Annotated in this window: 40 protein-coding genes and 1 tRNA gene (1 of these 41 running past the window's edge); 29 read left to right on the forward strand and 12 right to left on the reverse strand. The window is 51.6% G+C overall.

Annotated elements, in window-relative coordinates:
• The 24 genes from FKW19_RS01325 to FKW19_RS01440 all read left to right on the forward strand — a co-directional run.
• A protein-coding gene (locus FKW19_RS01325) for an ATP-dependent Clp protease proteolytic subunit (RefSeq protein WP_019088390.1) crosses the window boundary here: on the forward strand, positions 1-144 show its 3' portion. The gene continues 519 nt to the left of window position 1, outside the view; only the last 144 of its 663 coding nucleotides appear in the window; its start codon lies off the left edge, out of view; it ends in the stop codon at positions 142-144.
• A 120-nt stretch (positions 145-264) separates the two neighbouring features.
• A complete protein-coding gene (clpX, locus tag FKW19_RS01330; protein WP_006116556.1) occupies positions 265-1,530 on the forward strand; it encodes an ATP-dependent Clp protease ATP-binding subunit ClpX in 1,266 nt (421 codons plus the stop codon).
• Positions 1,531-1,728: 198 nt separating this feature from the next.
• The gene (gene lon / locus FKW19_RS01335) at positions 1,729-4,251 is read left to right on the forward strand and encodes an endopeptidase La (RefSeq protein WP_089179228.1); all 2,523 of its coding nucleotides are present in this window, start codon (positions 1,729-1,731) and stop codon (positions 4,249-4,251) included.
• A 144-nt stretch (positions 4,252-4,395) separates the two neighbouring features.
• A complete protein-coding gene (locus FKW19_RS01340) occupies positions 4,396-4,683 on the forward strand; it encodes an HU family DNA-binding protein (RefSeq protein WP_003624117.1) in 288 nt (95 codons plus the stop codon).
• Between the two features lie 86 nt (positions 4,684-4,769).
• Positions 4,770-4,844: transfer RNA gene (locus FKW19_RS01345), tRNA-Val, on the forward strand.
• Between the two features lie 231 nt (positions 4,845-5,075).
• A complete protein-coding gene (ndhC, locus tag FKW19_RS01350) occupies positions 5,076-5,441 on the forward strand; it encodes an NADH-quinone oxidoreductase subunit A (RefSeq protein ID WP_019088394.1) in 366 nt (121 codons plus the stop codon).
• 18 nt (positions 5,442-5,459) lie between these two features.
• Entirely contained in the window at positions 5,460-6,020 is a 561-nt protein-coding gene (locus tag FKW19_RS01355; protein WP_006116559.1) for an NADH-quinone oxidoreductase subunit B family protein, read from the forward strand.
• Positions 6,013-6,672 carry an NADH-quinone oxidoreductase subunit C gene (locus tag FKW19_RS01360; RefSeq protein WP_089179227.1) on the forward strand — a complete coding sequence of 220 codons (660 nt, stop codon included), beginning with the start codon at positions 6,013-6,015 and terminating at the stop codon, positions 6,670-6,672. Before FKW19_RS01355 ends, FKW19_RS01360 begins: the two co-directional genes overlap by 8 nt.
• On the forward strand, positions 6,672-7,952 hold the full coding sequence (locus FKW19_RS01365; RefSeq protein WP_089179226.1) for an NADH-quinone oxidoreductase subunit D: 1,281 nt from the start codon (positions 6,672-6,674) through the stop codon (positions 7,950-7,952). Before FKW19_RS01360 ends, FKW19_RS01365 begins: the two co-directional genes overlap by 1 nt.
• Positions 7,949-8,590 (forward strand): NAD(P)H-dependent oxidoreductase subunit E, encoded by a 642-nt coding sequence (locus FKW19_RS01370; RefSeq protein ID WP_089179225.1) that lies wholly within the window; start codon positions 7,949-7,951, stop codon positions 8,588-8,590. The genes FKW19_RS01365 and FKW19_RS01370 overlap by 4 nt, the downstream gene beginning before the upstream one ends.
• Positions 8,591-8,601: 11 nt before the next feature.
• The gene (gene nuoF / locus FKW19_RS01375; protein WP_089179224.1) at positions 8,602-9,930 is read left to right on the forward strand and encodes an NADH-quinone oxidoreductase subunit NuoF; all 1,329 of its coding nucleotides are present in this window, start codon (positions 8,602-8,604) and stop codon (positions 9,928-9,930) included.
• 5 nt (positions 9,931-9,935) lie between these two features.
• Complete coding sequence (nuoG, locus tag FKW19_RS01380; protein WP_089179223.1) at positions 9,936-12,014, forward strand: NADH-quinone oxidoreductase subunit NuoG; 2,079 nt, start codon at positions 9,936-9,938, stop codon at positions 12,012-12,014.
• 5 nt (positions 12,015-12,019) lie between these two features.
• Entirely contained in the window at positions 12,020-13,048 is a 1,029-nt protein-coding gene (gene nuoH / locus FKW19_RS01385; RefSeq protein ID WP_006116565.1) for an NADH-quinone oxidoreductase subunit NuoH, read from the forward strand.
• Positions 13,048-13,536: an NADH-quinone oxidoreductase subunit NuoI gene (gene nuoI / locus FKW19_RS01390; RefSeq protein WP_006116566.1), complete on the forward strand. Its 489-nt coding sequence runs from the start codon at positions 13,048-13,050 to the stop codon at positions 13,534-13,536. Before nuoH ends, nuoI begins: the two co-directional genes overlap by 1 nt.
• Before the next feature lie 18 nt (positions 13,537-13,554).
• Positions 13,555-14,286 (forward strand): NADH-quinone oxidoreductase subunit J, encoded by a 732-nt coding sequence (locus FKW19_RS01395; RefSeq protein ID WP_089179222.1) that lies wholly within the window; start codon positions 13,555-13,557, stop codon positions 14,284-14,286.
• Entirely contained in the window at positions 14,283-14,606 is a 324-nt protein-coding gene (gene nuoK / locus FKW19_RS01400; RefSeq protein ID WP_006116568.1) for an NADH-quinone oxidoreductase subunit NuoK, read from the forward strand. The genes FKW19_RS01395 and nuoK overlap by 4 nt, the downstream gene beginning before the upstream one ends.
• Before the next feature lie 6 nt (positions 14,607-14,612).
• Positions 14,613-16,553 (forward strand): NADH-quinone oxidoreductase subunit L, encoded by a 1,941-nt coding sequence (gene nuoL, locus FKW19_RS01405; protein WP_089179221.1) that lies wholly within the window; start codon positions 14,613-14,615, stop codon positions 16,551-16,553.
• Positions 16,554-16,625: 72 nt separating this feature from the next.
• Positions 16,626-18,068, forward strand: a complete 1,443-nt coding sequence (gene nuoN / locus FKW19_RS01410; RefSeq protein WP_050793140.1) for an NADH-quinone oxidoreductase subunit NuoN — start codon at positions 16,626-16,628, stop codon at positions 18,066-18,068.
• Positions 18,065-18,808: a biotin--[acetyl-CoA-carboxylase] ligase gene (locus FKW19_RS01415; RefSeq protein ID WP_089179220.1), complete on the forward strand. Its 744-nt coding sequence runs from the start codon at positions 18,065-18,067 to the stop codon at positions 18,806-18,808. Before nuoN ends, FKW19_RS01415 begins: the two co-directional genes overlap by 4 nt.
• 3 nt (positions 18,809-18,811) lie before the next feature.
• On the forward strand, positions 18,812-19,621 hold the full coding sequence (locus tag FKW19_RS01420; protein WP_003625287.1) for a type III pantothenate kinase: 810 nt from the start codon (positions 18,812-18,814) through the stop codon (positions 19,619-19,621).
• Positions 19,622-19,630: 9 nt separating this feature from the next.
• On the forward strand, positions 19,631-21,274 hold the full coding sequence (locus FKW19_RS01425) for a ribonuclease J (protein ID WP_089179219.1): 1,644 nt from the start codon (positions 19,631-19,633) through the stop codon (positions 21,272-21,274).
• A gap of 145 nt (positions 21,275-21,419) precedes the next feature.
• A complete protein-coding gene (gene proS / locus FKW19_RS01430; protein WP_089179218.1) occupies positions 21,420-22,736 on the forward strand; it encodes a proline--tRNA ligase in 1,317 nt (438 codons plus the stop codon).
• A gap of 5 nt (positions 22,737-22,741) precedes the next feature.
• Positions 22,742-23,989, forward strand: coding sequence for a lipoprotein-releasing ABC transporter permease subunit (locus FKW19_RS01435; protein WP_089179217.1), 1,248 nt, complete (start codon positions 22,742-22,744; stop codon positions 23,987-23,989).
• A complete protein-coding gene (locus tag FKW19_RS01440; RefSeq protein ID WP_089179216.1) occupies positions 23,982-24,704 on the forward strand; it encodes an ABC transporter ATP-binding protein in 723 nt (240 codons plus the stop codon). The genes FKW19_RS01435 and FKW19_RS01440 overlap by 8 nt, the downstream gene beginning before the upstream one ends.
• Positions 24,705-24,706: 2 nt before the next feature.
• On the opposite strand, the gene FKW19_RS01445 is transcribed toward FKW19_RS01440, so the two are convergent.
• A complete protein-coding gene (locus tag FKW19_RS01445) occupies positions 24,707-25,189 on the reverse strand; it encodes a glutathione peroxidase (RefSeq protein WP_035352664.1) in 483 nt (160 codons plus the stop codon).
• Between the two features lie 281 nt (positions 25,190-25,470).
• Here FKW19_RS01445 and FKW19_RS01450 point away from each other — a divergent pair, with 281 nt between their 5' ends.
• Both FKW19_RS01450 and FKW19_RS01455 read left to right on the forward strand, forming a co-directional pair.
• A complete protein-coding gene (locus FKW19_RS01450) occupies positions 25,471-26,268 on the forward strand; it encodes an IclR family transcriptional regulator (protein WP_006116576.1) in 798 nt (265 codons plus the stop codon).
• A 22-nt stretch (positions 26,269-26,290) separates the two neighbouring features.
• Entirely contained in the window at positions 26,291-27,124 is an 834-nt protein-coding gene (locus FKW19_RS01455) for a DUF3108 domain-containing protein (RefSeq protein ID WP_089179215.1), read from the forward strand.
• A 58-nt stretch (positions 27,125-27,182) separates the two neighbouring features.
• Here FKW19_RS01455 and glmS read toward each other — a convergent pair whose 3' ends face one another.
• Together glmS and glmU are read right to left on the reverse strand one after the other, a co-directional pair.
• Positions 27,183-29,006, reverse strand: coding sequence for a glutamine--fructose-6-phosphate transaminase (isomerizing) (gene glmS / locus FKW19_RS01460; RefSeq protein WP_089179214.1), 1,824 nt, complete (start codon positions 29,004-29,006; stop codon positions 27,183-27,185).
• A complete protein-coding gene (gene glmU / locus FKW19_RS01465; protein WP_089179213.1) occupies positions 29,006-30,382 on the reverse strand; it encodes a bifunctional UDP-N-acetylglucosamine diphosphorylase/glucosamine-1-phosphate N-acetyltransferase GlmU in 1,377 nt (458 codons plus the stop codon). Before glmU ends, glmS begins: the two co-directional genes overlap by 1 nt.
• 82 nt (positions 30,383-30,464) lie before the next feature.
• Between glmU and FKW19_RS01470 the strand changes: the two genes are divergently transcribed.
• Positions 30,465-31,163, forward strand: coding sequence for an HAD hydrolase-like protein (locus FKW19_RS01470; protein ID WP_089179212.1), 699 nt, complete (start codon positions 30,465-30,467; stop codon positions 31,161-31,163).
• Positions 31,164-31,176: 13 nt separating this feature from the next.
• Here the strand turns inward: FKW19_RS01470 and FKW19_RS01475 are convergent, their stop codons facing one another.
• The 5 genes from FKW19_RS01475 to FKW19_RS01495 are packed head-to-tail and all read right to left on the reverse strand — an operon-like array spanning position 31,177 to position 35,999.
• Positions 31,177-31,983 carry a nucleotidyltransferase family protein gene (locus tag FKW19_RS01475; RefSeq protein ID WP_089179211.1) on the reverse strand — a complete coding sequence of 269 codons (807 nt, stop codon included), beginning with the start codon at positions 31,981-31,983 and terminating at the stop codon, positions 31,177-31,179.
• Positions 31,980-32,765 (reverse strand): sterol desaturase family protein, encoded by a 786-nt coding sequence (locus FKW19_RS01480; protein WP_089179210.1) that lies wholly within the window; start codon positions 32,763-32,765, stop codon positions 31,980-31,982. The genes FKW19_RS01475 and FKW19_RS01480 overlap by 4 nt, the downstream gene beginning before the upstream one ends.
• Positions 32,762-33,856, reverse strand: a complete 1,095-nt coding sequence (locus tag FKW19_RS01485) for an LptF/LptG family permease (RefSeq protein WP_035352670.1) — start codon at positions 33,854-33,856, stop codon at positions 32,762-32,764. The genes FKW19_RS01480 and FKW19_RS01485 overlap by 4 nt, the downstream gene beginning before the upstream one ends.
• Positions 33,853-35,052, reverse strand: coding sequence for an LptF/LptG family permease (locus FKW19_RS01490; protein WP_035352673.1), 1,200 nt, complete (start codon positions 35,050-35,052; stop codon positions 33,853-33,855). Before FKW19_RS01490 ends, FKW19_RS01485 begins: the two co-directional genes overlap by 4 nt.
• Positions 35,049-35,999, reverse strand: coding sequence for a metallophosphoesterase (locus FKW19_RS01495; protein WP_193561095.1), 951 nt, complete (start codon positions 35,997-35,999; stop codon positions 35,049-35,051). Before FKW19_RS01495 ends, FKW19_RS01490 begins: the two co-directional genes overlap by 4 nt.
• Before the next feature lie 95 nt (positions 36,000-36,094).
• On the opposite strand from FKW19_RS01495, the gene FKW19_RS01500 reads away from it, so the two are divergent.
• A complete protein-coding gene (locus FKW19_RS01500; protein ID WP_089179208.1) occupies positions 36,095-37,075 on the forward strand; it encodes a diacylglycerol kinase family protein in 981 nt (326 codons plus the stop codon).
• Between the two features lie 24 nt (positions 37,076-37,099).
• Entirely contained in the window at positions 37,100-38,053 is a 954-nt protein-coding gene (locus FKW19_RS01505) for a hypothetical protein (protein WP_089179207.1), read from the forward strand.
• A gap of 5 nt (positions 38,054-38,058) precedes the next feature.
• Here FKW19_RS01505 and spt read toward each other — a convergent pair whose 3' ends face one another.
• From spt to FKW19_RS01525, 4 genes are all read right to left on the reverse strand, one after another.
• The gene (gene spt, locus FKW19_RS01510; RefSeq protein ID WP_089179206.1) at positions 38,059-39,273 is read right to left on the reverse strand and encodes a serine palmitoyltransferase; all 1,215 of its coding nucleotides are present in this window, start codon (positions 39,271-39,273) and stop codon (positions 38,059-38,061) included.
• Between the two features lie 6 nt (positions 39,274-39,279).
• Complete coding sequence (locus FKW19_RS01515) at positions 39,280-39,531, reverse strand: acyl carrier protein (protein WP_003625320.1); 252 nt, start codon at positions 39,529-39,531, stop codon at positions 39,280-39,282.
• 132 nt (positions 39,532-39,663) lie between these two features.
• Positions 39,664-41,430, reverse strand: coding sequence for a fatty acyl-AMP ligase (locus FKW19_RS01520; protein WP_089179205.1), 1,767 nt, complete (start codon positions 41,428-41,430; stop codon positions 39,664-39,666).
• Positions 41,430-42,560 carry a hypothetical protein gene (locus tag FKW19_RS01525; RefSeq protein ID WP_035352680.1) on the reverse strand — a complete coding sequence of 377 codons (1,131 nt, stop codon included), beginning with the start codon at positions 42,558-42,560 and terminating at the stop codon, positions 41,430-41,432. The genes FKW19_RS01520 and FKW19_RS01525 overlap by 1 nt, the downstream gene beginning before the upstream one ends.
• Positions 42,561-42,862: the final 302 nt, after the last annotated feature.

Consider the following 42,862-nt stretch of genomic DNA (forward strand, 5'->3'; position numbering starts at 1 on the left):
CGCACGTTGGAGGAAATTGAGCAGAAGTTGGAGCGTGATACCTACATGTCCGCCCACGAAGCTCAGTCCTTCGGGATTGTGGATGAGGTGATCAGCCACCATAAGGCGACAGAAACAGGCAAGAAGGATAAAAGTCATCCTTAATCTGGCGTACAGTAATCTTCCTGTTACAATAGGGAAGACGCCTGCCGTAAGGCAGGCACACACGTTCTGGGACTCGGTTCTCGGTGCGATGGGGCCTGGGATGATCGAGGGAGTGGGCTGATGAATACGAAGTCCGGTGATTCCAAGAATACGCTTTACTGCTCGTTCTGTGGAAAGTCACAACATGAGGTTCGCAAGCTGATTGCCGGCCCCACGGTGTTCATTTGTGATGAGTGTGTTGAACTCTGCATGGATATCATCCGTGAAGAGAACAAGACATCCCTTGTCAAATCGCGCGAGGGTGTGCCGACACCGCGGGAAATCTGCAAGGTTCTGGATGATTATGTTATCGGGCAGGCTCAAGCCAAAAAGGTTTTGTCTGTGGCTGTGCATAACCATTACAAGCGCCTGACGCAGGTTGCCAAAGCCGGGGATGTTGAGATTGCAAAATCTAACATCCTGCTTATTGGCCCAACAGGCTCTGGTAAAACCCTGCTTGCTCAGACACTGGCGCGTATTCTGGATGTGCCTTTTACAATGGCAGACGCCACAACCCTGACAGAAGCAGGGTATGTGGGGGAAGATGTTGAAAACATTATTCTCAAGCTGTTGCAGGCATCTGACTACAATGTTGAACGTGCACAGCGTGGCATTGTGTATATTGATGAAATCGACAAGATTTCCAAAAAGTCAGACAACCCTTCCATTACCCGTGATGTAAGTGGTGAAGGTGTGCAGCAGGCGCTGCTGAAGCTTATGGAAGGCACAGTCGCTTCTGTTCCGCCGCAGGGAGGGCGCAAGCATCCGCAGCAGGAGTTCCTGCAAGTAGATACCACCAACATGCTGTTTATCTGTGGTGGTGCTTTTGCTGGGCTGGACAAGATTATTTCTGCCCGCGGTAAAGGAACCAACATTGGGTTTGGCGCCGATGTGCGTGCTCCGGATGAGCGTAAGACAGGGGAAATCCTGCACGACGTGGAACCGGAAGACTTGATGAAGTTTGGTTTGATTCCGGAATTCATCGGGCGTCTGCCAGTTATCGCAACGCTGGGTGATCTGGATGAAGCTGCGCTTATCAAGATTCTGACAGAACCCAAGAATGCGTTGGTCAAGCAGTATCAGCGTTTGTTCCAGATGGAAGATGTGCAACTGGACTTTACGGATGATGCACTTAAAGCCATCGCAGATCGCGCTATTGTGCGAAAGACTGGGGCTCGTGGGCTACGCTCCATTCTGGAAAGTATCCTAATGTCGACCATGTTTGATCTGCCGGGCCTCGAAAATGTAGAGGAAGTGGTGGTTAACCGGGATGTCGCGGAAGGCAAGGCCAGTCCGGTCTATGTTTACGGGAAAAAGAAAGAAATCCCGGCAGAACAATCTGCTTAAGTTGGGGACTATTCACAAAACAGCGCTGGCGGCACATGCTCCAGCGCTGTTTTTGTCACTGTCCCATTGTGTAAAACGCTGTGAATAACGACATAAGGATAGACAAAAGAGCTTTCACCGCGTTGGCTCTTGTACGGAACAGGGTATGCCGCAAGGCGGGTGCCGTGTCCGGATCGTCCTTGTCAGGAGGTCATCATCATGGCTGATAACGAAAAACCAGTGAAACGCAGGCGCCGGACTGCAACAAAAACCAAGCCGGAAGTGGCAGCAGAAGCCACACATCAAACCACAACAGCAGTAGAAGCTACGGCAGAGCCAGAAGTGCAGGAAGTTAAGGCTTCTGTGCACGTGGCTGTGCTGCCACTGCGCGATATTGTGGTGTTCCCGCATATGATCGTGCCCTTGTTTGTTGGGCGTGAGAAATCTGTAAAAGCGTTGGAAACGGTCACTAAAGATGACCGCCATATTCTGCTGGTCGCTCAGAAGGATGCTGCGCAGGATGATCCTTCCGCCGATGATATTTATCGGGTGGGTACACTTTCAACTATTCTGCAGCTACTAAAACTGCCGGATGGCACCGTGAAGGTGCTGGTGGAAGGTGTGAAGCGCGTACGCGTAAAAACCTTGCACGAGGTGGAAGGGCACTTTGAGGCCGATATTGAGGACATGCCAGAGCAGGCGGCTGAAGGGCCAGAAGCCGAAGCACTTGGCCGTTCTATCGTGTCTCAGTTTGAGCAGTATATGAAGCTCAACAAAAAGATTGCGTCCGAGGTGCTGGTCTCTCTGAACCAGATCAGTGATCTGGCTAAGCTGGCAGATACCGTAACCAGCCACCTAAACCTCAAGATTGCGGAAAAACAGGAAATTCTGGAAGCGCCAACAGTGATGGCGCAACTGGAAAAGGTTTTCGCGCATATTGAGGCGGAAATTGATGTTCTTCAGGTTGAAAAGAAGATTCGCAACCGCGTTAAGCGTCAGATGGAAAAAACGCAGCGCGAGTATTATCTGAACGAACAGCTTAAGGCGATTCAGAAGGAACTGGGTGAAGGCGAAGACGGTAAGGATGAAACATCCGAACTGGAAGAACGCATTGCCAAAACCAAGCTCTCTAAGGAAGCACACGAAAAAGCTGTAGCGGAGCTTAAAAAGCTGCGCGGCATGAGCATGATGTCTGCCGAATCTACAGTTGTGCGGAATTATCTGGATTGGCTGCTGAGCATTCCGTGGAAGAAGCGGACCAAGGTAAAGCATGATCTGACAGAAGCAGAAAAAATTCTGGATGCAGATCACTACGGACTAGAAAAAGTTAAAGAACGGATTCTGGAATATCTGGCTGTTCAAAGCCGGTCCCAGAAGCTTAAAGGCCCGATTCTGTGTCTGGTAGGGCCTCCCGGTGTTGGTAAAACGTCTTTGGCACGTTCTATCGCCAAGGCAACGGGGCGGCATTACGTACGTATGTCATTGGGTGGCGTGCGGGATGAAGCTGAAATTCGTGGCCATCGGCGTACGTATATTGGCTCCATGCCTGGCAAGATCATTCAGGGGATGAAGAAGGCGAAAGTCTCGAATCCACTGTTCCTGCTGGATGAAATTGACAAACTGGGTTCTGATTGGCGTGGAGATCCAGCATCTGCACTGCTGGAAGTGTTGGATCCAGAGCAGAACAGCACATTTGCAGATCATTATCTGGAAGTGGATTATGATCTCTCTGATGCCATGTTCGTTACAACGGCGAATAGCCTGAACATGCCGCAGCCTCTGCTGGATCGTATGGAAATCATTCGTCTGTCCGGTTACACAGAAGACGAGAAGGTGGAAATTGCCAAGCGCCACCTTATTTCCAAGCAGACACAGGCGCATAACCTCAAACCGGATGAATGGTCGATTACAGATGACGCCGTGCGGGATCTGATTCGCTATTACACGCGTGAGGCTGGCGTGCGTAATCTGGAACGTGAACTTGCGGGGCTTGCCCGTAAGGCCGTGAAGGAAATTGTCACCGGTAAGGCCAAGAAAGTTTCTGTTACTCCTAGGAATCTGGACAAATACGCAGGTGTGCGTCGTTTCAGCTATGGGGAAACCGAAGCAGAAGACATGGTTGGCGTTGTAACCGGGCTGGCTTGGACCGAAGTGGGCGGGGAAATCCTGACCATTGAAAGCGTTATGGTGCCAGGCAAGGGCGGTATTGTTGAAACCGGTAAGCTGGGCGACGTTATGAAGGAGAGCATTTCTGCAGCGTTCTCCTTTGTGCGGAGTCGGGCAACCAGCTTTGGCATTGTGCCCACCTTGTTTGATAAGCGCAGCTTCCATGTGCATGTGCCAGAAGGTGCGACTCCCAAAGATGGTCCTTCGGCCGGTGTGGCTATGGTCACATCCTTAGTGAGTGTGCTGACAGGTATTCCCATTCGTCGGGATGTCGCCATGACAGGTGAAATCACATTGCGTGGGCGTGTGCTGGCTATTGGCGGCTTGAAAGAAAAGCTGCTTGCGGCTTTGCGTGCGGGTATTCGTACAGTGTTCATTCCCAAGGAAAATGAGAAGGACCTTACGGAAATCCCTGAAAACGTGAAGAAGAAACTGGAAATCGTTCCTGTCTCTCATGTGGATGAAGTTCTGGCGCGTGCGCTGGTGCGTCAGCCTCAGCCAATTGAGTGGGAAGATGTGCCAGATCCACTGCCAGCAGCAGGTGGAGAATCCGCTCTTCCGGTGTTGCCACACTGAATAGAAGGGCTAAGAGCGTACGAAGTTGCGTTTGCTTGGTTGACGTGGCGAAAAACGGCTTCATAGTGCGTTCAGGTAGCGGACAGGCGGACGAAAAGGCCGCCCGCCGTTCCGAACAGATATAAGAAATAGAAAGGCGTAAGGATGGAGAAGCCGCTCAACAAGCAGGAACTCGTTTCAGCCGTGGCTGAAGCTGTTGACCTGCCCAAGGCAAAAGCCGGTGAAGTGGTCGATGCCGTATTCGGTGCGATCGAAAAGGCCCTGTCCACAAAGCAGGAAGTGCGTCTGGTTGGTTTTGGCACATTTGTGACCGCAACCCGCAAGGCTGCTAAAGGCCGTAACCCGCGTACGGGTGAAGAAATCGATATCCCTGCTTCCACCTCTGTCCGCTTCAAGCCGGGCAAGGCGCTAAAGGATGCCGTCAGCGGTTAATTCCGTCAGAAATTTTTTTTCTGAAAAAGGCCGACAATCTCAAAAAAGGGGTTGTCGGCCTTTTCTGTTTATGGCACATAGGGGGCGGGCAATTAGCTCAGCGGTAGAGCGTCTCGTTTACACCGAGATGGTCGGCGGTTCGATCCCGTCATTGCCCACCATTTTCCCCAAATGGTAACCCACACGCACAATGGACTTAGTTCCATTGTTGCCTGTGTGTGGTTTTTGTCAGAGCACTCTCTGGCTCCTCAATTTCTCCTTAAAATTCGGCCTTCACAAGAAAGTGCCCCATACCCAACGCGTTCGTGCATATCCGTATGTAGGATGTTGGGGCTAGGGTTGCTGCATGAAACACAAGCCACTGCGGCTTAAACATGTGCAGGAACCACACCATGCAGTCTGTTCTTGGTGATTACGCGCCAGTTCTCGTGTTTGGGGGCATGTCGGTTATTATTGCCGCCGCCATGCTGGGTATGGCGCTGCTGAGCGGCCACCAGAAACCGTATTCCGAAAAACTGACAGCTTATGAATGCGGTTTTGAAGCATTTGATGATGCGCGCCGCCGTTTTGATGTGCGTTTTTATCTGGTTGCCATCCTGTTCATCATTTTCGATCTGGAAGTTGCATTCCTGTTCCCCTGGGCCATCACGCTGGGGCGCATTGGACTGTTTGGCTTTCTTTCCATGCTTGGATTTCTGGCCGTGCTGGGCATTGGCTTTTTGTACGAATGGCGCAAAGGCGCGCTGGATTGGGATTGAGGTGAGGGAGATACAGCCATGACAGCCAACCAGCAGGATGCGGTGCTATGGAACCGCGAAGCGCTTCCACCCGGCCCAGAGCAAGATGCTGTTGTGCGGGGCATTACAGGGGTTCTGGCCGAAAAAGGCTTTGTTGTTGCCAATTTGGATAAGTTGGTAAACTGGGGGCGAACAGGCAGTTTGTGGCCTATGTCCTTTGGGCTTGCTTGCTGCGCGGTGGAAATGATCCACGCTTACATGCCGCGGTATGATCTGGACCGCATGGGCATCATCCCGCGTGGGTCTCCGCGTCAGTCTGATGTTATGATTGTGGCTGGCACGCTTACCAACAAAATGGCCCCTGTGCTGCGCCGATTGTACGAGCAGATGGCCGAACCACGCTGGGTTATCTCCATGGGCTCCTGCGCTAATGGAGGCGGCTATTATCACTATTCGTATTCTGTTGTACGGGGGTGTGACCGCATCGTGCCTGTAGATGTGTATGTGCCGGGCTGCCCACCAACGGCAGAGGCTTTGATTTACGGCATTATGCTGCTTCAGAAAAAAATACGTCGGACGGGGACCATTCTTCGTGGCTGAACTTCCTGTAAATCCTCGGCAAGGTCGCCTTGAGGGGCGGCTGTCTGCCATGGCCTTTACCTTCATGGCAACCTTGCCTTCCGTATCCTATGCGGCAGTAGAAAAAGGTGAGTTGGTTGTTCGTATAGAACGCGATCACTTATTGCATTTTCTCGAATTGCTAAGGGATCATCCATCATATCGCTTTGAACAGTTGATGGATTTGTGCGGGGTAGATTTTCCCGAACGGCCGCGGCGGTTTGATGTTGTTTATAATTTGCTGTCTGTCACACATAACCACCGTATCCGGGTGATTGTGCAAACAGATGAAATTATGCCCGTACCTTCTGTGCACCATTTGTGGCCCTGTGCCACATGGTGGGAGCGTGAATGCTACGATCTGTTTGGAGTAGTCTTTTCCAATCAGCCCGATATGCGGCGTATCCTTACAGATAATGGGTTTGAAGGACATCCACTGCGTAAGGACTTCCCATTAACGGGTTATGAACAGGTCCGTTACGATGTGGAACGCAGGCAAGTTGTGAAAGAACCTGTTTCTTTAACACAGGATTTTCGTGATTTTGATTTCGTTTCCCCATGGGAAGGCATGCTGACTTTGCCGGGAGACGAAAAAGCGCATGAAGTCAGACAGGGCATGAAGAGGTCCGGCTGATGACTGAATTGAAAAATAGCTTTGTTGAAGCAGCAGATACTGTGCTGCATCAAGATGTTCCAGAAAGCCTTGTGCCCGAAAAAGTGGCGGAAGAAGAACCACGCAAAATTGTGGAAATTGATTCTCACGCACTCAACTTCGGGCCTCAGCATCCCTCTGCGCATGGTGTGTTGCGCTTGGTGCTGGAAATGGAAGGCGAGGTAGTGGCACGTGCTGTGCCCCATATCGGCCTTTTGCATCGTGGCACAGAAAAACTCATAGAACACAAAACCTATCAGAAAGCTTTGCCGTATTTTGATCGGCTGGATTACGTTTCTCCGATGTGTGAGGAGCAGGCTTTTGCTCTGGCTACGGAAAAACTTCTGGGTATTGATATTCCAGAACGCGCCAAGTGGCTACGCGTTATGTTTGCGGAAATAACGCGCGTTCTAAATCATATTCTCAATCTTACAGCTATGGGTTTAGATTGCGGGGCTGTTACCCCGGCTTTGTGGGGATATGAAGAGCGCGAAAAACTTCTGGAGTTTTACGAGGCTGCATCTGGTGCACGGTTTCATGCCAATTATTTCCGTCCGGGGGGTGTCGCGCGTGATGTGCCTGCAGGGTTGGAAGATAAAATAGGCGCATGGGCCAAAGAGTTCCCAAAATGGATTGATGAACTCGAGGGGCTGCTCACTGAAAACCGTATTTGGAAACAACGTACAGTGGGTATTGGTGTTTTTACAACAGAGCAGGCGTTGGCTTGGGGTTTTAGTGGCCCATGTTTACGTGCTTCTGGTGTGCCGTGGGATCTGCGCCGTAATCAGCCCTATGATAATTACCACAAGGTTGAATTCAATGTGCCGGTTGCGCGGCAGGGTGATTGTTACGATCGCTATCTGGTGCGTGTTGCGGAAATGCGAGAAAGCGTCAAGATTATTGAGCAATGTCTGACCCAGATACGTCCTGGGGACGTAAAGGTGCAGGATCCCAAGTTCAGCCCGCCGCCTCGTGCAGAAATGAAGCGTTCTATGGAAGCGCTTATTCATCACTTCAAGTTGTTTAGCGAAGGGTATCACGTTCCCCCCGGCGCAACCTATACAGCGGTAGAAAGTCCTAAAGGAGAATTTGGGGTGTATTTGGTTGCCGATGGAAGTAACCGGCCGTATCGCTGCAAAATTCGTCCAACAGGATTTGCTCACCTTCAGGCCATCGATGAATTGTCCCGTCGCGGTATGTTGGCGGACATGGTGGCCATTATCGGATCGCTTGATCTTGTGTTCGGGGAGGTTGACCGATGAACACCACCTGGGCCCCGGCAAAACAGCCGGACAGCTTTGTTTTTGATGATGAATCTGAAGCAGAAATTGTAAATGTTCTTAAAAAATATCCAGAAGAACGCAAAGCCAGTGCGGTTATGCCTCTTTTGTATATTGCGCAGCGCCAGATGGGCCGCGTAACCGGTAGTGCATGGATACCGCTTGTGGCAATGGATGATATTGCCCACAGGTTAGAGATGGCACCAATACGCGTGTATGAGGTGGCGTCTTTTTACACCATGTTCAATACAAAGCCGATTGGCCGCTACCATCTTCAGGTCTGCACAACCACACCGTGCTGGCTACGTGGCTCGGATGCGGTAACAGAGGCTTGCCGTAAGGCAACAGGGATTCATCATTTTGGTGAAACCAGCGATGATGGCTTGTTTACCTTAACCGAAGTGGAATGCCTGGGTGCCTGTGCCAATGCACCTATTCTGCAAGTTGATGATGATTACTACGAGGATATGGATGGTCCACGCACAGAAGCATTAATTGCAGATTTGCGTGCAGGCCGTCACCCAGAAGCCGGTCCAGCTATCAACCGTATGTGCTCAGCACCGGAAGGCGGCAGAAAAACCCTTCTGGAAACGTCTGCATCATCCCCGGATCAGAAATAGGAGAAACGGCCATGCTTCAGGATAAAGACCGTATCTTCACCAATCTTTATGGTCAGGATGATTGGCGTTTGCCAGCAGCCCGGAAACGAGGTGATTGGGATAATACCGCAGCCATTATCGCAAGAGGACGGGATGCAGTCATTGCGGAAATGAAGGCATCTGGCTTGCGTGGCCGTGGAGGGGCTGGATTTCCCACCGGGTTGAAGTGGTCATTCATGCCCAAAAAATCTGATGGTCGGCCGCATTATCTCGTCATCAATGGGGATGAATCAGAACCCGGCACGTGTAAAGATCGGGAAGTTATGCGGCATGAGCCACACAAGTTGATAGAGAGCGCAATGATAGCCTCTTTCGCTATGGGTGCTCATGCTTCCTACATTTATATCCGTGGCGAGTTTTGCAGAGAAGCTGAGCGCCTTCAGGCAGCGATAGATGAAGCTTATGAGGCAGGTCTTCTCGGAAAAAATGCTGCGGGTAGCGGGTGGGATTTTGATTTCCGTATTCACCGTGGTGCTGGCGCATATATCTGCGGAGAAGAAACAGCTCTGCTGGAAAGCCTTGAAGGTAAAAAGGGTCAGCCCCGCATGAAGCCTCCATTCCCAGCAGGGGCGGGGTTATATGGCTGCCCGACAACAGTGAATAATGTGGAAAGCATAGCCGTTACATCTACCATTATGCGCCGTGGGGCAGCTTGGTTTTCTGGTTTGGGGCGGCCCAATAATGCAGGCACAAAACTTATGGCTATTTCTGGCCATGTGAATACGCCCTGTGTGTTTGAAGAAGAGCTGGGTGTTCCACTTAAAGAGATTATTGAAAAGCATGGTGGTGGCGTGCGTGGTGGGTGGGATAACCTGCTGGCTGTTATTCCCGGTGGTTGTTCTGTTCCTGTGCTGCCTAAATCCATTTGTGAAACTGTGTTGATGGATTACGATAGTTTGCGTGCAGAACGTTCTGGTTTGGGTACGGCATGTATGATCGTGATGGATAAATCCACAGATATTATTGAAGCCATCGCGCGTTTTTCAAAGTTCTTTAAGCATGAAAGCTGCGGCCAATGCACACCTTGCCGAGAAGGCACTGGATGGATGATGCGTATGATGAACCGCATGGTGCAGGGCAAAGCCGAAATAGAAGAAATTGATTTGCTAGAGCAAGTGACCAAGCAGGTGGAAGGCCACACTATTTGTGCGCTGGGTGATGCAGCTGCATGGCCTATCCAAGGATTAATCCGGCATTTCCGGCCAGAAATGGAAGCACGTATCCGGCAGTACAAGGTTGCGCATGGCGGCACGGGCTTGGTGCAGGTGCCTGCGGGCAGTGTGCCAGTGGCGGCGGAGTAAGGATAATGGTGAAGGTCATTGTTGACGGTACACCGGTAGATGTGCCCGCAGGTTTTAGCGTTTTGCAGGCCTGCGAGGCAGCCGGAAAAGAAATACCGCGTTTTTGTTATCATGAACGGCTCTCTGTTGCCGGTAACTGCCGGATGTGTCTGGTAGAAGTGGCGCGTGCGCCTAAACCTGTTGCATCTTGCGGTTTTCCTATTTCTGAAGGAATGCAGATTTTTACAGATACAGAGGTTGTGCGCCGCGCACGCCGCGCTGTTATGGAATTTCTGCTAATTAACCATCCGCTGGATTGCCCTATTTGCGATCAGGGCGGAGAATGTGATCTACAAGATCAGGCTTATGGTTACGGATCTGGTATTTCGCGCTATCAGGAAGATAAGCGGGCCGTAACAGATAAAGACCTTGGGCCATTGGTTAAAACGGTTATGACGCGCTGCATCCAGTGCACGCGTTGTGTCCGCTTTAGTACAGAAGTAGCAGGCACGCCTGAACTGGGTATGGTCTCACGCGGTGAAAACGCTGAAATCACCACATATGTGCAAAAAGCGCTGACATCTGAACTTTCTGGGAATTTAATAGATGTTTGCCCGGTAGGGGCTCTTACAGCCAAGCCATCGGCTTTTCATGCGCGTTCGTGGGAATACAAAAAAACAGACAGCATTGATGTTATGGATGCACTGGGCACGAATATCCAAATTCAGGCCCGAGGCGGTGAAGTCATGCGCATTGTGCCGCGCGTAAATGATGAAGTAAACGAAGAATGGCTTTCTGATAAAGGACGTTTTTCAATTGATGGTCTCAAGCGTCGGCGGCTGGATCAGCCTTGGGTGCGTGTGCATGGCAAGTTACATCCCGCCACATGGCAGGAGGCATTTGTTTCTCTAGCTCGCAGGCTGGAGGGCGTGCCGGGTGAAAAAATCGGTGCCATTGCGGGTGACCTGTGCGATGTGGAAAGCCTTTGTGCCCTTAAGGATTTTTTGAATAATATTGGTTCATCAAACTTGGACTGTCGGCAGGATGGTGCATGGTATGATTTGAGCGCGCGCGCAAATTACCTGTTCAACAGCGATATTGCCGGAATAGATGAGGCAGATGCCTTGCTGTTGGTGGGAGTGGAACCACGGCGAGAAGCTCCTGTTTTAAATGCTCGTATTCGTAAGCGGTATTTGGATGCAGGGCGAGGTGGCTTTCCTATCGCCAGTATAGGTCAGTTTGTTTCTGATCCCACCTATCAGGTTGATATTCTGGCTGATGGCCCAGATGTTCTGGATAAGCTGGTGGCAGGAGAGCTGGCTTTTGCAGAAGTTTTGCAAAAAGCATCCCGCCCCATGATCATTCTTGGGCACGGTGCTTTAACCCGTCAGGATGCACCGGCTATTTATGCTGCTTGTAAACAATTGGCAGAAAAAACTGGTGTTGTTGCAGATGGATGGAATGGTTTTAACGTTCTGCACACCGTAGCATCCCGCGTGGGAGCATTGGATATCGGGTTTGTGCCCGGCCCTCATGGATGTGCCACCGCCAGCATGTTGCGGGGTGGAGTAGAAGTTCTGTGGCTGATGGGGGCGGACGAGATTCCTGTAGATCGTATCTCGCCAGAAACGTTTGTTGTGTATCAAGGGCATCATGGTGATGCAGCTGCTAAACGGGCGGATATTATTCTACCTGGGGCAGCTTATACGGAAAAATCTGGCACATACGTTAATACTGCGGGGCGTGTGCAACGTGCTTTTCGGGCTGTGTTCGCTCCGGGAGATGCGCGAGAAGATTGGCGTATTATCAGAGCTTTTTCAGAAGTGTGCGGGCATACTTTGCCATATAATACGGTGGAAGAACTGCGTGCACGCATGGCAGACGTAAACCCTGTGTTTGCACATGTTGGGCATATCACAAAACTGCCTGCACCTCAGCCAATAGCCGCACAACAGAATAAGGATGAGGACAGAAGCTTTATGTCCGCGCCTTTCAGGTCTGTGATCCCAGATTATTATCAGACCAACGCCATCAGCCGTGCCAGCCCGACTATGGCGGAATGTTCAAAAGTTTATAGCGTGCCTCGCGCGATAGCAGCGGAGTAAGGCCAATGGGACAGTTTTTTTATCACACCCTTGCTGGCCAGATTATTCTGATGTTGCTGGAAACACTGGCTGTTCTGGTGCCGCTATTGATTGCTGTTGCGTATCTTACGCTCATGGAACGCAAGGTAATGGCCGCCATGCAGCGCCGCCGCGGGCCGAATGTAAATGGTCCGTTTGGCCTGCTTCAGGCTTTTGCTGATGCCATCAAGATGATTGTAAAGGAAACGATTATTCCTGCAGGTGCAAACCGCGCTTTGTTCCTGTTCGCACCGTTTCTTACCTTTTCTTTGGCCATGGTGGCATGGGCTGTTATTCCCACAGGTAATGGTTTAGCGGTTGCCAATATCAATGTGGGTATTCTCTACCTTCTGGCTATTTCCTCATTGGGTGTTTACGGCATTCTTATTGCTGGCTGGGCGTCTAATTCCAAATACGCTTTTCTTGGTGGATTACGTTCTGCCGCGCAAATGGTTTCATACGAAGTTTCAATTGGCTTGGTAATTGTTTCCGTATTGCTGGCAGTGGGTAGCCTAAACCTGAACGATATTGTTCTGGCGCAACGGCATGTCTGGTTCTGCTTGCCAATGTTTCCAATGTTTATTGTCTTTTTTATATCGGCATTGGCAGAAACAAACCGCGCACCGTTTGATCTTCCCGAAGGGGAAAGCGAGTTGGTGGCAGGGTTTTTTGTTGAATATTCATCCCTCGCGTTTGGTCTGTTCTTTCTGGGTGAATACGCAAATATGATCCTTATGTCCTCTATGGTCAGTATTCTGTTTTTAGGGGGTTGGCTGCCACCATTGGGTATTGCGCCCCTTACATGGGTGCCGGGGCCTTTATGGCTGATTTTTAAAATTCTTTTCTGTCTGTTCGTCTTTATCTGGGTGCGTGCCACGTTCCCACGGTATCGGTACGATCAGCTTATGCGGCTAGGCTGGAAAGTATTCCTGCCACTTTCTCTTCTGTGGATGATTGGAACGGCAGGTTTTCTTATGGCAACAGGTCTGCTGCCTCATATGGGAGGTGTGAACTGATGGGTGCTTTAGGTAACACGCTGCGCTCTTTTCTACTGAAGGAGCTGGTGGGGGGCATGTCATCCACTTTCCGTATGATGTTCCGCCCAAAGGTGACATTAAACTATCCTTATGAAAAAGGGCCACTGTCACCCAGATTTAGGGGAGAGCATGCATTGCGCCGTTATCCTAATGGGGAAGAACGCTGCATTGCCTGTAAACTTTGTGAAGCGACATGCCCGGCAGAGGCTATTACCATTGAGGCGGAAGAGCGTGATGATGGATCTCGTCGCACTACACGCTACGACATTGACATGACAAAGTGCATCTATTGCGGCCTGTGCGAAGAAGCCTGCCCGGTAGATGCCATTGTTGAAGGCCCGAACTACGAATTTGCCACCGAAACGCGCGAAGAGCTGATGTACGACAAAAACAAGCTTTTAGCGAATGGAGACAGGTGGGAAGCGCTGCTTGCGCGGCGTCTGGAATTAGATGCCCCGTATCGCTAAGCAGATGCAGGCCATGACATGGCAGGAGGTTGGCCAATGATGGCACAGCTTGTTTTCTACGTTTTTGCAACGGTGCTGCTGTTTTCGGCTGTAATGGTCATTAGCGCACGTAACCCGGTGCATTCCGTGCTTTTTCTTATCCTTGCATTTTTTAATGCAGCGGGTTTGTTCCTGGTGGCAGGGGCCGAGTTTTTGGCCATGCTGCTGGTTATTGTTTATGTGGGAGCAGTGGCTGTTCTGTTCCTGTTTGTTGTGATGATGCTGGATATAGATTTCAGCAGTCTGCGCGAAGGTTTTCAAAAACATGCCCCTTTAGGCGTGTGCGTAGGGGGTGTTTTGTTTGCTGAACTGCTTATGGCTTTCAGCAACTGGAAGATGGCGCCAGCTAATATTGTGGCTCCCCTTAATCCAGCCCCTCAGCTTACCAATACGGAAGCTTTGGGAACTGTGATTTACACACACTATGTTTTTCTATTTCAAGCATGTGGGCTTGTGCTGCTTGTTGCCATGATAGGCGCTATTGTTCTTACGCTGCGTGAACGTGCCACAGGCCGTCGCCAGAATATAGATAAGCAACACGCACGCACAGTTGAAGAAACGCTGGAGCTTGTACAACTGCCACTTGGCGAAAACGTGTTTGAAAGCGGTGGTTTCCTGCGGCCCAAAGGCTCCTATTACGAAACAGCGGTTCCCGGTTCTTATAATTCCGGAAATCAGGCTGTGGCGGAAACAGAGGAGAACAGGCCATGACATCCGCAATCGCTCCCATAGGTATTGGGCCTTATCTTTTTGTTAGCGCGGCACTGTTGGTGTTGGGTGTGTTTGGTATTTTTCTAAACCGCAAGAATGTCATCATCCTGCTGATGTCCATGGAACTCATCCTGCTTTCGGCCAATCTCAATCTTGTTGCGTTTTCCTCCGCACATGGAGATTTGTCCGGGCAGGTTATGGTTCTGTTTGTGCTTACAATTGCCGCAGCAGAAGCTGCCATCGGTCTGGCCATTGTCACGGTGTATTTCCGTAACCGTGGGTCTATCCAGGTCGAAGACGTGACGATGATGAAGGGATGATTGGCTATGCAGCCCGATCTTAACCTCTTTTCCGCCGCTGTTCTTACACCCCTTGTGGGGGCTACTGTGGCCGGGCTTGGTGGCCGCTTTATAGGCGATACGCTGGCCAAAGGCGTAACCCTTGTATGTATGGGCATTGCAACACTTTGCGCCATCGGGGCTTTATGGGGTGGTTGGCTGGCTGGTTTTGGCCATTCCACACTGCATCTGGCGCAATGGGTTCATGCCGGTGGGTTTGATGCAACATGGACGCTCAGGTTTGATGCACTATCTGTCACCATGGTGGCGATGGTGCTTGCGGTTTCCTTGCTGGTGCATTGTTATAGCCTTGGCTACATGAGCCATGAAAGCATGCCCACATATAGGTTTTTTTCTTATCTTTCCCTTTTTACCTTTGCCATGCTTATGCTGGTTTCTTCCAATGATCTGATCCAGCTTTTTTTCGGATGGGAAGGGGTCGGGCTCGCCAGTTATCTGTTGATTGGGTACTGGTATGATCGCCCATCTGCAACAGCCGCAGCTATCAAGGCGTTTGTTGTTAACCGCGTGGCGGATCTGTTTTTCCTTGTCGGTATTGGGCTGATTTATGTGCTGTTCCACACCGTGCAGTATGATGCCATTTTTGCGCAGGTTCCGCAGCTTTTAAACACACCATACATGCTGTTTGGTATTTCCTTCCGTATGTTGGAGGTTATCTGCCTGTTACTGTTTGTGGGGGCTATGGGTAAATCGGCTCAGCTGTTCCTACACACATGGTTGCCAGATGCGATGGAAGGGCCAACGCCTGTATCGGCTCTCATCCATGCAGCTACAATGGTTACGGCCGGTGTGTTTCTTATGGCGCGTATGTCTCCGCTGTTGGAGTTTGCACCTGCAACACGCACATTTATTATTCTTATTGGCGCAACCACCTGCTTTTTTGCCGCAACGGTGGGTATGGTGCAGCCTGATATCAAACGCACCATTGCGTATTCCACCTGTTCGCAGCTTGGATATATGTTTGCCGCTGTAGGTGTGGGTGCGTATCAGGCTTCGGTTTTTCATCTGACAACACATGCCTTTTTTAAAGCGCTTCTATTTCTGGGGGCCGGTTCCGTTATCCATGCCATGCATGATGAACAGAACATGTTTAAAATGGGCGGCTTATGGAAAAAGCTGCCACTCACCTACACTGTGATGTGGATAGGCAGCCTAGCACTTGCTGGTGTGTTTCCATTTGCTGGCTATTGGTCCAAGGATGCCATTCTAAATGCGCTGTGGGCCACTGGTTCCTCTGCCAGCATGTATGCGTGGAGCTTAGGAACAATCACCGCGTTTCTTACAGCGTTTTATAGCTGGCGGCTTATTTTTCTGGTGTTTCATGGTCAGGCGGCAGATGCCCATGCGCGGGATGCGGCGCATGAAAGCCCAGCGGTTATGAGCGTACCTTTGGTGCTGTTAGCTTTTGGTGCTGTTGTGGCGGGTATTCTGTTGGCCCCCTTTTACATTGGAGCGCATCAGTTCAGCTTCTGGGAAGGGGCTATTTTCAACGCGCCAGACAACACAATTATGGAAAATCTGGAGCGCGTACCGGGTCTTATTGCTATTCTGCCCTCTTTGGCAGGTTTGGCTGGTATTGCGTTAGCTGTGCTGTGTTATGTGCTCAATCCTGCTTTGCCAACTCATATGGCGCGGGCTTGTGGGCCACTTTACCGGTTTTTGCTGAACAAATGGTATTTTGATGAATTGTATGATGCCATTTTTGTGCGCCCTTATGCAGCAATCGCACGTGTCCTCTGGAAAGATGGGGAAGAAGGCGTGGTGGAAGCTGCGCCGCATGATGTGGTGCAGGCTGCTCGTACAAGCGCAGCCCAAGCTGTAAAGCTGCAAACCGGATCTATTGCCATTTACGCGTTTACGGTGCTGGCCGGCTTGGTTGTGCTGCTCACCGTGGCGCTATGTGGCTGAGGGAGACGCGAACATGATGCGTGAAACGGTTTTTCCCTTTTCTTTCTCCTCCCAGCTATGGGGTGTCGTGCAATGAGTATGACCAGCTTTAACTGGACAATAGCCGTGCCAGAAATTGTGCTTGCGCTGTCTGGTATTGTCATTCTGGTAGCCGGTGTGTTGCAGCGGAAAGGGGAGGGGTTTTTCTCTTCCGCCATGTTGAGCATTGCAGCGTTTGCTGTATGCGGATTTCTGGTGCTGCTTTCACCCACAGGGGAAGGGTATGCAGGTACCTTTGTGAATGATGGCTTTGCCCGTTTCATGAAGATGCTGATACTTGCTGGCGCGCTGACTGCTGTGGTGCTGACATTCAGTTACCGCACGCGGGATAAAATTACCCTACCGTTTGAAACCCCTGTGCTGATGCTGTTTTCAACATTGGGCGCGATGATCATGGCATCTTCCGCCAATTTGATGACACTGTTTGTAGGGTTGGAACTCTCATCTCTGTCCATTTACATTTTGTGCGCGATGGAACGGGATAGCGTGCTTTCATCAGAGGCGGGGCTGAAATACTTTGTGCTTGGGTCTTTGGCTTCTGGTTTGCTGCTCTATGGCATTTCGCTTGTATATGGTTACGCAGGCACTATGGAATATACAGGGTTGGTGGCGGCCATTCGGGCTTCCGGCGCTCTGCCAATGGGGCTGATTGTTGGTATTGTCTTTATTGTTACGGGGCTGTGCTTCAAGCTGTCTGCCGTGCCGTTTCATATGTGGACGCCAGATGTCTATCAGGGTGCACCCACTCCGGTAACAGCCTATATGGCAGGCGCTCCAAAGTTTGCGGCTTTTGCATTGTTCTTGCGCGTTATGGCCGGGCCTTTTGGTACGGTCGCTCCGCGTTGGCAGATGTTGATAGAAACCGTTTCTGTGCTGTCCATGGTGTACGGGGCTTTTGCCGCTATTCCTCAAGGTAATATCAAGCGCCTGATGGCATATTCCTCTATTGGTCATATGGGATACGCCATGATGGGGCTAGCGGCTGCATCTCTTGCAGGCATACAGGCCACGCTTATTTATCTGGCTGCTTATTTTGTTATGAATGCAGGTGTGTTTGCCTGCATTACGGCAATGCGCCGGAAAGGGCGTGAGGTTGTCAGCATTTCCGATCTGGCAGGCCTTGGGCGCACAGATCCGGCAATGGCTGCTGTTCTGGCACTGTTTATGTTCAGCATGGTTGGCGCGCCCCCTTTGGCTGGTTTTTTTGGTAAATTTCTGGTTTTTGCTGCGGCTTGGCAGTCTGGCCTTTACGTACTGGTTGTAATTGGCGCACTCTCCAGCATAGTTGGTGCGTATTATTATCTACGGATTGTGAAGGTGATGTATTTTGATAGCCCAGCAGAAGAGCTGGATCGTCCTGCCCCCAGCCTGTTGTTTGTTTCTGGCAGCATGGGTTTGGCAACAGCCTTGTTTGTTGCGGGTATGGGCCCTCTGATGGCATGGGCGCATCAGGCCGCACTTGCTTTGGGCGGATGAAAGATCAGCCTAGCCCGTGGCGGCTTGAATGCTTTGCAGAACTGGGCTCCACCTCTGATTTCTGTCTGGAACAGGCGCGGCAAGGGGCAGATTCTGGCCTTGCGGTTTTAGCCTATAGGCAAACCCAAGGCCGAGGCAGCCGCGGTCGCCAATGGGTAGATGCTGGGCAAAGTCTTGCTTTATCCGTTTTGCTGGATGCGCAACAGGCAGGGCAGGATATGCTAGGGGGGTGGCCGTTTGCCGCCTCTTTGGCGTTTTATGATGGGTTGCTGCACGCCGTGCCTGCTGTGGCAGGGCATCTCATGATAAAATGGCCGAATGATCTGTTGTTGGATGGCCAGAAAGCAGGCGGTATCCTGATAGAGCGGGAAAGCGCGCGCCTTGTTATAGGTTTTGGGGCAAATCTCACGCAGGCGCCATCTCAACAGCAAACGGGCCGTTTTACAGCTTGCCTTGGCCAGTATGGCGCAGTGCCACCGGCAAAAGATGTTGCCCAGTGTATCCTTTCTAGCTTGGCGAATTGGTGCGCTATTTGGCGGCAAAATGGCTTTGGCGCATTGCGGCAGGCATGGCTTGATCGCGCACATCCTGTAGGGACGCCTCTTGTCGTTAGCAGCCGAACTACTTATGAACAGGGAAAATTTGCAGGTTTGGCTGAGGACGGCCGCCTATTGCTGGACACGGAAGCCGGTATGAAAACGATCACGACAGGAGATATCCTGCTGGAAGAAGGGGTATAAAAGGTGCTGCTTGTTATTGATGCAGGTAACACCAATGTCGTGTTTGCGGTGCATGATGGTGAAAGATGGCGTGGTGTGTGGCGCATTACCATGCAGGCCCAACGTACATCGGATGAATATGCGGTTTGGCTGAATGCGCTGTTGCGTACCCAAGGCATTGTAGCGGATGATATTGATGGTGCCGTTATTGGCACCGTTGTGCCCGCTGCGTTGTATCATTTGCGTACATTATGTCGGCAGTGGTTTGCTGTTGAGCCGCTTCTTGCATCTGCCCGGCTGGATTGGGGGTTTGCCATAAAGGTGGATAACCCGGATGAGGTTGGGGTGGATCGGCTGTTGAATGGTCTGGCTGCACACCATATGTATGGTGGACCACTTACGGTTATAGATTTTGGAACGGCCACAACGTTTGACGTTGTGGATAAGGATGGAAGCTACTGCGGCGGTGTTATTGCTCCTGGCATCAATTTGTCGGTTGAAGCGTTACATCAGGCAGCAGCGCGGTTGCCCCGCATAGGAATAGGGCGGCCAGTAGGGGATTCTGCCATTGGGCGCAACACGGTTACCGCCATGCGGTCTGGCGTGTTTTGGGGTTATGTTGGTTTGATTGAGGGGATTGTTGAGAGGATCAGAAAGGAGGTTGGCCCCATGAAGGTGCTGGCAACCGGTGGTCTGGCTCCACTCTTCTCAGAAGGTACGTCTGTTTTTGAACATGTAGATTCAATGCTCACCCTAAATGGGTTGCGTTTGCTGGCGGGGCGAAACCCCTTGCCAAAACTGACAGTGGACCGAGATTATGTTGCAGAAGGGTAAAACACGGAAATGACAGAACAGAACGGCGATCTGGCCTTTCTGCCTTTGGGCGGAACGGGTGAGATTGGCATGAACCTCAACCTTTATCGGTTGGGAGACGCGTGGCTGGCGATAGATTGCGGTATTGGTTTTAGTGGCAACGATACGCCAGAAGCCGAAATTCTGGTGCCAGATCCAAGCTTTATTGTAGAGCGTAAGGATAAGCTGGCTGGCTTGGTGATTACCCATGCGCATGAAGACCATATTGGCGCTGTGGCGCATGTGTGGCCCATGTTGCAGTGCCCAGTGTATCTTACACCGTTTGCTGCTGCTGTTCTGCGCCGCAAGCTGGCCGAAGCCCGCATTATGGATGTGCCCATTCATGTTATCCAGCCCGGTGCGCGGTTTGATGTGGGGCCGTTTGATATTGAATTTGTGCCGGTAACGCATTCTGTGCCAGAGGCGCAGTCCATGGTGCTGCGTACGCCCTCCGGTATTGTGGTGCATACAGGGGACTGGAAGTTTGATCCTGACCCGCTGGTAGGCCCCGCAACTGATCTGGATAGGCTGGCAGAAATTGGCCGTGAAGGTGTTCTGGCGCTGGTGTGTGATAGCACCAATGTAATGAAGTCGGGGCCTTCCCGCTCAGAATCCGAAGTACGCCAGAGCATGACGGAACTGGTGGCAAGCCTTAAAGGGCGTATTGCCGTTACGTGCTTTGCTTCTAATGTGGCGCGTGTTGAAACCATTGCCATGGCGGCGCAGGCTGCTGGGCGTACAGTGGTTTTGGTTGGGCGTTCCCTGCGCAATCTGGATACAGCTGCGCGGGATTGCGGCTATCTGTCTGGCGTTCTGCCGTTCCTGACAGAACAGGATGTGAATGATGTGCCAGATGATCAGATTCTGCTGATCATTACAGGTAGCCAAGGTGAGCCACGTTCTGCTCTTTCTCGTATTGCCATGGATACCCACCCCAATATTGCTTTGGGCGAAGGGGATACGGTTATTTATTCCAGCCGTATGATTCCGGGTAACGAGCGTGCGATTATGGCGGTACAGGATAACCTTTCACGCCGTGGCGTGCGGGTGATTACAGACCGTGAGCATTTTGTGCACGTATCTGGCCATGCAACGGGCGGCGATGTGCAAAAAATGTACGAACTGCTCAAGCCGCAACATGTTGTGCCAGTTCATGGTGAATGGCGCCATCTGACAGCGCAGGCTGCATTGGCGCAGGAAATGGGTATTGCTCCTGTTCTGCTGGAAGATGGTGATATTCTGCGGCTTTCTCCGGGTAAGCTGGAAGTGGTGGATACAGCTCCTACAGGCCGTTTGGCGCTGGATGGTAACCGTCTGCTACCCATGAACGGAGGGGTGCTGGCTGCCCGCCGCAAGATGCTGTTCAACGGCATGGTCATCGGCAGCTTTGCAGTGGATGAAGAAGGCTTTGTGATTGGTGAGCCCAAGGTGAGCGCACCGGGCCTGCTTGATCCAGATGATCTGGAAAGCGTGCGTGTGCGTGAAGAGTTCGCCAACGCGCTGGATATTATTCCGGATGAACTGCGCGGGGATGATGTTTCCTTCCGTGAGGCCGCTAAAACGGCCCTGCGGCGCGCATTGGGGCGCAAGTTGCAAAAACGTCCGCTGGTGGATGTACACGTGCTGCGTGTCTGATACCCGGCAGAAGGTGGGGTAGAGAAAATGCCGGAGTATCAGGCTTTTCTTTATCCCCTCACTGTTTTACAGCAGATATGAATTGGTTACACCAAAGCGGCTTTCGTTCAGGAAAAGTCGCTTTTTTTACAAGGCTGAATGCACCATGCGTCTTTCGCGCAGCTTTCTTCCCACTCTTAAAGAAAATCCGGCAGAAGCCCAGATTGTCTCGCACCGGCTTATGCTGCGGGCAGGGCTTATCCGCCAGACGGCATCTGGCATTTATGCGTGGCTGCCAGCAGGGCTGAAAGTGTTGCGCAATATCAGCCAGATCGTGCGGGAAGAGCAGGATCGGGTAGGAGCGCAGGAAGTGCTGATGCCAACCTTACAATCAGCCGATTTGTGGAAACGTTCTGGCCGGTATGATGCCTATGGCCCGGAAATGCTGCGTATTCAGGATCGCCACAAGCGTGAACTGCTTTACGGGCCGACCAATGAGGAAATGATTACGGATCTGTTTGGCCAGACTGTAAAGTCCTATAAGGATCTGCCGCAGGTTCTGTATCATATCCAGTGGAAATTTCGTGATGAAATGCGCCCCCGCTTTGGGGTGATGCGTGGCCGTGAGTTTCTGATGAAAGATGCGTACAGCTTTGATCTGGACTACGAATCTGCCGTTGCAACCTACCGCCGTATGTTGCTGGCTTACTTGCGCACGTTCCAGCGTTTGGGGGTGCGGGCTGTGCCAATGCGGGCCGATACCGGGCCGATTGGTGGGGAACTGAGCCATGAGTTCCTTATTCTGGCCCCCACGGGGGAAAGTGGTGTGTTTTACGATGCCGCGCTGGAAGAGCAGGATTGGCTTGATGAGCCAGTGGATACCCACAGCCCCATCGCGCTGGAAGCCTTTTTCAACCGTGTGACAACGCCTTACGCGGCAACGGATGAAATGCACGATGAGGCCGGATGGCAGGCTGTGCCAGCAGAACGCCAGCGCGAAGGCCGCGGCGTAGAAGTTGGGCATATCTTCTATTTTGGCGATAAATACACGCGCTCTATGGACGTAAGCGTGAGTGGCCCAGATGGAAACCAGCTTTACCCAGAAATGGGGTCTTACGGCATTGGGGTTTCCCGCCTTGCCGGTGCCATTATTGAAGCCTGCCATGATGATAACGGCATTATCTGGCCGGATGCAGTTGCTCCTTTCCGTGCCGTTATTCTGAACCTGAAAAACGGTGACGAACTGTGTGATGCCATTTGTGAGCGCATCTACAGCACGAATGAAGAAGCCTTTCTGTATGATGATCGTGCAGAACGTGCTGGGGTAAAGTTTGCAGATGCAGACCTTATGGGCCATCCGTGGCAGATTGTTGTTGGCCCGCGTGGCGCTAAGGAAGGCAAAGTAGAACTCAAGCGCCGTGCTACTGGTGAACGCCATGAAGTGAGCGTGGATGACGCGCTGGCTCTGGTTCTGGCAGGCTGATCAGCATGTTCGGACCCTTTGAGCGGGCGGTGGCAGGCCGTTACCTCCGTGCGCGGCGAGGGGAACGGTTTGTATCAGTTATTGCCATTTTCTCGTTGGTTGGCATTGCCCTTGGTGTGGCAACGCTGATTATTGTTATGGCCGTAATGAACGGTTTTCAGGCCGACCTTATGGGGCGTATTCTGGGCCTGAATGGGGATCTGACCATTTATGGGCAGGGCCGCACAATCTCCCAGTATGAAGATGTCACGCATAAGGTTCGGTCTGTTCCGGGTGTGGTAAGCGCCATACCTTTGGTGGAAGGGCAGGTACTGCTGAGTGCCGGTGCCTATAATTCTGGCGGCATGGTGCATGGTCTGACACCTCAGGGATTGCGAGATCTCAAAGCCGTGAGTTCTTCCATTATTGCGGGTTCTCTGGACGATTTTGGCCCGGATGATTCCATCGTGGTGGGCGTTACAATGGCGGAACGGGCAGGGCTGGGCATTGGCTCAGGCCTTACCCTTGTTTCACCAGATGGCGCTGCCACAGCATTTGGCACGGTGCCGAGAGTGCGCAGGTACCGCGTGGTGGCAATTTTTGATGCCGGGGTGAACGACTATAACTCCAGCGTTGTGTTTCTGCCCATGCATGCGGCGCAAATTTACTTTCAGATGCCTAACAAGGCTACGCAAATTCAGGTCATGACCAAGGATGCAGAGCATGTTCGCCCTGTTACACTTGCTATTGAAAATGCGGTGGGAGATACAGGCTTGCGCGTGCTGGATTGGACGAACGCCAACAATGCTCTGTTTGGGGCCGTGCAGGTGGAACAGAATGTGATGTTCCTCATCCTCACACTTATTATCCTTGTGGCGGCCTTTAATGTTATTTCCTCCCTCATCATGATGGTGAAGGATAAAACAGCCGATATTGCCGTGCTGCGTACCATAGGGGCCAGCCGTGGCGCCATTATGCGCATTTTTTTAATGTGCGGCGCTTTTGTGGGGGTAACGGGTACTGTGGCAGGCACCGCACTTGGCGTTGTGTTCTGCATGAATATTGAACGTATCCGCCAGCTTCTGCAAAAACTCACCGGCACGAACTTGTTCAACCCAGAAGTTTATTATCTCGAGCACCTGCCAGCAAAGCTGGTGTGGGGGCAGGTGGTAGAAGTTATTGTTATGGCGCTGGGGCTTTCCCTGCTGGCAACGCTTTATCCTTCTTGGCGCGCAGCCAAAACAGACCCGGTGGAGGCTTTGCGGCATGAATAATCAGCCAGTTTTAAACCTGCAACACGTTCGCAAAGCTTATCAAAGTGGTGATGAGGGTATTCTGCCAGTTTTGCAGGATATCAATTTTTCTTTGCATGCCGGTGAAATTGTTGGACTGGTTGCGCCATCAGGCACGGGTAAATCCACTCTGTTGCATCTAGCTGGTTTGTTAGATACGCCAGATGCTGGCGAAATTGTTATTGCGGGTCAGATTACCACCGGCATGGCAGATGCCGGACGCACGGCTATGCGCCGAGACCGGATTGGTTTTGTCTATCAGTTCCATCATCTTCTGGGTGAGTTTACTGCTAAGGAAAATGTGGTTCTGCCGCAGATGATTGCTGGTGTAAGCAAGGCACAGGCACGCCGTAAAGCGGAAGAGCTTTTAAGCATGTTTGGCTTGGCGCATCGTGTAAATCATCTACCGGGCAAACTTTCTGGGGGTGAACAGCAGCGCGTTGCTATTGCACGCGCTTTGGCAAATGACCCCGCACTTTTGTTGGCGGATGAACCCACCGGCAATCTGGATGTGCATACGGCAGACAGCGTATTTTCTCAGTTGCTTGATGTTGTGCGCCAGAAGGGCCTAGCGGTTTTGGTGGCAACCCATAATCGTGAATTGCTCCCGCGTATGGATAGGGTTGTAACCATGCAGGAAGGCAGGCTGATCCCTGCCGATTTTAACGGCGATCCATTGCCTGCCTCTGCGGGCTGATTTTAAGACTTTAGAGCAGTTTCTACAGCATGCCTGACACGCCTGGATGTGGGTGGGGTCAGGCAACTAAACCACGCAACCGGCATGCCTTGGCGGTTTGTGAGATACTTAAAAAAGTTCCACCGTGGCCGTGCCAGAAAACCAAGCTCACTATCAAGCCATTTAAAGAGCGGAATAGCATCTGGCCCTTTTACAGGGCTACGTGCCGCCATAGGGAAGGTAACCCCATAGTTGATTTGGCAGAAGGAAGAAATCTCTTCCGAAGTGCCGGGCTCCTGCTGGCCAAAATCATTGCTCGGCACGCCAACAACAACCAAACCAGCTTTTTGGAACTGTGTCCATAAAGCCTGCAAACCCTCGTATTGTGGGGTAAATCCGCATTTAGATGCGGTATTTACCACCAAAACAGGCTGCCCCCGATAAGCGCTTAGATCAAGGGTGCTTCCATTTAGGGCGGGAAGTTTAAAATCATATATACAGGTCAATTTCGTGCCCTTTTGCTGCTATGGTGCAGGAAAGGCTTTATCTGTAGCGCAGGAAGGAAAAGGGAGCGAGATTTTGGTGCATTTATTTGCGGTATAATGCGCATATGAAGAAGTGGAAGCCTGGCGCCCGTTTTCGGGTTCTTGTTTTTCAGGCTTCCACTATGTCTTCTGCGCGGCAAGATCAGTTCTGATTTTTGTTGTTCATTATATTGAACTTGATCCCGTATTTGGAATAATGAAGAGATCGGACCTCTCTGTCAACAAGGAAAATAAGAAAAAGTATGTCCAAATCACAGGACACGGTTCCCGCATTGCGGCGGGCCGTTCGTATTCTTGATATGGTGAAGGCTTCTATCAGGCCGCCCTTGGCCGCAGATGTGGCGCGCCAGCTAGATTTGCCACGTAGCACAGTGCATGGCCTGCTGGCTGTTATGGTGGAGCTAGGGCTACTGGAGAAAAACGCATCTCAGGGCTACAGGCTGGGAACACGCCTGCTGGACTGGGCTGGAGATGTAACGGAAAAGCGGGATCTGGTAACGGAATTCTACCATGTATTGGAGAATCGTGCCGATCTGGATGCGTTTACAGTCACGCTGACTATGCTGGAAGGGGCGGAGGTTGTGTATGTGGCTTGCCGTAATAGCGCTACAGTGCTGGGGGCATCTTTTAGGGTAGGTATGCGCTTGCCTGCCATATTTACGGCCACAGGTAATGCCATGCTGGCCGGTATGGATGATACCTCTTTCAGAGAATGGCTGGCCCTTAATCCTGTTTCCACGTGGTCAGAACCACTTACACCTAATGGCATTTGCTCTGTAACGACATTGGTGCGTGAAATCGCAGAAATTCGTGACAGAGGATACGCCGTGGATGATGAGCAGGTGCATGAAGGGCTGTGGTGCTTTGCAGCATCTGTCAGAGATCATTCCGGGCAAGCTGTAGCCGGTATTGGCATCAGTCTGCCTCAAACAGAATTGAGCCGTTTCACGGTTGCACAATTGGGCAATATGGCTGCGGGGTTGGCGCAGGCTGTTTCTATCCGTCTGGGTTATCGTGGGGAACGGCAGGATTTTTCCTGATGATTCCATAAGGTACTTTCTAATGTCTTTTTTGCATCTGTTATTTAAGCGACGCGTTGCCAAAGCCAGTGCTTTAGGTTTGTTGCTTGTGGGTGGAGGGATAGCAGCAACACCATTTGCTGGTGCGGTTTCTACACCGCAAACAGTGGTGCGCTATTTTGTGTATGCGCACGGCCTGCATGTTATGACCATTAACAGTGCTTATCGTCTGAGCGGTAACCAGTACAGTGTAGCTGCCCAAAGTAAGACGGGTGGGTTGCTCCAGCTTTTCATGAAAACCAATATCAACATCCGCGCGCAGGGGCATTTTTACAATAGCGGCATGCCTGAACCAGAAAGCTATGAGAGTGCTGGCTGGTCTCGCGGTAAAAATCGGCATCTTTCCATTGCCTATAAGCAGGATATGCCAGATGTGCAGGCAATGGAGCCTGTAGAAACCGATCGCGAACAGATTTTGCCAGATGAGCGCAAAGGTGCAGTGGATAATGTTGCCATTCTTATGGCGCTTTTGCACAAGGTGCAGGAAGGGCAAGGCTGCGGTAACGGCGCGGTTAAGGTGTTTGATGGTGTGCGCTTAAGCACGTTGCAGGTGCAAACAGAGGGCGTTCAGCCTTTGCCAGATGGCGCATCAAAAGATTGGGGAGAAGATGGTTTACGCTGTAGTTTTGTAGCACAGCAGATCAAGGGCTTTAAAATCTCTAGTGCAGACCGCAAAGCCAGAAAGCCTCAACAGGGGCGCGTCTGGTTTGAGAACATTCCCCAGATTGGCATGGTGGCTACAAGAGTAGAGGTGGATAGCCCAAAAATGGGGCACATTATGGTGGAACTGGAAGGGAAACCTCAGCAACAGCCATAAAAGGCAAGAAGCCCGAATAAAAAGCCCCTATCCGTGCAGATAGGGGCTTTTTATGTATTTATTCCACGGTGACAGATTTTGCCAGATTACGTGGTTGATCTACATCCGTGCCTTTCAGCACAGCAACTTCATAAGCCAACATTTGCACCGGAATGGTTTGCAGAATGGGGGCTACGAAATCATGCACGTGGGGCAGAACCACCATCTGTTCTGCAATGGCAGATACACGTTCAGCACCTTTGGTATCCGTAAACACCAGTAGGCGGCCACCACGTGCTTTGGCTTCTTGCAGGTTGGAAAGTGTTTTTTCAAACAACGCGTTTGATGGCACTGTGGCGACAATTGGCACTGTGCGATCAATAAGGGAAATTGGCCCGTGCTTCATTTCACCAGCTGCATAAGCTTCTGCGTGAATGTAGGAAATTTCCTTCAGCTTGAGCGCACCTTCCATGGCAACGGGGAACATGCTGCCACGGCCCAGATACAGAACATCACGTGCTTCCACCACAAGCTGGGCCATGGCACGAATAGCGTCTGTTTGGTTGAACACTTCTGCTGCGCGGCTGGGGAGGTCTAACAGGGCGCTTACCAGATGTTCTTCTGCCAGCGTATCCAGCTTGCCGCGTGCACGGGCAGTGGCAATGGTCAGGCACGCTAATACGGTTAACTGAGCGGTAAAAGCCTTAGTGGATGCCACAGAAATTTCCGGGCCAGCCACGGTGCCCAGCACAACATCGCTTTCCCGCGCCATGGTGCTGTGTTCAACATTCAGCACGGAAACAATGTGAATCGCTTTTTCACGTAGGCTACGCAAGGCCGCCAGTGTATCTGCTGTTTCCCCAGATTGAGAAATCAACAGCCCCAAGGACCCTTCCGTTAGTGGCGGGTTGCGGTAACGCATCTCGCTGGCAACATCTATATCCACCGGCAAGCGGGCAATTTCTTCCAGCCAGTAGCGGCCAATCATCCCCGCAAAAAAGGCAGACCCACAAGCGGTAATAACTGCGCGTGGCACTTTTGCCAGATCAAAAGGCAGTTCAGGTAAAAGAACGCGACGAGAAGCCGGATCCACCATGCGCTGCAAGGTCTGGCCGATTACCAACGGATGTTCGTGCAGCTCTTTTTCCATGTAGTGGCGGTAACCATCTTTGCCGATGGAACCAGCCGCTAGAGCAGTAAGCTGGATAGTGCGCTCAACAGGCACACCATCAAAGTTCATGAACTCTGCACCCTTCGGGGTGATAACCACGCAATCCCCATCTTCCATATAGGCGATGCGACGGGTCAGCGGGGCCAGAGCCAGTGAATCAGAGCCCAGAAACATTTCATCTTCGCCAAAACCCACAGCCAGAGGGGCGCTGTGGCACGCGCCAATCATCAGCCCTTCGTGGCCAGCAAAAATTATGGCAACGGCGTATGCGCCTTCTAGGCGGCGCAGTGCATGCAGGGCGGCTTCTTTGGGTTCTAACCCCTGTTGCAGATGGTAATCTACCAGCAGGGCGATGGTTTCGCTGTCGGTTTCTGTTTCAAAAACCTGCCCAGCGGCTTCCAGCTCATGGCGCAGGGTTTCAAAGTTTTCGATAATGCCATTATGCACAATGGCCACGCGCTCGGTACCATGGGGGTGGGCATTGCAAGCTGTAGGGGCACCATGTGTGGCCCAGCGGGTATGCCCAATGCCGGTGGTGCCGGGCAAAGGTTCCTTTTTTAGCAATGCAGCAAGGTTATCCAGCTTACCTGCCGCACGGCGGCGTTCAACACGCCCATCTACTAAAGTGGCAATACCTGCAGAATCATAGCCCCGATATTCCAACCGGCGCAGGCCTTCAAAAACAATAGGGGTGGCATGCCTTCGGCCAACAACGCCGCAGATCCCACACATCAGCCGTTTTCCTTTTTTGCTTGCAGGCGCTCTTTAAAAAGTCTGCCCATTTCTGCTTTATTCACTTGCTGTGCCCGGCCAAAAGCCAGAGCTTCATCTGGCACATTTTTTGTAATGACACTGCCAGCGGCCACCAGCGCGTTGTCTCCAATAGTAACGGGTGCCACAAGAATGGAATCCGAGCCGATAAAGGCTTTCTCTCCAATCGTGGTGGTGTGTTTGAACACGCCATCATAGTTGCAGGTAATAGTGCCTGCGCCAATATTGGTGTGGCTGCCGATTTCGGCATTACCCAGATAGGTAAGATGATTGGCTTTGGAACCTTCGCCCAGTGTTGTGGCTTTGAGTTCAACAAAGTTGCCAACCCGTGCAGAAGCGCCAATGGTGGAGCCTTCCCGAATACGCGCATAAGGGCCAACAATCGCATTGGCCTGCACTTCGCACCCTTCAAGATGGCTAAAGGCGCGAATAACAGCACCACTTTGCACAGTTACGCCAGGGCCAAAGAACACGTTAGGTTCTATTAACACATCAGCTTCAATCTGCGTATCAGCACTTAGAAACACAGTTTCTGGCGCAACTAACGTTACACCATTTTCCATGGCTTTATTGCGTAGGCGTGTTTGCAGGGCAGCTTCTGCCTGAGCCAGTTCTGCACGAGAGTTTACGCCACGCAGTTCATCTTCTGCAGCTTCTACCGCGCGTACCTGGACGCTATCGGCTACAGCCAGATCTACTACGTCTGTCAGATAATATTCGCCCTTGGCATTATCATTGCGCACGTTATGAAGCCAGCGGCGGAAATCTACGGCATCTGCGCACAATACGCCGGCATTGCATAGGTCAATCGCGCGTTCTTCTGGCGTGGCGTCTGCCCATTCTACAATACGTTCCACATTGCCATTTTGGGCAACAACGCGGCCATATCGTGCAGGATCAGCCGGGCGCATGGCTAACAATGCCAAGCCCACATCTGGCTTGCGGCGCTCTTCCAACAAACGATTGAGCGTTTCAGCCGAAATCAGCGGGTTATCTGCATACAGCACAGCCACATCGCCATCACCAAACCAGGCTTCGGCCTGCAAGGCCGCGTGGGCAGTGCCCAAGCGTTCTTGTTGCACAACCACTGGATAGGGAGCCGCCAACTCGGCAACCTCTTCCATGTCTGGGCCGATTACAATAACCAGCCTGTCAAAAACCTCCGCTGCATTGGCAAGTAGATGTGCCAGCATTGGTCGGCCACCAAGAGATTGCATGGCTTTAGGGCGAGAGGACTTCATGCGGGTGCCCAGTCCGGCGGCCAGAAGAACCGCCGTGGCAGGACGTGGTGCGGAAATAGACGTCATAACAGCATGCGGTAAGCCAAGCTCCGGCATGTGTCAAACGTCTCCCCATCGGAAAACAAACATGCCAATATCATAAAAGTTTTCAGATATTTACTCGGCAAGGAAAAACCGCATGTTCACACCTCGTCTTGCTGTTTTTGATATGGACGGCACGTTGCTTGATTCCGTACCGGATCTGGCGGCGTGCAGCCGGGAATTACTGGAAATATGCCATCTTCCACCCCTGACAGATGCAGAGGTGCGTACCATGATAGGCAATGGCGTGCCCACCTTGGTGCAACGCGTTCTGGATGCAGGACATAAAAAGCTGAAGGCCATAACGTCGCAGCCATATGTTTTACCGTTTACGAAGGCCGAAGCTGTGCAGAAGTTTATGGAGCTTTACACGCCACGGGCTACACGGCTTTCACGTCTATTTCCCGGCACACAGCAGGCATTGGAGCAGTTGAAAAGTGCCGGGTGGTTGCTGGCTGTATGTACCAACAAGCCGGAGGTGGCTGCCCAGCGTATTTTAGACAATTTTGGCCTAACGTCACTTTTTGCAGCAATAGGCGGAGGTGACAGTTTTGCCGCCCATAAACCAGATCCGGCCCATTTACTGGGCACAATCAAACAGGCTGGCGGAGAGGTTTCGCGTAGTGTGATGATTGGGGATATGCCGCCAGATTGTGGGGCCGCGACTGGCGCTGGCGTAAGGTTTGTGTTTGCCGCGTGGGGCTATGGTTCCAGCGCATTGGCAGCGCAGGCAGATGCTCAAGCGGGCAGCATGATGGATATTCCATCGGTACTGCCTGCGTTACTGCCCGCTTAAGTGTGAAAAGAAATTATTTTCCGGGTGTTTTTGTAACGGAACACGTTGGAAGAGTAGAGGCAAGCTCTTCCGCCAGCACAACATCGGCAGGTTTATCTACATCTACAGCAGCGCGGCCATCAGAAAGTGGAACAAGTTCTGCTTTTGCACTGGTGAGATGATAGATGCGCCGGTAAAGCGCGCGCCGTGTCAGCTTGCCACAGAGGGCGCGCAGCAGAATGCTCAGCCCTAAAATCCAAGCAATCCGTAAAGGATGCTTGCGGTTTTTTTCTACATGCTGCCACAGGTCTGCCACGCGAGCAGAAACAGATGTGCGGAATAAAAACAGGTTACAGCCAGAAAAAGACAGATCAGCAAGCCGAATATAAGTACGCTGCGTGTTGGGTACATCCCGCTTTACGGTTGTTTCTGTTGCAACAGCAACGGCAAGGTCAGCTTGCGTATGGCTCTCGCTAAGCAGTTCTTGCACCCAGCTTGGCTGGAGTAGGGCATTATCTGCCGTGGTTACCAGCAAAGGCGTGCCATAGCGCGCAAGGCCAGCCAATACGCTGGCACTTGGCCCTTCAGGCCGTGCCGGAATAACATCTATTCCTGCGGGTAAGATAGACGCAATAATCTGTGGGTTTTCAATGCAAACAGCAATGCGGGTGATTTGAGGCACCTGCTGCAGCGCATCAATTACCCTCAAGAGCATAGGCACCCCACCAATAGGCAGGAGTGCTTTGTGAGAAACGCCCCCGGCCAATGCAACCGGGTCTGGCTTACCGGGGCGAGAGCCTGCCAGAATAAAAGCTGTTATGCTTTGAGAGGAAGCGGTCATGCCGCTTTCCTGTTCTCCGCAGGGCGTGCACCATCGGGGCGATCACGCGGGGGAGCGCCCGTCAACTCCATGACCCACGGATACTGTTGGGCTTCCTTAACATCGTAACCCAGATTAAAAACCGTGGGGCTGCGGGGGCGGGCTTTGGCATCTAGATAATATGAGCCAAACATCCGATCCACCACAAAGCTGGTAATGCCGAAGTTGCCATCCTCATCATGGAAGTGGTGCAGCACATGGCGTGCTTTCATGCGCTGGATCCAACTTGCGCGTGGCTTATAGTTAAGATGCTGGATGCAGTGGAAGAATTCGTAAATGCAGGTAATGGCAACGCCTGTGCCAAATGCCGTGGCTGCAGCGCCAATCCCGCCAATAAGGTACCCAATAGGAATGGTGACAGCCCCAATGGTCGGCAGTGTTGTAGCAGGTGCGCCAAACAGAACATCCAGCAGATGCGGGTCCTGATGATGGTCAAAATGGATGCGCTTCCACAGAGCGGCCGTCCACTTCATTTTATACAGGATACGCCCATGTAGCACGTAGCGGTGCAGTAGGTACCATACCACTGGATACACAACAACAACGGCGACCATAGAAACCAGCGTTGGCCACCAACCTGCAAAAAAGTACGCAGCCAGCGCAGCAGAAGCAATAACCAGCGCAAAATAGAGCAGGATGGTTGGGTAGGTAAGATATGCCACCCAAAGCTGCCTGAGGTTCATTTTCCCCAGATCAAAGCTGCGTCCGGTTTTAAGCGACGAGTTATTTAGCGTTCCGCTCATCGTGTTTCATTCCTCAGGAGCACAGTAATGGCTCCCAGTGTGAAAATAATCAGTGCGGGTATGGTAGCAATTGCTGGCGGTAGCAAGCCCGCATTCCCCATTGCGCGTAGCATACCCTGCACAATAATAAACAACAGCCCGCAGCCCAAGCACCATACTGGTACCCAACTGCGCGTTCCTGTCCGTGGAGGGATATAGATTGTGGGCAGCGCAATCAACAAAAGAACAAGTAAGGAGGCCGGACGCAAGAAGCGTTCAAGCAGCCCAGCTTCCAGAAAACCGGGGCTGGTATGGGATGGTAGGCGCCCTTGTAGCATGCCCAGAATGGTGGTGGAAGAAAGCGGCGGATTTTCGGCAGACAGGCGGATAAACTCCCACGGGTGCAGGCTTGTGTCCCAACTCATGTTCTGAACAGAAGGCAGGCGCGTGGTTTTTTCGCCTTCCACGGTAATGCTATCAACATTGTGCAGCAGCCAGCCGCGCGTATGTGTGTAATCAGCAGATTTGGCGTGGAGAATCTGTTGTAACCGTCCGTTGGTATCACGGATATAGATATCCACCTTGGCCAGCATATTGCCGCCATCCGATGTATAGCCAATATGGGCAATACGGTTGCCATCATGAAACCAGAAGGCGTGCCCATTTTCTGGATGTGGGTCTGTACGGTTCCACCATGCGGCCAATGCCTGCTCAGACCGGGGCGTAACCTGATCATCCAGCACAACGCCTGCAAAGCCGATTACCAGAGTGGCGGGGATAAGGTATTTATACAGGCCAAAAGTAGAAAGGCCACAAGCTCGCAGGATGGCAATTTCGCTGGCCAATGTCATTTGGGTGAGCATCAGCAGCGCGCCAATCAACACACTTAATGGAAGTGCGCCTGCCAGCAGAAATGGTGCACGCATGGCCGCAAAGCTGAGAATGCCCTGTACGCCTAAGTGCCGTTGTAAAATGGGAGTGGTTTGTTCAAGCAGGGCCAGAATTTCAAGAAGCCCGACGAGAACGGCACCACAAAAAATCACGCGCGTAAGCAACGCCATGGAAAGATAGCGGAGAAGAACGTGGCGGGGCATGCTTGAAGATTGGCTCATGGCAAGGCTTTTTGGGCAGATGAGCGGGAACGCCAGACTTTTAACACCTGAAAGGTGCCTGATTTATAAAGTAGCAGCAACGTACAGCCTACAATAAAGACCAACGAAGGCCCCCAGATCAGCAGGAGCGATGCCTTTTTTGTAGCCACCATGCTGTGGCCAAACTGGATGATGTGGTCAAACCCAACCATAATAATAAAGGCCAGAGGCAGACCGGCATTGTTGCGTTGGCGCTTGCGCATAAGAGCCAGAGAGGCCGCTAACAGGGGAATAAAAGGCACAGTAAGGCTGCGCGCCATACGAAAATGCACTTCAGAACGCATATGAGGGCGGGAAATGGAAGGGTCATGCCGAATGAGGCGGCCAACCAGTTCTGGGGATGTCAGCTCTCGTTCATCCTCGCCGCGCGTGCGGAAAGGAGAGACGTGCGAGGCATGCGTAAGGTAGCGCGTAGAATGATCAAATGTGACCAGACTGGGCACGCCATCCCCTTTATCCGTGACAATCACGCCATGGGTAAGATCAATCTCAACAGTTTCACCATCCAAACCGATGCGGATATGCCCGTTGCGCGCCGTAATATCGCGTTCCTGCTGCTCAGAAAGATCGCGGATAAAAACATTTTCCAGATCAGAGCCGCTTTGGGAGACCTTATCCGCAACAATGGTCAGTTGAGATGAAGGGCTGGCAAACATGCGAGGCTGCAAACGCGGTGCCCAGCCTGTGTGGCTGGCAATGTAAAAGGTTGAACGGAAATCATACCGTGCATGAGGCTGGATAAAGCCATAAAGCAGAAAGGAAAGAATACCCAAGATAACGCCCAGTTGGATATAGGGGCGCGTAATCCGCAGTAGTGAAAGGCCACTGCTGTTGATGGCATCAATTTCTTCATTCTGGCTCATGCGGCGGATCACGGTAAACACCGCTACGCAAAGTGCGGCCGGAATAGCCAAGCCAAGGTAATGGGGCAGCAAGGCTGCCAGCAGACCAATAAATATGCCAATATGGTTGTTGCCCGCTGCCAGCAGATTGAACAGCACCAAAAGGCGTTCAAGTATCAGGGCAATCATCACAACAGACAGCGCCACCAAAAAAGGCGGCATAACCTGAGCAATCAGGTAGCGGTCTAATGTGCCGGGGCGAAGCAAAGCTACAATCCGGCGCAGGAAAGGCACATTGAGCATGCGGGTTGTCATAGCGAGGTTGCGGGCAAAAGGCGATGCGCACTGCACACACGCCTCATTTGGCTATCTTGCAAGCTTCCATCTGGCATTAAGCTGCGGTGCTGAATGGTGATTTGCCAGATATCGGGCTGTTTGTGCACGGAAATAGCATTCCACCCCGCACTTTTTTCCGGTTCATCCGCAATGTGGGACGCAGAGGTGCTGCTGACAGCCAGAATATCTGTGCCCGGAAGAGTGGTGATTTGCGCACGATGAGAATGCCCGTAAAGCACAAGTTCAGCACCTTCTGCACGCAATACGTCTTGAAACGCTAGGAAATCATCCAGCCCTTTGCGGCGGCTGACAATGCCTTGCGCCGGAGGGTGATGGAGTAGCACAATCCGGCATAATCCCATAACGCGGGTGCGGCGCAACAGATCCGCCAAAAGCACAAGCTGGGTTTGCCCGGCCTTGCCAGACGCCAAAAAGGGTAAGGTGGGAACGGCCGTGTTGACCCCAATAAGGGCAATATGATTTTTTACCAGCAATGAAGGGGCTGCCGGTTCAGACTGCGTGCTACTATGTAGCCATTCGGCCCAGAGAGCCTGTTTGGTAGCGCTATTCTCTTTTATCAGCGCATCATGATTGCCGGGAATAAGCAGTGTAGGGGGCAAATCTTGCTGTAAAAGCCACTGCCGTGCGTGCTGAAATTCTTTGAGCAAACCCAGATTGGTCAGATCCCCCGTTAGGGCAACCATATCTGGGTGAAAGTGGCGGATATCCCGCATGATTGACTGCAAAGCCGGTAATTTATGCAGGTGCCTGCGCCGCAGTTGCCAAGACAACAAACTGAGGATGCGCTTGAAGCGGATTTCCTTAAAAGAAGGCAAGCCGACAAGTGGCAGATGTGGGTCAGACAGATGGGCGATATGAACGCAGGACAAGAAAAACACATCTCCGGTGACGGTGTATGGCCCCACGGCATGTGACAAGAGCCATAACAGCCTTTATACCATCGCCCGTAGCCGGGGCAAAAGGCGCTGGCGTTTTTGTTTGTTTATAGCAAGAGTGCTGAATGTCCGATCGTTTTGCCCTGATTTACAATCCTCGTAGCCGTCGGAATTTGAAGGCAGATCCCAAGTATCTGGCGCTGGCGGGCAAAATGTTGGGGCCTTTGTTCTGCTCCCCTAGAACGCATGCTGCATTAAGGCAGCAGGTTTATGCCCTCTTACAGCAAAAAATAAGCTGTCTGGTTGTGGATGGGGGAGACGGCACAGTTGGGAATGTTCTGAGCGCACTTTATACCTCATCCTGCCCGCCAGAGCAGTGGCCAAGTATTGTTGTGTTACCCTCTGGCAATACTAACCTGATTGCCACAGATGTTGGTTTTGGTAAGCGTGGGGTTGAGGCATTACAGATTTTGCAGGCCCGTCTGGTATCCGGACGCCTTCTTTCCGATGTGCGGCGCAGGCAGCCTTTGGTGGTAACGCGTAACGGGCAGAAAGAAGGGGCTTCTCTAGGCTTTTTTGGTGGTTTGGGTGCTTTTGGGCGTGGGATTGAAATCGCGCATGACCCCAAAATCCTGAAAAATTATTCGCATGATGCTGCGGTTATGGCGACATTGTTTGTAACGGCTTGGCAGTTGCTAAGCCCGAAGCATAGGCGAGGATGGCTGGAAGGCACAAAAGTTACAGTAGAGCGGGATGGTGAGGTATTGCCTGAGCAAAATCATTTTCTGTTTTTATGCACCGCTTTGCATCGGCTGCCCCACGGTATCTGGCCATTCTGGCAGAATCTGACAGAAGCAGACCGAGGTATTAGTTATCTGGATGTTGCAGCTTTTCCCCCTCATTTAGGGCGTGCAGTCTGGAATTTGTTGCGGGGGAAAGCGCCGCAATGGTTACGGCAAGATGCAGCTTATCATAGTGGTTCGGCAACCGAATTGGTGTTGCGTACGGATCAATCCTTTATTCTGGATGGTGAGGTTTTGCCGCCTGGAGAAGATGGCAGACTGACTGTTTCTGCGGGGCCCGTGGTTTCTTTTGTGCATGTTTAAAGCATTCTGGTGGAAAAGCAGTTCATGAAGGGTATTCGGCCGGGGCAGAAAGAAATTTTCACCCTTACAGAGCAAGAACTGCATACGCCTGTATCCCCTTTGGTGACGGAATTTGTGCGTAATCTTTTGGGCACAGCGCAACCATTAGGGGTCTTGTTTTATGGGTCTGGCCTACGGGGTGGAATTCAAAATGATACCCTGCTGGATTTATATATTATCGTAGAAAAGCAGATGGACTGGCCCAGACCGTGGCTTTCCTGTCTGGCAAATGCCACTTTGCCCCCTAACGTGGAATATCATGAATACAGGGTAGGGGAGCATCTGCTAAGGGCCAAAGTTGCTATTTTGTCTCTCGCGCAGTTTCGTTCCCTAACGCGCACCCAAACATTGGATACCACTGTTTGGGCGCGCTTTTCTCAGCCTGTTCGGTTGGTATGGTGGCGGGATAACGAAGCCCAAGAAGCATTGCACGCTTGTGTTATGCGGGCGGTATTGACTGCCGCATGGTGGGCCGCACAACTTGGCCCGGCTTCAGGCGGCGTTCTGGATTATTGGAATACCTTGTACCGCAATACTTATCGTGTTGAATTGCGGGTTGAAAAAGCGGGCCGTGGGCAAAGCATTGTAGATGCTTATATGCAGCGTTATGCGCAGCTTTTACTGCCGTGTTGGCAAATGCTAGGCATTCCGTATAAGTCTCAAGATCAGATTGTAACGCCGCAAATCCCACAGGAACAAAAGCAACATGCCATTCAAAAATGGACATTACGTGCGTCTTGCGGTCGGCCTTTAAATATTCTGCGCTTACTTAAGGCAGCTTATACATTTACAGGTGGGGCACGTTACGCGGTATGGAAAGTTCAACGCCATAGCGGGATAGAAGTGCCGCTTTCTTCGTTTGCAGAAAAACACCCCTTACTGGCAGCGCCGCCAATTGTTTGGCGGTTGTGGCGGCAAGGGGCGTTTAAACGCAAATAAGGGTTTTAGGCTGCTGTGGGTGCTGGTGTTACACCAACTTCTGCGGCAGCCTGCCGGAATATGGCAATGGCCTGAGCAATCTGCTCTGGCGTATGAGTGGCCATTACGGAACAACGCAGCAAGGGGCGTGAATCTGGCGTTGCCGGGGGAAGGCTAAGGTTGACGTAAACACCAAGTTCCAGAAGCCTGTTCCACATGGGAATAGCTTCTTCAGCAGTTTCCAGCGTAACTGCAATAACAGGGGTAGCCTGTTTACTCGCATTTAGCCCGATATCTACAAAACCAGCATGGAGTTGCTGAGCATTGGCCATAAGCTGTTTACGCAGTTCTGGATGAGCCTGCATATCGCTCAAGGCTGCCGTTGTTGCAGCAATAACCTCTGGTGGAAGAGATGCCGTAAACATATATGGGCGGCAATTCAGGCGTACAAATTCCAGTTCAGGATGATCGGATACGCAGTAACCCCCAACAGTGCCGAGGCTTTTTGAAAATGTGCCGACAATAAAGTCTACATCAGCTTCCACACCATCGGCTTCAGCCGCACCGCGTCCGTTTTCACCCAACACCCCAAAGGAATGGGCTTCATCTACCAGAAGATATGCACCAGTTTCTTTTTTAACGGCTACAAATTCTGCAATCGGGGCCACATTGCCTGTCATGGAATAAATGCCTTCAACCACAATCAGCTTGGCACCGGGGGTGCCATCCATGCGTTTCAGGCGTTTATAAAGATTATCCGGGTCATTATGGCGGAAACGAATAACTTCTGCAGCACTCAGGCGGCTACCATCATAAATGCTGGCATGGCTATCAGCGTCCAGAAACAGATGGTCGTCTTTGCCTGCAAGCGTAGAAATAATGCCTAAGTTAGCCTGATAACCCGTAGAAAAAACCATGGCATCACGGCGGCCAAAAAACGCGGCAATATCTTTTTCAAGCTGCCGGTGGAGAGACTGCGTGCCATTTGCAATGCGCGAGCCCGTGGTGCCAACGCCGCAAGCCGCCGCAGCTTGTTGGGCGGCCCGAATGGCATTTTTGGATTGGCTCAGGCCTAAATAATTATTGGTACCGAAAAGAAGCGTTTCCCGACCTTCAATAATTCCAACAGTTGAAGATACAGGTTTTTCAATAACAACAGCAAAAGGGTTGCGGCCACCTACGGCGACTACAGAACCCAGCGCGCCTGCCGTACCTTCAAATTTGGAAAATAGTGATGTCATCCACGCTCACCCTTTGTTTTTCAGAGCGACAATGCATGCGGCAAGGTCATTAATCGTCCGGATATCGGCAAGTTTGTCGAGCGGGATGGAAACATCCAAGCTATCTTCAACTTCCATAACGAAGTTCATGACGGCCAAAGAATCAAACGCAAGATCTTCCATGATCTTGCAGTTACCATCAATGTCACGCGGAACCTTCGGGTTAGCGAGGAGCTTTTGAATGATCAGCGCGGAAACGCTTTCAACGGTTTCGCTCATGTCGGATCCTTCATCCCTTAAGGGCGTTTGTTTTATGCCGAGCTTGTGCTCGCAGTGCCGCCTTATGGGTGAAAAAGGCCAGTTTGACCAGCCTTTCTCATCATAAACGGGCTATAAAATCCTGTAGGCCGGTCAGGCAACTTCAGACTGCTGCTCAAACGCGCCGCTTAGATACATGGTACGGGCTTTGGCGCGTGTAAGTTTGCCCGAAGATGTCTGCGGCAGCGCATGTGGTGGCACCAATACAACAGAAACTTCTACCCCATGGAGGCGGCGGAACAAGCTGGCGGCTTCGGCTCTCAGCTTCTCACGCGTGTCTGCGGCAGAAGCGCGGCACTGAATAAGAGCCACGATTTCCTCATGGTCACCCTTTTCCAGAGAGAAAACAGCCACATCTCGGCTGCGAAGGACAGGAATATGCGTTTCGGCAGACCATTCCAGATCCTGCGGCCAGATGTTGCGGCCATTAATAATAATCAAGTCTTTGGCGCGGCCAGTGACAACTATCTGCCCATTGAGCATGTAGCCCAGATCACCAGTATTCAGCCAGTTGTCTGCGTCCAGCGTTTTGCTGCTTTCTTCCGGCATACGGAAGTAACCGCTCATCAGGCTGGGGCCTCGTACATAAATAGTGCCAACTTCTCTATCGCTCAGCACCCGGCCATAGCTATTCCGAACTTCCAGTTCATGTTCTGGCAGAACTTTCCCGCAAATCACAAAGGTGCGGCTTGGTGTGTCTGCACTGGCGGGTGGGCGCGCAATTCCTGTGCTTTCCAACGCAGGAAGGTCAACCGTATCGGTTTCTATGCCTGTATCAAGCGGCGCAAAGCTGATGGCGAGCGTAGCTTCTGCCATACCATAGCTAGCTACAAATGCTTTTGGGCTAAAGCCAGCAGGGGCAAAGCGCGCAGCAAATTCATCTAGAATATGCGCGCGGATCATATCGCCACCAATGCCTGCAACCCGCCAGCAAGAGAGATCCAGGCCTTCGGATGCCGGGCGCCGGGCGCAAAGTTCATACCCAAAAGAGGGGCTGTAGGCGATGGTGCCACGGTTACGGCTGATCAGATCCAGCCATACATGCGGTCTGCGTGCGAATTCGCGCGTCGGCAGCAGGTCCACGCTCAACTGGCACGTCATGGGCGTCAGGAAGAAACCAACCAGACCCATATCATGATAGAGAGGAAGCCACGAAACGCAGCGATCCCCTGTTTCCTTAACCTGCAATCCATTGCGTGCAATGAAGGAAACATTCGCCATGCCGGAACGGTGGCTTACGCAAACCCCCATGGGGAAGCGTGTGCTGCCGGAAGAAAACTGAAGATATGAAAGGTTTTCTGGTTGAATATCCGGCAGCGGCATATCTGGCACAGGGCGTGCCATAAGCTCAGCAGGTGGCCCAGCAAAAACAAGGCCCAAGCCCGTTACAATTTCGTCCGTCCAACCTTCGATAATCTGCGGAATAATCACGGCGCTGGCTTGTGCGCTAGTAATCATACCCCGAAGAGTTTTCAGATAGGCTTCTTTGCCGCCAAAAGCGACTGGGAGGGGAAGAGGGGCTGCAACCAAACCAGCATACTGACAGCCAAAGAAGATGCGGGCAAAATCACCATCGCTTTCCGCCACAATGGCAACACGGTCTCCCGGTTGTAGGCCCATGCCCAAAAGGCGCAAAGCTGTATCAACAGCCTGCTGACGCAATACTTTATAGGGTAGGGCTTCTAGAAGTACGCCTTTGCCGGAATAAATGTTAAACCCGGCTTCGCCTTGAGCGGCATAGTCCAACGCTTCAGGAAATGTTGCAAAATCCCCGTACCGGCGTGGCTGACCAGATGCGGTAGAAACCGGTTGGAGGGTTTCATTTAAAGAGATTGCAGAAGCAGGGTTCATACTATTCATCAGCTGGCCATTCGAAGAAAATCAACAATTGCGTCGGCCCCTACCGGCGCAGTCGGTTCGTCCCCAACAAGGTCGAACGTGTCGCGTATATAATCTTTTTGCAGATTTACGAAAGCATTGTGCGACGAAAAGGCTTGTTCAATGTCTTCTCCTAGACTGTCAATAGTATTCAGCACAGGTCCCAAAGACCAGAAGCGGTAATTTTCATCCCCCTCCCAATCAACATTGTGCGCATTCAGAAACATACAAGCGCGCGGCTTTACCAGAAATTCGGCGACTTGCGAACTCACATCGCCCAGATACATGTCTGCGGTGGATGTGTACGTCATATCAATGCTGCGGGCACTACCGGTATCCACCAGCATGTGCGGATAATGCCCAAATGCACGTTCTAACTGCAATGCTTCGGCTTTTTTGTTGTCAAACAGCCGATAATGGGGCGCAAAGATAAGATTATAACGGTCTTGGTTAGCAAAATGTGTCAGCACATTCAGGCCCATTTTAGGCCAGGATGAGAGGCGCGTATTAAAATGTGGATTATAAAGGACAGTCGGACGATTATTGTTAAATAGACGTAATGTCCGATGGCGCATCCGATGAACCATATCGAATTTGGCATAAACGCCAGTATGATAACAGCCAGGACGGATGGCACCTTGAGCTAAAAGCCGCTCTTCTATTTTGTGTCCAGCCATCAGCACGTAGTCGAATTTCTTTACGTCACGCGCAAAACCAATAGCCCGATCTCCGGCACCGTGGCGTGTCCATATCAGTCTTGGCTTATTTACCCCTAGCTTGCGCAGATAGAGTGAAGTGCGCTCGGGAACAACAATCCCCTGAAACGAAGAGAAATAATTCTTGTTAAAAAATAGGCTCGCCAGACGAAAAAAAGCGGTCTGCCCGTAGCGTTCAGTTTGGCGCCGAAGAAACTGAGGAAGGTGTAGAAGGCTGAACTGTACTTTCGATTCTGGATAATATGCAGCCAGTGAGCGCACATAATCCAGATGCGATTGTGTGGTGCAGGCAAGATGCACTTCAGCCTCGGGGTGACGGCTCGCAATTTCCATTGCAATCGGCAAAGAATGCAAGGTTTGGTGCGGCTGTGCGATGTAAGGGAAGAGAATGCGCATCTGTTAAATGTCATCCTTGTTTAACATAGGAACCTTTGTCAGAGCATGAGCGTCTTTATGTGCTTGTCCATAAGGCAGTCTGGCCTCAGCAAGTTACTGTTCAGTGCACAAATCGTTCAGCGTGCCCGATAGTCAAGCCCCGCCGCATAAGGAGAAATGTGAGGAAGAAGGCTTTTTCGTGATGTAGGGGAGAAGGGGCTTAAGGAAAAAAATCAGGAATATGAATTTTTTCTGATTTTAGGGATTGACGTTATATTATGGTGGGGTGTAGAAGCTGCTTCACCGAGACGGAGTAGTCTTGG

The organism is Acetobacter sp. DmW_125128, assembly GCF_008704325.1.
Classification (GTDB): Bacteria; Pseudomonadota; Alphaproteobacteria; order Acetobacterales; family Acetobacteraceae; genus Acetobacter; species Acetobacter oryzifermentans.

What these genes read in the sequence shown, in the direction of transcription:
- clpX (WP_006116556.1), top strand. Translation starts at nt 265, where the DNA reads ATGAATACGAAGTCCGGTGATTCCAAGAATACGCTTTACTGCTCGTTC.
- lon (WP_089179228.1), top strand. Translation starts at nt 1,729, where the DNA reads ATGGCTGATAACGAAAAACCAGTGAAACGCAGGCGCCGGACTGCAACA.
- FKW19_RS01340 (WP_003624117.1), top strand. Translation starts at nt 4,396, where the DNA reads ATGGAGAAGCCGCTCAACAAGCAGGAACTCGTTTCAGCCGTGGCTGAA.
- ndhC (WP_019088394.1), top strand. Translation starts at nt 5,076, where the DNA reads ATGCAGTCTGTTCTTGGTGATTACGCGCCAGTTCTCGTGTTTGGGGGC.
- FKW19_RS01355 (WP_006116559.1), top strand. Translation starts at nt 5,460, where the DNA reads ATGACAGCCAACCAGCAGGATGCGGTGCTATGGAACCGCGAAGCGCTT.
- FKW19_RS01365 (WP_089179226.1), top strand. Translation starts at nt 6,672, where the DNA reads ATGACTGAATTGAAAAATAGCTTTGTTGAAGCAGCAGATACTGTGCTG.
- FKW19_RS01370 (WP_089179225.1), top strand. Translation starts at nt 7,949, where the DNA reads ATGAACACCACCTGGGCCCCGGCAAAACAGCCGGACAGCTTTGTTTTT.
- nuoF (WP_089179224.1), top strand. Translation starts at nt 8,602, where the DNA reads ATGCTTCAGGATAAAGACCGTATCTTCACCAATCTTTATGGTCAGGAT.
- nuoG (WP_089179223.1), top strand. Translation starts at nt 9,936, where the DNA reads ATGGTGAAGGTCATTGTTGACGGTACACCGGTAGATGTGCCCGCAGGT.
- nuoH (WP_006116565.1), top strand. Translation starts at nt 12,020, where the DNA reads ATGGGACAGTTTTTTTATCACACCCTTGCTGGCCAGATTATTCTGATG.
- nuoI (WP_006116566.1), top strand. Translation starts at nt 13,048, where the DNA reads ATGGGTGCTTTAGGTAACACGCTGCGCTCTTTTCTACTGAAGGAGCTG.
- FKW19_RS01395 (WP_089179222.1), top strand. Translation starts at nt 13,555, where the DNA reads ATGGCAGGAGGTTGGCCAATGATGGCACAGCTTGTTTTCTACGTTTTT.
- nuoK (WP_006116568.1), top strand. Translation starts at nt 14,283, where the DNA reads ATGACATCCGCAATCGCTCCCATAGGTATTGGGCCTTATCTTTTTGTT.
- nuoL (WP_089179221.1), top strand. Translation starts at nt 14,613, where the DNA reads ATGCAGCCCGATCTTAACCTCTTTTCCGCCGCTGTTCTTACACCCCTT.
- nuoN (WP_050793140.1), top strand. Translation starts at nt 16,626, where the DNA reads ATGAGTATGACCAGCTTTAACTGGACAATAGCCGTGCCAGAAATTGTG.
- FKW19_RS01415 (WP_089179220.1), top strand. Translation starts at nt 18,065, where the DNA reads ATGAAAGATCAGCCTAGCCCGTGGCGGCTTGAATGCTTTGCAGAACTG.
- FKW19_RS01425 (WP_089179219.1), top strand. Translation starts at nt 19,631, where the DNA reads ATGACAGAACAGAACGGCGATCTGGCCTTTCTGCCTTTGGGCGGAACG.
- proS (WP_089179218.1), top strand. Translation starts at nt 21,420, where the DNA reads ATGCGTCTTTCGCGCAGCTTTCTTCCCACTCTTAAAGAAAATCCGGCA.
- FKW19_RS01435 (WP_089179217.1), top strand. Translation starts at nt 22,742, where the DNA reads ATGTTCGGACCCTTTGAGCGGGCGGTGGCAGGCCGTTACCTCCGTGCG.
- FKW19_RS01440 (WP_089179216.1), top strand. Translation starts at nt 23,982, where the DNA reads ATGAATAATCAGCCAGTTTTAAACCTGCAACACGTTCGCAAAGCTTAT.
- FKW19_RS01450 (WP_006116576.1), top strand. Translation starts at nt 25,471, where the DNA reads ATGTCCAAATCACAGGACACGGTTCCCGCATTGCGGCGGGCCGTTCGT.
- FKW19_RS01455 (WP_089179215.1), top strand. Translation starts at nt 26,291, where the DNA reads ATGTCTTTTTTGCATCTGTTATTTAAGCGACGCGTTGCCAAAGCCAGT.
- glmS (WP_089179214.1), bottom strand. Translation starts at nt 29,006, where the DNA reads ATGTGTGGGATCTGCGGCGTTGTTGGCCGAAGGCATGCCACCCCTATT.
- glmU (WP_089179213.1), bottom strand. Translation starts at nt 30,382, where the DNA reads ATGCCGGAGCTTGGCTTACCGCATGCTGTTATGACGTCTATTTCCGCA.
- FKW19_RS01470 (WP_089179212.1), top strand. Translation starts at nt 30,465, where the DNA reads ATGTTCACACCTCGTCTTGCTGTTTTTGATATGGACGGCACGTTGCTT.
- FKW19_RS01475 (WP_089179211.1), bottom strand. Translation starts at nt 31,983, where the DNA reads ATGACCGCTTCCTCTCAAAGCATAACAGCTTTTATTCTGGCAGGCTCT.
- FKW19_RS01480 (WP_089179210.1), bottom strand. Translation starts at nt 32,765, where the DNA reads ATGAGCGGAACGCTAAATAACTCGTCGCTTAAAACCGGACGCAGCTTT.
- FKW19_RS01485 (WP_035352670.1), bottom strand. Translation starts at nt 33,856, where the DNA reads ATGAGCCAATCTTCAAGCATGCCCCGCCACGTTCTTCTCCGCTATCTT.
- FKW19_RS01490 (WP_035352673.1), bottom strand. Translation starts at nt 35,052, where the DNA reads ATGACAACCCGCATGCTCAATGTGCCTTTCCTGCGCCGGATTGTAGCT.
- FKW19_RS01500 (WP_089179208.1), top strand. Translation starts at nt 36,095, where the DNA reads ATGTCCGATCGTTTTGCCCTGATTTACAATCCTCGTAGCCGTCGGAAT.
- FKW19_RS01505 (WP_089179207.1), top strand. Translation starts at nt 37,100, where the DNA reads ATGAAGGGTATTCGGCCGGGGCAGAAAGAAATTTTCACCCTTACAGAG.
- spt (WP_089179206.1), bottom strand. Translation starts at nt 39,273, where the DNA reads ATGACATCACTATTTTCCAAATTTGAAGGTACGGCAGGCGCGCTGGGT.
- FKW19_RS01515 (WP_003625320.1), bottom strand. Translation starts at nt 39,531, where the DNA reads ATGAGCGAAACCGTTGAAAGCGTTTCCGCGCTGATCATTCAAAAGCTC.
- FKW19_RS01520 (WP_089179205.1), bottom strand. Translation starts at nt 41,430, where the DNA reads ATGAATAGTATGAACCCTGCTTCTGCAATCTCTTTAAATGAAACCCTC.
- FKW19_RS01525 (WP_035352680.1), bottom strand. Translation starts at nt 42,560, where the DNA reads ATGCGCATTCTCTTCCCTTACATCGCACAGCCGCACCAAACCTTGCAT.